General features: G+C 61.7%; 51 protein-coding genes and 1 tRNA gene (2 of these 52 only partly in view). 28 read left to right on the forward strand and 24 right to left on the reverse strand.

Annotated elements, in window-relative coordinates; translation table 11 throughout:
* Together FF124_RS12450 and tesB are read right to left on the reverse strand one after the other, a co-directional pair.
* Window positions 1-98 carry the 5' portion of a P-II family nitrogen regulator gene (locus FF124_RS12450; protein ID WP_018064835.1) on the reverse strand. Its footprint begins 253 nt before the window's first position, so 98 of the gene's 351 nt are visible here — the first part of the coding sequence; its start codon is at window positions 96-98; the stop codon falls past the left edge of the window.
* A 332-nt stretch (window positions 99-430) separates the two neighbouring features.
* Window positions 431-1,321, reverse strand: coding sequence for an acyl-CoA thioesterase II (tesB, locus tag FF124_RS12455; protein WP_138748815.1), 891 nt, complete (start codon window positions 1,319-1,321; stop codon window positions 431-433).
* Between the two features lie 113 nt (window positions 1,322-1,434).
* Between tesB and FF124_RS12460 the strand changes: the two genes are divergently transcribed.
* Both FF124_RS12460 and FF124_RS12465 read left to right on the forward strand, forming a co-directional pair.
* On the forward strand, window positions 1,435-2,649 hold the full coding sequence (locus FF124_RS12460) for a ubiquinone biosynthesis hydroxylase (RefSeq protein ID WP_138748816.1): 1,215 nt from the start codon (window positions 1,435-1,437) through the stop codon (window positions 2,647-2,649).
* Between the two features lie 178 nt (window positions 2,650-2,827).
* Complete coding sequence (locus FF124_RS12465) at window positions 2,828-4,255, forward strand: aldehyde dehydrogenase family protein (protein ID WP_138748817.1); 1,428 nt, start codon at window positions 2,828-2,830, stop codon at window positions 4,253-4,255.
* 12 nt (window positions 4,256-4,267) lie between these two features.
* Here FF124_RS12465 and FF124_RS12470 read toward each other — a convergent pair whose 3' ends face one another.
* From FF124_RS12470 to FF124_RS12485, 4 genes are all read right to left on the reverse strand, one after another.
* Entirely contained in the window at window positions 4,268-5,344 is a 1,077-nt protein-coding gene (locus FF124_RS12470; protein WP_138748818.1) for an ABC transporter ATP-binding protein, read from the reverse strand.
* Between the two features lie 22 nt (window positions 5,345-5,366).
* Window positions 5,367-6,251, reverse strand: a complete 885-nt coding sequence (locus tag FF124_RS12475) for a carbohydrate ABC transporter permease (protein WP_138748819.1) — start codon at window positions 6,249-6,251, stop codon at window positions 5,367-5,369.
* Window positions 6,244-7,182, reverse strand: coding sequence for a carbohydrate ABC transporter permease (locus FF124_RS12480; RefSeq protein ID WP_187326918.1), 939 nt, complete (start codon window positions 7,180-7,182; stop codon window positions 6,244-6,246). Before FF124_RS12480 ends, FF124_RS12475 begins: the two co-directional genes overlap by 8 nt.
* Window positions 7,183-7,330: 148 nt before the next feature.
* A complete protein-coding gene (locus FF124_RS12485; RefSeq protein WP_138748820.1) occupies window positions 7,331-8,626 on the reverse strand; it encodes an extracellular solute-binding protein in 1,296 nt (431 codons plus the stop codon).
* A gap of 227 nt (window positions 8,627-8,853) precedes the next feature.
* On the opposite strand from FF124_RS12485, the gene FF124_RS12490 reads away from it, so the two are divergent.
* The 4 genes from FF124_RS12490 to FF124_RS12505 all read left to right on the forward strand — a co-directional run bounded on the left by FF124_RS12490 (window position 8,854) and on the right by FF124_RS12505 (window position 12,992).
* Window positions 8,854-10,053 (forward strand): ROK family transcriptional regulator, encoded by a 1,200-nt coding sequence (locus FF124_RS12490; RefSeq protein WP_138748821.1) that lies wholly within the window; start codon window positions 8,854-8,856, stop codon window positions 10,051-10,053.
* A gap of 41 nt (window positions 10,054-10,094) precedes the next feature.
* On the forward strand, window positions 10,095-11,195 hold the full coding sequence (locus tag FF124_RS12495; RefSeq protein ID WP_138748822.1) for a Gfo/Idh/MocA family protein: 1,101 nt from the start codon (window positions 10,095-10,097) through the stop codon (window positions 11,193-11,195).
* 67 nt (window positions 11,196-11,262) lie between these two features.
* Window positions 11,263-11,904, forward strand: a complete 642-nt coding sequence (locus FF124_RS12500) for a ThuA domain-containing protein (RefSeq protein WP_138748823.1) — start codon at window positions 11,263-11,265, stop codon at window positions 11,902-11,904.
* Window positions 11,905-11,960: 56 nt separating this feature from the next.
* Window positions 11,961-12,992, forward strand: coding sequence for an aldo/keto reductase (locus FF124_RS12505; protein WP_138748824.1), 1,032 nt, complete (start codon window positions 11,961-11,963; stop codon window positions 12,990-12,992).
* A gap of 303 nt (window positions 12,993-13,295) precedes the next feature.
* On the opposite strand, the gene FF124_RS12510 is transcribed toward FF124_RS12505, so the two are convergent.
* The 7 genes from FF124_RS12510 to FF124_RS12540 all read right to left on the reverse strand — a co-directional run bounded on the left by FF124_RS12510 (window position 13,296) and on the right by FF124_RS12540 (window position 21,850).
* Entirely contained in the window at window positions 13,296-14,354 is a 1,059-nt protein-coding gene (locus FF124_RS12510; RefSeq protein WP_138748825.1) for an aldo/keto reductase, read from the reverse strand.
* 93 nt (window positions 14,355-14,447) lie between these two features.
* Window positions 14,448-15,743 (reverse strand): amidohydrolase family protein, encoded by a 1,296-nt coding sequence (locus FF124_RS12515; RefSeq protein ID WP_138748826.1) that lies wholly within the window; start codon window positions 15,741-15,743, stop codon window positions 14,448-14,450.
* A 219-nt stretch (window positions 15,744-15,962) separates the two neighbouring features.
* On the reverse strand, window positions 15,963-16,907 hold the full coding sequence (locus tag FF124_RS12520; RefSeq protein WP_138748827.1) for an ABC transporter permease: 945 nt from the start codon (window positions 16,905-16,907) through the stop codon (window positions 15,963-15,965).
* A complete protein-coding gene (locus FF124_RS12525) occupies window positions 16,904-17,953 on the reverse strand; it encodes an ABC transporter permease (RefSeq protein ID WP_138748828.1) in 1,050 nt (349 codons plus the stop codon). The genes FF124_RS12520 and FF124_RS12525 overlap by 4 nt, the downstream gene beginning before the upstream one ends.
* The gene (locus tag FF124_RS12530) at window positions 17,943-19,460 is read right to left on the reverse strand and encodes an ABC transporter ATP-binding protein (protein ID WP_138748829.1); all 1,518 of its coding nucleotides are present in this window, start codon (window positions 19,458-19,460) and stop codon (window positions 17,943-17,945) included. The genes FF124_RS12525 and FF124_RS12530 overlap by 11 nt, the downstream gene beginning before the upstream one ends.
* Window positions 19,457-20,854: an amidase gene (locus tag FF124_RS12535; RefSeq protein WP_138748830.1), complete on the reverse strand. Its 1,398-nt coding sequence runs from the start codon at window positions 20,852-20,854 to the stop codon at window positions 19,457-19,459. The genes FF124_RS12530 and FF124_RS12535 overlap by 4 nt, the downstream gene beginning before the upstream one ends.
* A gap of 9 nt (window positions 20,855-20,863) precedes the next feature.
* Window positions 20,864-21,850 (reverse strand): BMP family protein, encoded by a 987-nt coding sequence (locus tag FF124_RS12540; protein WP_138748831.1) that lies wholly within the window; start codon window positions 21,848-21,850, stop codon window positions 20,864-20,866.
* Between the two features lie 336 nt (window positions 21,851-22,186).
* Here FF124_RS12540 and FF124_RS12545 point away from each other — a divergent pair, with 336 nt between their 5' ends.
* The 9 genes from FF124_RS12545 (at window position 22,187) to FF124_RS12585 (ending at window position 31,051) form a co-directional block, all read left to right on the forward strand.
* Window positions 22,187-23,113 (forward strand): ArsR/SmtB family transcription factor, encoded by a 927-nt coding sequence (locus FF124_RS12545; protein WP_138748832.1) that lies wholly within the window; start codon window positions 22,187-22,189, stop codon window positions 23,111-23,113.
* Between the two features lie 126 nt (window positions 23,114-23,239).
* On the forward strand, window positions 23,240-24,754 hold the full coding sequence (gene arfA, locus FF124_RS12550; RefSeq protein WP_138748833.1) for an arabinosylfuranosidase ArfA: 1,515 nt from the start codon (window positions 23,240-23,242) through the stop codon (window positions 24,752-24,754).
* A 231-nt stretch (window positions 24,755-24,985) separates the two neighbouring features.
* A complete protein-coding gene (locus tag FF124_RS12555) occupies window positions 24,986-26,113 on the forward strand; it encodes an ABC transporter ATP-binding protein (RefSeq protein WP_138748834.1) in 1,128 nt (375 codons plus the stop codon).
* Entirely contained in the window at window positions 26,106-27,047 is a 942-nt protein-coding gene (locus FF124_RS12560) for a carbohydrate ABC transporter permease (protein WP_138748835.1), read from the forward strand. The genes FF124_RS12555 and FF124_RS12560 overlap by 8 nt, the downstream gene beginning before the upstream one ends.
* A complete protein-coding gene (locus tag FF124_RS12565; protein ID WP_138748836.1) occupies window positions 27,044-27,889 on the forward strand; it encodes a carbohydrate ABC transporter permease in 846 nt (281 codons plus the stop codon). Before FF124_RS12560 ends, FF124_RS12565 begins: the two co-directional genes overlap by 4 nt.
* A 164-nt stretch (window positions 27,890-28,053) precedes the next feature.
* A complete protein-coding gene (locus FF124_RS12570; RefSeq protein WP_138748837.1) occupies window positions 28,054-29,379 on the forward strand; it encodes an extracellular solute-binding protein in 1,326 nt (441 codons plus the stop codon).
* A gap of 244 nt (window positions 29,380-29,623) precedes the next feature.
* Window positions 29,624-29,884 carry a PepSY domain-containing protein gene (locus FF124_RS12575; RefSeq protein WP_138748838.1) on the forward strand — a complete coding sequence of 87 codons (261 nt, stop codon included), beginning with the start codon at window positions 29,624-29,626 and terminating at the stop codon, window positions 29,882-29,884.
* Window position 29,885: 1 nt separating this feature from the next.
* Window positions 29,886-30,530, forward strand: coding sequence for a cytochrome b/b6 domain-containing protein (locus tag FF124_RS12580; RefSeq protein WP_138748839.1), 645 nt, complete (start codon window positions 29,886-29,888; stop codon window positions 30,528-30,530).
* Window positions 30,527-31,051 (forward strand): helix-turn-helix transcriptional regulator, encoded by a 525-nt coding sequence (locus FF124_RS12585; RefSeq protein ID WP_138748840.1) that lies wholly within the window; start codon window positions 30,527-30,529, stop codon window positions 31,049-31,051. Before FF124_RS12580 ends, FF124_RS12585 begins: the two co-directional genes overlap by 4 nt.
* Window positions 31,052-31,057: 6 nt before the next feature.
* Here the strand turns inward: FF124_RS12585 and FF124_RS12590 are convergent, their stop codons facing one another.
* From FF124_RS12590 to FF124_RS12615, 6 genes are all read right to left on the reverse strand, one after another.
* Window positions 31,058-32,437 (reverse strand): FGGY-family carbohydrate kinase, encoded by a 1,380-nt coding sequence (locus FF124_RS12590; protein WP_138748841.1) that lies wholly within the window; start codon window positions 32,435-32,437, stop codon window positions 31,058-31,060.
* Window positions 32,434-33,444: an ABC transporter permease gene (locus tag FF124_RS12595; RefSeq protein ID WP_138748842.1), complete on the reverse strand. Its 1,011-nt coding sequence runs from the start codon at window positions 33,442-33,444 to the stop codon at window positions 32,434-32,436. The genes FF124_RS12590 and FF124_RS12595 overlap by 4 nt, the downstream gene beginning before the upstream one ends.
* Window positions 33,441-34,424 carry an ABC transporter permease gene (locus FF124_RS12600; RefSeq protein WP_138748843.1) on the reverse strand — a complete coding sequence of 328 codons (984 nt, stop codon included), beginning with the start codon at window positions 34,422-34,424 and terminating at the stop codon, window positions 33,441-33,443. Before FF124_RS12600 ends, FF124_RS12595 begins: the two co-directional genes overlap by 4 nt.
* On the reverse strand, window positions 34,421-35,932 hold the full coding sequence (locus FF124_RS12605; protein WP_138748844.1) for a sugar ABC transporter ATP-binding protein: 1,512 nt from the start codon (window positions 35,930-35,932) through the stop codon (window positions 34,421-34,423). The genes FF124_RS12600 and FF124_RS12605 overlap by 4 nt, the downstream gene beginning before the upstream one ends.
* A 410-nt stretch (window positions 35,933-36,342) precedes the next feature.
* Window positions 36,343-37,332, reverse strand: coding sequence for a rhamnose ABC transporter substrate-binding protein (gene rhaS, locus FF124_RS12610; RefSeq protein ID WP_138748845.1), 990 nt, complete (start codon window positions 37,330-37,332; stop codon window positions 36,343-36,345).
* A 53-nt stretch (window positions 37,333-37,385) separates the two neighbouring features.
* Window positions 37,386-38,186: a DeoR/GlpR family DNA-binding transcription regulator gene (locus FF124_RS12615; protein ID WP_138748846.1), complete on the reverse strand. Its 801-nt coding sequence runs from the start codon at window positions 38,184-38,186 to the stop codon at window positions 37,386-37,388.
* A 179-nt stretch (window positions 38,187-38,365) separates the two neighbouring features.
* Here FF124_RS12615 and FF124_RS12620 point away from each other — a divergent pair, with 179 nt between their 5' ends.
* From FF124_RS12620 to FF124_RS12660, 9 genes are all read left to right on the forward strand, one after another.
* Complete coding sequence (locus FF124_RS12620; protein WP_138748847.1) at window positions 38,366-40,465, forward strand: bifunctional rhamnulose-1-phosphate aldolase/short-chain dehydrogenase; 2,100 nt, start codon at window positions 38,366-38,368, stop codon at window positions 40,463-40,465.
* A 257-nt stretch (window positions 40,466-40,722) separates the two neighbouring features.
* On the forward strand, window positions 40,723-42,009 hold the full coding sequence (gene rhaI, locus FF124_RS12625) for an L-rhamnose catabolism isomerase (protein WP_138748848.1): 1,287 nt from the start codon (window positions 40,723-40,725) through the stop codon (window positions 42,007-42,009).
* Window positions 42,010-42,033: 24 nt separating this feature from the next.
* A complete protein-coding gene (gene rhaM, locus FF124_RS12630; protein ID WP_138748849.1) occupies window positions 42,034-42,348 on the forward strand; it encodes an L-rhamnose mutarotase in 315 nt (104 codons plus the stop codon).
* 235 nt (window positions 42,349-42,583) lie between these two features.
* A complete protein-coding gene (locus FF124_RS12635) occupies window positions 42,584-43,465 on the forward strand; it encodes an aldo/keto reductase (protein WP_138748850.1) in 882 nt (293 codons plus the stop codon).
* Between the two features lie 66 nt (window positions 43,466-43,531).
* Entirely contained in the window at window positions 43,532-44,512 is a 981-nt protein-coding gene (locus FF124_RS12640) for an aldo/keto reductase (protein WP_138748851.1), read from the forward strand.
* A 477-nt stretch (window positions 44,513-44,989) separates the two neighbouring features.
* Window positions 44,990-46,252 (forward strand): ABC transporter substrate-binding protein, encoded by a 1,263-nt coding sequence (locus FF124_RS12645; protein ID WP_138748852.1) that lies wholly within the window; start codon window positions 44,990-44,992, stop codon window positions 46,250-46,252.
* 391 nt (window positions 46,253-46,643) lie between these two features.
* The gene (locus FF124_RS12650; RefSeq protein ID WP_138748853.1) at window positions 46,644-47,714 is read left to right on the forward strand and encodes a carbohydrate ABC transporter permease; all 1,071 of its coding nucleotides are present in this window, start codon (window positions 46,644-46,646) and stop codon (window positions 47,712-47,714) included.
* 3 nt (window positions 47,715-47,717) lie between these two features.
* Window positions 47,718-48,599, forward strand: coding sequence for a carbohydrate ABC transporter permease (locus FF124_RS12655; protein ID WP_138748854.1), 882 nt, complete (start codon window positions 47,718-47,720; stop codon window positions 48,597-48,599).
* 13 nt (window positions 48,600-48,612) lie between these two features.
* Window positions 48,613-49,686, forward strand: coding sequence for an ABC transporter ATP-binding protein (locus FF124_RS12660; protein WP_138748855.1), 1,074 nt, complete (start codon window positions 48,613-48,615; stop codon window positions 49,684-49,686).
* 42 nt (window positions 49,687-49,728) lie between these two features.
* Here FF124_RS12660 and FF124_RS12665 read toward each other — a convergent pair whose 3' ends face one another.
* Genes FF124_RS12665 through FF124_RS12675 form a run of 3 tightly spaced genes read right to left on the reverse strand, consistent with a single transcriptional unit; the run spans window position 49,729 to window position 52,708 of the window.
* Window positions 49,729-50,793 (reverse strand): TRAP transporter substrate-binding protein, encoded by a 1,065-nt coding sequence (locus FF124_RS12665; protein ID WP_138748856.1) that lies wholly within the window; start codon window positions 50,791-50,793, stop codon window positions 49,729-49,731.
* Window positions 50,794-50,828: 35 nt separating this feature from the next.
* On the reverse strand, window positions 50,829-52,118 hold the full coding sequence (locus tag FF124_RS12670; RefSeq protein WP_138748857.1) for a TRAP transporter large permease: 1,290 nt from the start codon (window positions 52,116-52,118) through the stop codon (window positions 50,829-50,831).
* Complete coding sequence (locus FF124_RS12675) at window positions 52,118-52,708, reverse strand: TRAP transporter small permease (protein ID WP_138748858.1); 591 nt, start codon at window positions 52,706-52,708, stop codon at window positions 52,118-52,120. The genes FF124_RS12670 and FF124_RS12675 overlap by 1 nt, the downstream gene beginning before the upstream one ends.
* Before the next feature lie 403 nt (window positions 52,709-53,111).
* On the opposite strand from FF124_RS12675, the gene FF124_RS12680 reads away from it, so the two are divergent.
* Window positions 53,112-54,350 carry a sensor domain-containing phosphodiesterase gene (locus FF124_RS12680; protein ID WP_138748859.1) on the forward strand — a complete coding sequence of 413 codons (1,239 nt, stop codon included), beginning with the start codon at window positions 53,112-53,114 and terminating at the stop codon, window positions 54,348-54,350.
* A gap of 47 nt (window positions 54,351-54,397) precedes the next feature.
* On the opposite strand, the gene FF124_RS12685 is transcribed toward FF124_RS12680, so the two are convergent.
* Window positions 54,398-54,484 (reverse strand) — tRNA-Leu (locus FF124_RS12685).
* Window positions 54,485-54,584: 100 nt separating this feature from the next.
* Window positions 54,585-54,887 (reverse strand): Rdx family protein, encoded by a 303-nt coding sequence (locus tag FF124_RS12690; protein WP_138748860.1) that lies wholly within the window; start codon window positions 54,885-54,887, stop codon window positions 54,585-54,587.
* Window positions 54,888-55,027: 140 nt separating this feature from the next.
* Between FF124_RS12690 and FF124_RS12695 the strand changes: the two genes are divergently transcribed.
* The 3 genes from FF124_RS12695 to FF124_RS12705 form a co-directional block, all read left to right on the forward strand.
* Entirely contained in the window at window positions 55,028-55,528 is a 501-nt protein-coding gene (locus tag FF124_RS12695; protein WP_138748861.1) for a GFA family protein, read from the forward strand.
* Window positions 55,529-55,615: 87 nt separating this feature from the next.
* Window positions 55,616-56,209, forward strand: a complete 594-nt coding sequence (gene omp10, locus FF124_RS21035; RefSeq protein ID WP_246072401.1) for an outer membrane lipoprotein Omp10 — start codon at window positions 55,616-55,618, stop codon at window positions 56,207-56,209.
* A 159-nt stretch (window positions 56,210-56,368) separates the two neighbouring features.
* Window positions 56,369-57,471, forward strand: the 5' portion of a protein-coding gene (locus FF124_RS12705; RefSeq protein ID WP_138748862.1) for a bifunctional metallophosphatase/5'-nucleotidase. The gene runs 511 nt beyond the window's last position; 1,103 of the gene's 1,614 nt are visible here — the first part of the coding sequence; it begins with the start codon at window positions 56,369-56,371; its stop codon lies off the right edge, out of view.

Consider the following 57,471-nt stretch of genomic DNA (forward strand, 5'->3'; position numbering starts at 1 on the left):
GTCAGGCCCTGAATGCCGACAGCGGTGAGGGCCTCACGCACCTCATCCAGCTTGAACGGCTTTATGATGGCCATCACAATTTTCATCTGGTTTCCCATCCTTTGTTTACCCTCGGCTCCCGGAGGAACCGAATCTCCTTACCGCTTGGACAGGCGAATCCGTCAGCGGCCTATCAGAGACATACAAAGTCCGTGCCAGATTGGAAGTTTTCTTATAACAAATTGATTTTCATGATGATTTTATATCACCAAACACATTACGGCAAAACTGCGGCAGCATTGGCACGCAGATGTGCGCAAATCACGGCAAATGCCTAATTTTTATGCATATGGCTGAATGGACTGCAAGACACCGCGCCGTCACGCAAGCAGGAACCGCGTTGCCCCAAGGCGTACATGTTCTCACGAACCGCAGACTGCTTGCGCAAAATTCACTCGTAGAAAGGCCGGACATTCTCGTTGAGCCGGATCAGCCCCTCCTGCGCCACCGATGCCACCAGCGTGCCGTCGCGGGCGAAGATCTTGCCATAGGCAAGCCCGCGCGCTCCGTTGGCCGAGGGGCTTTCATGCACATAGAGAAGCCAGTCGGAAATGTCGAAGGGACGGTGGAACCAAACGGCGTGATCGAGGCTCGCCCCCTGAATGCCGTCGGAAAACACCGAGCTTTCGTGCGGATAGAGCGTCGTGTCGAGAAGCGTCATGTCCGACATATAGGAGAGAAAGGCCGTCTGGTAGGCGCGCCCCTTCGGCGGCACGCCGTTGCCGCGGATCCAGATGCTCTGGCGCGGCGAGCGCTTCTTGCGCCACAGGAACTGATCCAGGTCGACGGGCCTGAGTTCGATCGGCCGCTCGCGTTTCCAGTAGTTGCGGATCGGGGCCGGCGCATGCTCGGCGTCGTTCATGATGTCGCTGGCGACCAGTTCCTCCGGCGGCGGCACGTCCGGCATCACGTCCTGGTGCTCAAACCCCTCCTCCTCAATCTGGAAGGAAGCCGCCATGATGAAGATCGGCTCGCCATGCTGGATGGCGCGCACATTGCGGGTGGAAAAGCTGCGCCCGTCGCGCAGCCGCTCCACCTGGAAGACGATCGGCACCTTGGTATCGCCCGGCCGCATGAAATAGCCGTGCAGCGAATGGACGAAGCGGCCGGGCGGCACCGTGCGCTGGGCGGCGACGAGCGACTGCGCCACCACCTGCCCGCCGAAGACGCGCTGCCATGTCGTGACCGGACTTTGCCCGCGATAAAGATTCTCCTCCAGCCGCTCCAGATCGAGCAGATCTGCAAGCACGCTGTCGCTTTGGGCAGGATTAGCCTGTGACATCCGGAAAGCTTCCCTATATACCGCTTGAAGTAATGCAATGCCGTATAGCAGCTTCGAAGGTGCTGATCGAGAGACCTGAAGCCAATGCCGGCAGGACCGGAAGGGAGCGCGAAATGAAGGACATCATCATCGTCGGCGGTGGCTATGTCGGCCTCAGCGTTGCCGTTGCCGTCAAGAAGGCAGCGCCGCATCTCGAGATCGAACTGATGGAAGCCGCCCCCGAACATGTCTGGCAGAAGGACGAGCGCGCCTCGGCCATCATCGCCGCCGCGATCAACATGCTGAAGACGCTGGAGCTCTGGGACGACATCAAGGACGACGCCCAGCCGATCAACGACATGATCGTGACCGATTCGAAGACCGGCGAGCCGGTGAAGCCGGTTTTTCTGACCTTCGCCGACCGCGCCGCGACGAACGAACCCTTCGCCTACATGATTCCGAACGTCTCCATGGTGCGCGCGCTCCGGCAGAAGGCCGGCGAGCTTGGCATCACCATCCGCCACGGGGCTGCCGTCACGGCGTTTGAGAACAATGGCGGTCATGCGAGGATTACTCTTGCCGGCGGCGAGGAGATCGCCACGCGGCTTGTCGTCGCCTGTGACGGCGTGCGCTCGCGGCTCAGGGACATGGCGGGCATCAAGACGGTGAAATTCGATTACGGCCAGTCAGGCATTGTCACCACCGTTTCTCATGAGCGCCCGCACAATGGCCGCGCGGAAGAGCATTTTCTGCCGGCGGGCCCCTTCGCCATCCTGCCGCTCAAGGGCAACCGCTCCTCGCTCGTCTGGACCGAACGCACCGACGACGCCAAGCGTCTGGTTGAAAGCGACGACATGGTGTTCGAGGTCGAGCTCGAGCGCCGCTTCGGCCATCATCTCGGCAAACTCGAGCTTGCCGGCGGCAGGCGCGCCTTCCCGCTCGGCCTCACGCTGTCGCGCGCCTTCATCGCGCCGCGCCTGGCGCTGGCGGGCGATGCCGCCCACGGCATCCACCCGATTTCCGGCCAGGGCCTCAATCTCGGCTTCAAGGATGTCGCAGCACTCGCCGAAACCATCGTCGAGGCCGACCGGGTGGGGCTCGATATCGGCGCGCTCGACACGCTGGAGCGGTACCAGAGCTGGCGCCGCTTCGACACGGTGCGCATGGGCATGACCACCGACGTCCTCAACCGCCTTTTCTCCAACGATATAGGTCCGTTGCGCGTCGCCCGTGATTTCGGCCTCGGCGTGGTCGACCGCATGCCGGGCCTGAAGCGCTATTTCATCGAGGAAGCGGCAGGCCGCACCATGCATGACAAGCCGAAGCTTCTGGCCGGCGAACCGCTCTGACAAAGCCGGAGCAACACCGCATCAAAGCGCCCGGGCACCTCGTCCGGGCGAACCATTTCTCTAGAGCGCCGTGCGTCCATTCGGACGCACAAAGGACGCTCTAGCCTATTGAATCTGCGCATCGTGCTTTCCGAAAATCAATTCCGATTTTCGGGTCGATGCGCCAGGGAGCGAGGCCATGACCAACAATCTCAAATTCTTCATCGACGGCGCCTGGGTGGACCCGATCGCGCGGAAAACGCTGGACGTGATCAATCCCGCAACCGAGGAGGTCTTCACGTCCATCTCCATCGGCGCTGAAGGCGATGTCGACCGCGCGGTGGCCGCCGCAAAGACGGCCTTCGTAACATTTTCACTGACAACGAAAGCCGAACGGCTCGCGCTGCTGAAGCGTATTCTCGAGGCCTATAACGAGCGCTACGAGGACATCGCCCAGGCCGTCAGCCGCGAAATGGGCGCGCCGATCGCCTTTGCCCGCGGCTCACAGGCCGCCGCCGGCCGCGGCCATCTGGAGGCGACGATCAAGGCCTTCGAGGATTTCGAACTGGAAAAGCCGCGCGGAAAGGCGATGATCGTGCGCGAGCCGATCGGCGTCTGCGCGCTGATCACGCCGTGGAACTGGCCGCTGAACCAGATCGTCTGCAAGGTGGCCCCGGCAATCGCCGCCGGCTGCACCATGGTGCTGAAACCCTCCGAGATCGCGCCGATCTCCGGCGTTATCTTCTCCGAGGTAATGGAGGCCGCCGGCACGCCGAAGGGCGTCTATAACATGGTGCAGGGCACCGGGCCGGATGTCGGCCAGGTCATGGCCGGGCACGCCGACGTGGACATGGTGTCCTTCACCGGTTCCACCCGCGCCGGCATCATTGTTGCCAAGACGGCGGCCGATACGGTCAAGCGCGTGGCGCAGGAGCTTGGCGGCAAGTCCCCCAATATCGTCCTGCCGGATGCCGATCTGGAAGAGGCCGTCCGCGCCGGCGTCACCTCCTGCTTCGAGAATTCAGGACAGTCCTGCGACGCGCCGACCCGCATGCTGGTGCCCGCCGACCGCCACGACGAGGCGCTGGCCTACGCCAGGGCAACAGCCGAGAGCTTCGTCACGGGCGATCCGCAATCCGAGGACACCGTGCTCGGACCGGTGGTCTCCAAACAGCAATATGAAAAAATCCAGCGGCTGATCGAAACGGGCATCGCCGAGGGCGCAACGCTGGTCGCGGGCGGCCCCGGCAAACCGGAGGGGCTTGAGCGCGGCTATTATGTCCGCCCCACGGTCTTCGGCAATGTGAAGAACGACATGACGATCGCGCGCGAGGAAATCTTCGGGCCGGTGCTGTCAATCCTGCCCTACGCCGACGAGGATGAAGCAGTCTCGATCGCCAATGACACGGTCTACGGTCTCGGCGCCTACGTCCAGTCCGGCAGTATCGAACATGCGAGAGCCATTGCCCGGCGCATTCGCGCCGGATCGGTCTACCTCAACTATCCGGACTGGGATCCGATGGGCCCGTTCGGCGGCTACAAGCAATCCGGCAATGGCCGCGAATACGCCGACTGGGCGATCGACGACTTCCTCGAGATCAAGGGTATTGTCGGCTGGCAGCCGTAAGGCGCCCTGGCCTCAAAGCGCAGCGCCGGTTTCCGCATCGAAAATGTGAACCCGTTCGGGATCGATCTTTGCCTCGAACGGGTCGTCGTGATGGATCTCGCGCTCGCCGTCGACGATCGCGGTGACCTGCTGGCCGCCGAGTTCGAAGACGACATGGCTCTGCGCGCCCGTCGGCTCCACCAGAAGCGCGGTCCCCTTGATCACCGCGCCATCGCCGATATCCGGGTTCAGATGTTCGGGCCTGAGCCCGACCGTCACCTTCTGGCCGCGGGCGATGCCGTGGTGGTTCTTCGAGATCGGCAGCAGCGTGCCGTCGGAAAAGCGCACCGAGGGCACGCCGTCTGCCGCCTCGATCACCGCCGGCAGAAGGTTCATCGCCGGCGAGCCGATGAAGGCGGCAACAAACAGGTTCGCCGGTTTCTTGTAGAGTTCGAGCGGCGTGCCCTGCTGCTCGATATGCCCCTTGTTCAGAACCACCACGCGGTCGGCCAGCGTCATAGCCTCGATCTGGTCGTGGGTCACATAGATGGATGTGGTCTCGACACGCTGGTGCAGCGTCTTGATCTCCGAACGCATCTGCACCCTGAGCTTGGCATCAAGGTTCGACAGCGGCTCGTCGAACAGGAAGACGGCCGGATTGCGCACCACGGCGCGACCCATGGCAACGCGCTGGCGCTGGCCGCCGGAAAGCTGCGAAGGCTTGCGATCCAGAAGCGCCGTCAGGTCGAGCATGCGCGCCGCCTCCCCCACCCGTTCCTCGATTTCCGCCTTGGGGCGCTTGGCAAGGCGCAGGTTGAAGCCCATGTTTTCAGCCACCGTCATGTGCGGATAGAGCGCATAGGACTGGAACACCATGGCGATGTTGCGCTCGCGCGGCGTCAGGTCGTTGACGATCTCGCCGCCGATCGAAATGTCGCCGCCGGTGATTTCCTCAAGCCCGGCAATCATCCGCAAAAGCGTGGACTTGCCGCAGCCGGAAGGCCCGACCAGGGCAACGAACTCGCCATCCTGAATGTCGAGCGAAACGCCGTGGATCACCTCGAGCGCGCCGTAGGACTTTCTGACAGTGTTGAGGGTGACGGATGCCATATTGATCAAGCTCCCCGATGGTTCACGACTTGACGGCGCCGGCGGTGAGCCCGGCAATGATGTGTTTCTGCGCAACGAAGAAGGCGATCACCGTCGGCAGGATGGTGAGCGTGATGAAGGCGAGCACGAGTTGCCACTCGGTTGCGAACTCGCCCTTGTAAACCATGATCCCGAGCGGCCAGGGGTAGCGGTTTTCCGTGTTCAGCATGATCAGCGGAATGATGTAGCTGTTCCAGCTCTGCACGAAAGAGATGATGCCGACGGTCGCAATGATCGGCCGCGACAAGGGCATGGTCACGTGCCAGAAAAAGCCGATATAGCCGCAGCCATCAACAAAGGCGGCGTCGAACAATTCCTCCGGCAGGTTGCGGAAATAGTTGCGGAACAGAAGGATGCTCATGCCGAGGCCGAAGGCGACCTGCGGCAGGATCACGCCCCAATAGGTGTCGAGCAGGCCGAGGTCGCGGATGCGGATATAGAGCGGCAGAATGGCCGTCGCCGCCGGAAACATCAGGCCGATGAGAAAATAGTTGAGCAGGTAGTCGGCGCCGAAGAAGCGCACATGGGCGAAGCAGAAGGCGGCGCAGGCGGCGAAGACGATGGTCAGGAACACGGTCACCGCCGCGATCAGCAGCGAATTGCCCATCTGCAGCCAGTAGCGCTGCGACAGGAGAATATCCGTATAGTTGCTCCACTGCCATTCGTTCGGCAGGCCGAAGGGATTTCCGCGCAGGTCCGGCAGGGTCTTGAAGCCGCCGAGCGCCGTGGTCAAAAGCGGCACGACGACGATCCCGGCGACGATCAGCAGCGAGACATAGACATAGGTCTGCGTGCTGACGGAGAGTTTTCGGCCCTCGCCGCCCGATTTCGCGGCATCGATCGGTGCGTTTTCGGAGATCTCAGTCATTTTTCATGAATATCCGTTTGTAGCCGAAGGCCAGCGTGACGCAGATGACGAACAGGATGACGCCGACGGCGCTGCCGAACCCGACCTGCATGCGGGTGACGCCGAAATTGTAAAGGAAGGTCACCATGGTCTGGGTCGAGTTCGCCGGGCCGCCGCCCGTCAGCGGCATGATCAGATCGAAGAGCTGCAGCGAGCCGATGACGGCGAAGAAGACGGAAAGCCTGACGGTCGAGCCGAGCATGGGCAGCGTCACCAGCCGGAACTTCTGCCAGCCGGTGGCGCCATCGATATCGGCGGCCTCCAGAATGCTGCGGTCGATCGCCTGCAGGCCGGCGATGAACAGCATCATGTGGAAGCCGAAATATTTCCACACGACGACGGCGAGGATTGCCGGCATGGCGGTGTCGGGATCGGCCAGCAGGAACGGCGGCTCGGCGCCGAAGAAATGCCAGATGCCCGCGACCAGACCGAAATCGCCGTCGTAGACGAAGCGCCAGATCATGCCGGCGGCGACATCGGCCAACACATAGGGCAGGAAGAAGATCAGCCGGAAGAACAGGGCGCCCTTGATCCGCTTGGTCACCATGGTCGCAAGCCACAGCGCCAGCGGCAACTGAATGACGATCGAGACGAAGATGATGAGGAAGTTGTTGATCAGCGCCGTCTTGAAGGCGGCGTTGCGGAAAATGAGCTGGTAGTTGCGCAGATCCACCCATTTCGAGGGAGCGCCGTAACCGTTCCAATGAAAGAAGGAGTACCAGGCCGCTTCGCCCATCGGCAAGATCACCAGCACGGTGAAGAGCAGCAAGGCCGGCGGCAGGAAGATCACCAGCACCGGCAGCTTGGTGTGGGCGAGCGAACGCCGCCGTCTGGGTCTGCCCGGAGGTGCCGCGCCGACAGGCGGCGGCAGAATGGAGTCGGTCGTCGTCATACGGATGTTCCCGCGAGCTTTTCGGCGGCGTGGAAGCGCCATTTCCCTTGGGCAGGACACCGAAGGCCGCAGCGGAAAGCTGCAGCAACTCAGGTCACCGCAAGGCAGAGGACGCGGGCTCCGCTCAGCCGGAGCCCGCAGACCGGGCTTACATGTTTTCCAGTTCGAACGTGTCCTGGATCTGCTGCGCCGCATCTTCGGGCGAAATCTGCCCGGACATGATCGCCACGCTCATGTCGTTGACGACCGCGCCGACATTGGGACCGAGATCCTGGTCAAGATAGTTCTGGTGCCAGGTCTCCTTGGCAAGCGCCTCCGCGCTGACCTTCAGCAGGGGATCGGTGATGGTTTCGGCCACGCCCTTCGTGACCGGAATGGTCTTGGCGACGGCGCTCCAGCGCTTGGCGACATCGGGGCTGGTGAAGTATTCGAGGAAGCCTTCCGTTTCGGGCGGCGCATCCTTGGTTACGGCCCAGCCGGTCAGGCCGCCGAGATTGTCGGTGACAACGCCCGGCGTACCTTCGATCACCGGGAAGGGAAAGATGCCGATATTGTCTTCGGCCAGTCCCTTGCCGTCGGTCGAATTGCTTGCCTGCGTGCGGCCGGTGCTCTCGAAGGAGAGGATCATCGCCGCGCGGCCATCGCCATAAGCGGCAAGCGCATCATTCCAGGTGGCGCCGAGATAGCCGTTCTGGAACGGCTCGAGCGCGCCGAGTTCCGCGGCAAGCTCGCCAGCCTTGACAAAGGGCTCTCCGGCAAAACCGTCGCCCTCGCCGGCCTTGGCTGCGGCAAAGCCGTCCTGGCCCGCCTCGCGCATGGCGAGGTAGCTCCAGTAGAAATGAAGCGGCCACTTGTCGCCACCGCCGCCGGCGATCGGGGTTATGCCGGCATCCTTGAGCGTCTTCACGGCGCCAATGAAGTCATCCCAGGTCTTGATCTGGGCGCCGTCCACGCCGGCCTTGTCGAAGAGTTCCTTGTTGTAGAAAAAGGAAACGACGCCCGTCTGCGTGGGCGCTGCCCAGACCTTGCCGTCGATCGTCATCCCATCGATGGACGAGGCATTGAGCTGGTTGCGCCATTTGCCGCCGTCGGCATCAAGCGCCGGGGTGATGTCACGCAGCACGCCGGTCTCGCCCTGCGCCTTCAACACGCCGCCGCCCCACGTATAGAACATGCTCGGGATTTCCGACGACTGCAAAAGCGTCGGCAGTTTGGCCTTGAACGCCTGATTTTCGAGGAATTGCATGTCGATCGTCACGCCGGGATTGGCCTGTTCGTATTCGTCGACAATCTGGTTCCAGAGCTCGAGCACCGGCTCCTGGTTTTCCAGATGCAGCCATTTGATGGTCGTATCAGCGGATGCCGTCGCGCTGGTCGCTGCCAGAGCGGCAATGCTCACGGCAACGGCCGCGCTGTGACGCAGCCATTTGCGTAGTCCTGACATTTGCACTCCTCCCAAAGCACTTTTCTCAGTATCCGGATTAAATATCCGGCGGGACCTGAATTTTGTCAACCGGTATTTGATGAATATCGGGCAATATGCCTTATATTTGGGCAATCAATGCAAAAACCGCTTGCATGGAACGTGTCTTCGGGACTAAAAAACGCTTGTTAATTATTTCGCGTTGCGGAAAAAATAACGCCTGTCCCGAACCTGCCCGGCGAGCCCTCATGAAGACTGCTGATCCTGAATTGATGCGAGCAATCAACCGGTTGAGCGTGCTGGACGCGATCCGGCGCCACGGACCGATCTCGCGCATTGAGATCAGCAAACGCACGGAGCTTTCGACCAGCACGGTTTCCGCCATCACCGCCTCGCTGATCGATGACGGCCTCATCCTCTCGCGCCACGAAGGCGATCTGCGCAACGCGGCCGCGCGCGGCCGCCCCCGGGTCATGCTGGAACTCAACCCAGAAGCCTCGCGCATTGTCGGCGCGAAGATCGCCGCCACCCGCATGACCTTCGTCGTCGCCAATTTCTCCGGCGAGGTGCTGTCGGAATTCTCGCTGCCGGTGCGCATCGACCGCATGCCGATCGACGTGATTGCCGATCTGGTCGAGGACGGCGTGCGCGCCTGCGTGATGGATACCGGGCTGACGCTTGCCGAGATCGACATGATCTGTCTCGGCATTCCGGGCGTGGTCGAGCACCGCACCGGCATTGTGCGCTCAAGCCCGATCTTCAGCGACGAGAATGTGGATTTCGCTGCCGTCATGTCGCCGCGCTTTGCCATCCGCACGATCGTGGAAAGCGATGTCCATGCCGTGACGCTTGCCCATCACTGGTTCGGCAAGGCCCGCCATCTGGACGACATGGTGCTGATCTCGCTGGAACGCACGCTCGGGCTTGGCGTTCTGCACAATCGTGAACTTTTCCGCGGTGCGGGCGGGCTCAGCCACAATCTCGGCGACCTCGTGCTCGGCAGCAGCGCAGACGGCATTTCGCGGCTGGCAAGCCTTGCCGGCGAAAACGCCATCCTCGGCGACGGCCCGCGCGAGGGGCTTTACGCCGATGCGATCCGGCTCGGCCGCGGCATTTCCCACGCGCAGACGCTGATTGCGGCGAAGGACGCGCAGATCACCTCTGCTGCAGAACGCGCCGGCGAGGCCGTCGGCGTCACGGTCGCCAATATCGTTACCCTGTTTGCACCGCCGCGCGTCATTCTGGTGGGCTCCAGCCTCGCGCTCGGCAAGCCATTTATCGACCGTCTGACGGACGGTTTCAACAGCGCGATACCCCCGTCCCTCGCCGATGTCAGCGAACTCGTCTTCGACGACGCGGACGATTTCTTCTGGGCGCGCGGGGCGGCGGCCGTCGCGCTCCACGAACTTTATGAATCGCCATGGAACACGACCGGCCCCGCGCTTTGAGGAAGGCGCGGCGGAGTTTCAACTTTCGGGAGGAGTGAAAGATGGAAAGAGTAGGGATCGGCATCATCGGATGCGGCAATATTTCGGGCGCCTACCTGAAGGCGATGGCCGGGTTCGACATTCTCGAAATCCGCGGCATTGCCGACCTCAACCAGGCTGCCGCCGAAGCAAAGGCGGCCGAATTCAACGTACCGGTGAGCACGATCGACCGGCTGATGAGGGAACCCAAGGTCGAGATCATCCTCAACCTCACCATTCCGCGCGCCCATGTAGAGGTCGGCCTGAAGGCGCTTGCGGCCGGAAAGCACACTTATTCGGAAAAGCCGCTCGGCATTAATTTCGCGGAAGGGAAAAAACTTGCCGAGGCGGCGAAAAAGGCAGGACTGAGGATCGGCGCGGCGCCCGACACCTTTCTTGGCGGCGGACACCAGACCTCCCGTGCGGTCGTCGACAGCGGCGCCCTCGGCCTTGCCGTCGGCGGCACCGCGAGCTTTATGCGGCCGGGACACGAGTCCTGGCACCCGAACCCGGACTTCTACTACGATATCGGCGGCGGCCCGATGCTCGACATGGGCCCCTATTACATCACCGACCTCGTCAATCTCTTCGGCCCGGTCAAAAGCGTCGCGGGCTTTGCCACCATGCTGCGCCGGGAGCGCACGATCACCAGCGAGCCGCGCCGGGGCGAGATCATCCAGGTCAAGGTGCCGACCCATATCGCCGGCGTGCTTTCGTTTGAAAACGGTGCGGTGGTGCAGGTGACGATGAGCTTCGATGTCGCCGGCCACAAGCATGTGCCGATCGAGATCTATGGCACGGAAGGCACGCTGCTCGTGCCGGACCCCAATTTCTTCAAGGGGCCGATCTCGCTTCTCAAAAAGGGCGGCGAATTCGAGGACTACCCCGTCGATCAGCCCTATGCGGACGACAATTACCGATCCATCGGCCTTGCCGACATGGCCTATGCGATCCGCAACGACAGGCCGCACAGAGCCAATGGCGATCTGGCGCTGCACGTGCTGGAGGTGATGGAGGCCTTCGGCATTGCCGCCGAGACCGGAAAGACCGTCGCGATCTCAACGACCGTCGAGCGACCGGCGCCGCTGTCGGATTCACTCGTCAACGGCGTGCTCGGCAAATAGGTCGAGCGCCGGGAAGATTTCAAACCGGCCGGGCTTCCTGAACGGCCGAAGATGAAGGAGAACAATCATGCGCGAAGCACTTATCGTCTGGGGCGGCTGGAGCGGTCACGAGCCAGAGGAATGCGCCCATATCATCCGCGACATGCTGCAGGAGGATGGGTTCAAGGTCTATGTGGAGCATTCCACCGAGGCCTTCGCCGACCCGCAGATCAAGGATCTGAGCCTGATCGTGCCGATCGTGACCATGTCGAAGATCGAGAAGGAGGAGGTGAAGAACCTTTCCGCCGCCGTGGAGAGCGGCGTCGGCATTGCCGGCTATCACGGCGGGGCGGGTGACGCCTTCCGCGATTCAGTCGACTACCAGTTCATCATCGGCGGCCAATGGGTCGCCCACCCAGGCAACATCATCGACTACCGGGTGAATGTGACGAAGCCGGACGATCCGATCATGGAAGGCATCTCGGATTTCCCCTACACTTCAGAACAGTATTACATGCATGTGGACCCCTCTAACGAGGTCCTGGCCACGACCACCTTTGCCGGCGACCATGCCGAATGGATCGACGGCGTGGTCATGCCCGTGGTCTGGAAACGGCGTCACGGCAAGGGCCGGGTCTTCTATTCCTCGCTCGGCCATGTGGCGAGCGAGTTTCAGGTTCCGGAGATGGCGACCATCTTCCGTCGCGGCGCCAACTGGGCGGCGCGCTGACATTGCAATAGGCGAAGGTCACCCACCGGTCTTCGCTCAGAAAACAGGAGAATATCATGGAATATCGCAGGCTTGGAAACAGCGGCACGGTCGTCACCAATCTCTGCCTTGGGACCATGACCTTTGGCGACGAGGCCGACGAGGCGACATCCTTTCGCCTGATGGATGCCTATGTGGCAGCCGGCGGCAATTTCATCGACACCGCCAATGTCTATTCGACCGGCCTCTCGGAGGAAATCGTCGGCCGCTGGCTGAAGCAGAAGCCGGATATCACCAAGGAGCTGGTGATTGCCACCAAGGCGCGGTTTCCCATGGGCGACGGTCCGAACCGCATCGGTCTTTCGCGCAAGAACCTGGCCGAGGCGCTCGATGCCTCGCTTGTCCGCCTCGGCGTCGAGCAGATCGACCTCTACCAGCTTCACGCATGGGACGCGTTGACGCCGCTGGAGGAATCGCTACGCTTTCTCGATGACGCCATTTCGAGCGGCAAGATCGCCTATTACGGCTTTTCCAACTTCATCGGCTGGCAGTTGACCAAGGCGGTCTGGATCGCGAAATCGAGCGGCTTCGCCGCCCCGGTAACGCTGCAGCCGCAATATAATCTTCTGGCGCGCGGCATCGAGCACGAGATCGTACCGGCCTGCGAGGATGCGGGCATGGGGCTCCTGCCCTGGTCGCCGCTCGCCGGCGGCTGGCTTTCCGGCAAGTACAAGCGCGACCAGATGCCGAGCGGCGCCACCCGGCTCGGCGAAAATCCGGCGCGCGGCATGGAGGCCTATGACAAGCACAATGCCAAATCCGTGACCTGGGAGGTTCTGGGCGCGCTGGAGGACATCGCGGACGCCCACAACGCCAGCATGGCTCAGGTGGCGCTCGCCTGGCTTGCCGACCAACCTTCGGTCACCTCCGTCATTCTGGGCGCGCGCACGGAGGCCCAACTTGCCGACAATCTCGGCGCGGCAGACCTGAAGCTTTCGGACGCGGAAATCGGTCGGCTCACCGAGGTCAGCACCCAGACCATGCCGGATTATCCTTACGGTCCGGCCGGCGTCGCCCAGCGCTTCCGCAAGATCGAGGGCGGGCGGTAACAGGAACGCGGCCATCTTGGCGGCGCCAGACTGCTGACAAACCCTTTTAGGGACATCCGGAGCCCGCCTCCCCCTTTTCCGTCACCCCGGCCTTGAGCCGGGGTCCAGGGCTGCCGAACGCCTTGCGCCCGAAGGATGCAAGTGGATAGCCAAAATTGCTTGGCCCTGGATGCCGGATCGAGCCCGGCATGACGGAAGTATCTGATGGGCAATTGGTCAAAAAACTGTGGCAGGGTTTGCCAGGCCTTCGATTTGCTGAAAGACTTGCCCTTCCCAAGTGCGAGCCGTTACGCTGACGGCCCGTCAGCCCTCCAGGAACGGCGCGATCAGCGCCAGGTCGGCCTTCGACAGACGGTCGGAGGCCGTCCAGGTCTGGTGCCAATAGGGATAGATGAGCGGCGGCCGGCTGACCGCCTCGAGCCTCGCCATCTCCTCGTCGTTCAGCGTCAGTCCGGCAGCACCGAGATTGTCTTCAAGCTGCGCATCGGTGCGCGCTCCGACGATGAGCGAGGCCACGCCCGGACGCGCCAGAAGCCAGGCGAGCGCCACCTGCGCCGGCGTCGCGCCCTTGGCGGAAGCGATATCGATCAGCACCTCGACGATGTCATAAAGCGCCTCGATATCGCGCACCGGCGGTTCGTTCCATTCGGCGGCGCGGCGCGTACCCTCGGGCTCCGGCTGGTTGCGGCGGTATTTGCCGGAAAGAAGCCCGCCGGCCAGCGGCGACCAGACGACAATGCCGACTTCCTGATCGAGCGCGATCGGCATCAGTTCATATTCAGCCTCACGCGCCTGCAGCGTGTAGTGGATCTGCTGCGCCACGGGCCGCACCAATCCTTCTCGCTCGGCAACACCCAGCGTCTTCATCAGATGCCAGCCGGAGAAATTGGAAACGCCGACATAGCGGATCTTGCCGGCGCGAACGAGATCGTCGAGGGCTGCGAGCGTTTCTTCCACCGGCGTCTGACCGTCCCACTGGTGCAGCCAGTACATGTCGATGTAATCGGTCTTCAACCGCTTGAGGCTCGCCTCGCAGGCGCGCACCAGATGGTGGCGCGAGAGGCCGCGATCGTTCGGCCCCTGCTCGAAGGCGGGAAACCGCGCCTTGGTGGCGAGCAGCAACCGGTCGCGCTTGTCGGCGATCGCCTCGCCAATGATCTCCTCCGAAACGCCGGCTGAATAGACGTCAGCCGTATCGATCATGTTGACGCCGGCATCGACACACATGTCGATCTGGCGCTTCGCCCCTTGAAGATCGGTGTTTCCGGTCTTGGAGAAGGCAGCCTTGCCGCCGAAGGTCATGGTGCCAAGCGTGAGCGCGGAGACTTTCAGACCCGAACGGCCGAGTGTGCGGTACTGCATACGCTTTTCCTTTCCGGTTTTGCGAAATTGATTGTCCCGTCCGAAATGACGTGCCTCCGGCGAAACGGTTTCGCCGGCCATTTGTTCAGATCATCAAAAGGCTGGCCGCCCCGTCGGGTTGATGCCGCTGTCGATCTCGGCGGGTCGCCCGGGCAGCGACAGGCTGGCTAGCTTCGGCGCGGTCTTCGCGATCACCCGGCCCTCGCGCAGCACGGCAAGCCGCGTCGGCTTCAGACGCAACGCCTCCACCACGTCCTCGGCCTGAAGGATGACGAGGTTCGCCGGGTTGCCGGTCTCAAGACCATAGCCCTCAAGCCCCAGCGCCTTTGCCGAATTGACGGTGATGCAGTCGAAAATCGCCTTCTTGTCTTCCACGCCCGACATCTGCGCCACATGCACGGCCATGTGACCGACTTCCAGCATGTCGCCGGAACCCATGGAATACCACGGGTCCATCACGCAATCATGGCCGAAGGCGACATTGATGCCGGCTTCCAGCAGTTCGCGCACCCGCGTCATGCCGCGCCGCTTCGGGAAGGTGTCGTGGCGGCCCTGCAGCATGATGTTGATCAGCGGATTGGGAATGGCGTTGATTTTTGCCTCCGCCATCAGCGGGATCAGTTTGGAGACATAGTAATTGTCCATCGAATGCATCGAGGTCAGATGCGACCCCGCTACCCGCCCTTGCAGGCCGTGGCGCACGGTCTCGGCGGCAAGCGTCTCGATATGGCGCGACATCGGGTCGTCGGTCTCGTCGCAATGCATGTCGACCGGCAGGCCGCGCTCGGCGGCAATGCGGCAAAGCGCCTCCACCGATCTTGCGCCACCGGCCATGGTGCGTTCGAAATGCGGAATGCCGCCGACGACATCGACGCCCATGTCGAGCGCCCGCTCCAGCGATTTGACGCCGTCTTCGGCGCGATAATAGCCGTCCTGCGGGAAGGCGACGAGTTGCAGGTCGATATAGGGGGCGACCTTCTCCTTCAGTTCCAGCATCGCCTCGACGGTCACCAGTTTCGGGTCGGATGTATCCACGTGGGTGCGGATATGTAAAAGGCCCTGGCTGACGGCGAGATCGCAATAGGCAAGCGCACGCTCGATCAGCGCCTCTTTCGTCAGCGTCGGCCGCAACTCGCCCCAAAGCGCGATGCCTTCCAGAAGCGTGCCGGAAACGTTCATGCGCGGCAGGCCGAGCGACAGCGTCGCATCCATATGGAAATGCGGATCGACAAAGGGCGGCGAGACCAGCCGGTTGGTCGCATCGATGATCTCGACGGCCTCGGCTGGAAGGCTCTTCTCGATGGCGACGATCTTGCCGCCGGCAATGCCGAGATCGATGCCCCTGCGACCGTCAGGAAGATTGGCGTTTTTGATGATGATGTCGAACATGGTCCTGGCCTTTGCATGTCACCGGTAATTCCGGCCGTTCTATTGTCTCGGAACCTTGCCGCGATCGATCTCCCCCCTTGAGGGGGAGATGTCGCGAAAGAGACAGAGGGGTATCGGCATCACCCGCATACTCCGAATTTCCCGAGAGGGTTCACCCCTCTCTGCCCCTCTCGGGGCATCTCTCCCTCAATGGGAGAGATTGACTATCGAATTATCCCCTCACCTCTCCCCGCGTCGATAGGGCTGCATCAGCGCCTGCGGCACGCGCGCGCGCCGCGCCATCACGGCAAGCGCGGCGATTGACAGGATATAGGGGATCATCAGGAAAATCTGATAGGGGACGGCGCCATCGAGCGCGGTCTGCAGGCGCAACTGGAAGCCGTCGAAAAAGGCAAACAGCAGCGCCCCGAACAACGCCCGCTCCGGCCGCCAGGAGGCAAAGACGACGAGCGCGATGCAGATCCAGCCGCGCCCCTGAACCATGGTCGGGAAAAAGGAGTTAAAGGCCGAAAGCGTCAGAAACGCGCCGCCCACGCCCATCAGCGCACTGCCGACGATCACCGCGCCATAGCGCATCACCATCGGATTGACGCCTTGGGCTTCCGCCGCATGCGGATTTTCGCCGGCCATACGCACGGCAAGGCCCAGCGGGGTTTTCGCCAGGATATAGGCCAGAAGGATCGCCAGCGCGATGGCGAGATAGGTCGGGGCGGTCTGGGTGAAAAAGGCGGGGCCGATGAAGGGCAGATCGGACAGGCCCGGGATATCGATCGGCTGGAACGGTTCCACCGTGGGCGGCGAACCGGACACCGGCACCATCAGCCGAAAGACATAATAGGCAAAGCTTGAGGCGAACAGCGTGACCCCGAGGCCCGAGACATGCTGCGACAGCCCGAGCGTGACGGTCAAAAGCGCATGCAGCGCGCCAAAGACAGCGCCGCCAAGGGCTGCCACAAAAAGCCCGGTCCAGAGATCCGCGCCGTTGAAGACGGCCAACCAGCCGACCATCGCGCCGAAGGTCATGATGCCCTCGATGCCGAGGTTCAGCACGCCGGAGCGTTCCGACAATAGCGCGCCAAGCGTCCCGAGGATCAGTGGCGTCGCGATGCGCAGAACGGCGCCCCAGAGACCGGCGGAGGCCAGAATATCGACAATCGTGTTCATCGGCGCACCCTGTACTGCGTGAAGAAGACGGCGACCAGCATGGAGATCAGCGACAGCGCCACGGTGACATCGGCGATATAGGTCGGGATGCCGAGCGAGCGGCTCATGCCGTCCGCACCGACGAACATGACGGCGGTGAACAGCGCGGCCAGCACCACGCCGATGGGATGAAGATTGGCGAGCATGGCGACAACGATGCCTGAATAGCCGTAGCCGGGCGAGAGGTCAGTGGTGACATAGCCCTTGACGCCCAGAACCTCGATACTGCCGGCAAGACCTGCGAGCCCGCCGGACAGCATGGCGACCAGAACCAGCGTACGTCCGAGCGGCACGCCGGCAAAGACCGCACCCTTCGGGTTGAGACCGGCCGCGCGCGATCGCATGCCGAACGTCGTCCGCGACTGGATGAAATGAACGATGAAGGCAAAGGCAACGGCCACGAGAAGGCCGATATGCAACCGCGAGCGATCGACCAGCTTGGGCAGGCGAGCGGCGCGTTCGACCGCCTCCGACTGCGGCCAGCCGAAGGCCATCGGATCCTTCAGCACCGTATCGATCAGCATGGAGACAAACAGGATGGCAACGAAGTTCAAAAGCAGCGTGGTGACCACCTCATCGACGGAGAAGCGCAGCCTCAGCCAGAGCGGCACCAGAAGCAGGATCATGCCGGCGACAGCTCCGGACGCCATCAGGATCGGCATCTGCACGAAGCCCGGCAGGCCAGCGGTCAGATGCGCGCCGACGGCAGCGGTGGCGATCGCGCCGAGATAGAATTGCCCCTCCCCGCCGATATTCCAGAGCCGCGCGCGAAAGGCGACGGCTGCGGCAAGGCCTGTCAGGATCAGCGGCGTGGCCCGCGTCAGGGTCTCGGTGATCGAGAGTTTCGAACCGAAGGCGCCGACAAGGATCTTCCAGTAGGCTTCCAGAACCGGCGCGCCGGCAAGGGCAATGAGGATGCCGGCAATGCCAAGCGCTGCCGCCACCGCAATCAGCGGCGTTGCGATGACGAGCGCCGTCGGGCGATTTTCGCGCCGTTCAAACCGCATCGGCATTCTCCGTCCATTCACCGGCCATCATCAGGCCGAGCATCCGCGTATTGGCCTCTTCGGCGGCAACCGGCGGCGACAGCCTGCCGCCGACGATCGCCTGAATGCGATCGGCAAGCGCCATCACCTCATCAAGGTCTTCGGAAATCAGCAGCACAGCCGTGCCGGCCCGCCGCGCCTCCAGAATACGTTCATGCACGGCGGCAACCGCGCCCTCGTCCAGCCCGCGCGCGGGCTGCGCCGCCAGCAGGATTTTCGGATGCTCGATCAGGTTCCGGCCCAGAATGAGCTTTTGCATATTGCCGCCGGACAGAAGCCGCGTGCGGCTTGTCGGCGTGCCGCCGCGCACATCGAAGGCCTCGATGATCTGGCTGGCAAAATCGATGGCCGCACCGCGCTGCACCAGACCGTTTTTCGCATAATCGGCAATGCGCTCCAGAACGGCGTTTTCCCAGATCGCCATTTCGCCGATGGCGCCCTCGCCATTGCGGTCTTCCGGCACGCGGCCAATCCCTTCGGAAATAGCCTCAGCCACCGTCAGATCGCCGACGCCCCTGCCGAAAAGCACGAGATCGCCCGATGCCCGTTTTGCCGTGCCGCTCAAGAGCGCGGCCAGCGTCGCCTGACCATTGCCGGAAACGCCGATAATGCCGAGCACCTCGCCCGCATGCAGCGTGAAATCGACCGATTTCAGCCGGTCTACGCCATCGACCCGGACCGTTATGCCAACGGCTTCGAGGACGACCGGACCGGGGGTCGCGGGTTCGCGCACGGGCCGCTCCACCTTGCGGCCGACCATGAGTTCGGCAAGCTCCGCCTTGCTGGTTTCAGCCGCCTTGCGCTCGGCCACCTGCCGGCCGCCGCGCAGCACGACAACGCGATCGGCCGCCGCCATCACCTCATCCAGCTTGTGGGAGATAAAGATCAGCGAAAGCCCCTGCGCTGCCATCTCCTTCAGCGTGGCAAAGAGCTTTTCTGCTTCGGGCCCGGTCAGCACCGCCGTCGGCTCGTCGAGGACCAGGATCTTCGCATCGTTATAGAGCGCCTTCAGGATTTCGACGCGTTGCTGCTCGCCGACGGAAAGATCGCCGACGCGGGCATCCGGATTGACGGCGAGGCCGAAGCGTTCGGCGATATCGGCGAGCTTGCGGCGCGCGGATTTCGTGTCGGAAGCGAAGGAAAACAGGCTTTCGGTTCCGGTCATCACATTTTCCAGAACCGTGAGATTGGGCGCCAGCGAGAAATGCTGGTGGACCATGCCCACACCGGCGCGGATGGCCGCCCGCGGGCTGCCCGGCGTCAGCACCGCGCCATTGACGGCAACGGAACCTGTATCCGGCACATAATGGCCGAAGAGAATGCTCATCAGCGTCGTCTTGCCCGCGCCGTTTTCGCCGAGCAGCGCCACCACCTCGCCCTTGCCGAGCGTCAACGAGATATCGTCATTGGCGAGCGTGTCGCCGAAGCGCTTGGAAACGCCGGAAATCTCGAGCACGGTTTCTCTCATGCGCAAACTCCTGCAATGGCAAAGCGGTGCTGCCAGCGGTTCTCGTTTTCCAGTTCTGCCGCAAGCTTCAGCAAGACCGCCTCGGCGCCCATCGGCGCGATCATCTGAACCGGCAAAGGCAGGCCATTCTCGTCCGCCCCGTACGGCAATGTCATTGCCGGAAAACCGGAAAGGTTGGCAAGGGCGGCAATCGGCGCAAAGGCGCGCATCCGTTCAAAATGCAGTTCCCAGTCATCGTGATCGGTCGGAAAACTGCCCACAGGCTTCGGCGCATCCGTCAGCATCGGGCAGACAAGGCAGTCGATGTCCTCGAACAGCCGCCAGAGATCGCGGGCAATGAGCGCCATCTCGTTTGTCAGCGACCAGACTTCTTCCGGCCGCATCGCCCGGCCACGTTCGATGACGGCGCGCGTCATCGGTTCGACCATCTCAAGGTCGAGGCCGAAGCGGCCGGATGTTTCGGCAAGATTGGCGGCCGCGATGTCGGCAAAGGCGGAAGCGCTGGCGCGTGCCGGCGTTTCGACATCGGCCCAGCCGACGGCGCGAAGACGGTGCCCTCTTGCTTCAAGCGACTTCGCAGCATCTTCAAGTACACCGAGGCGCACCGGATCAGCGCTGACATCCGTCTCGGTCAGCACGCCGATGCGCAGACTGCCCTCGGGCACGTCGGCAAAAGCCGGCGGCGGAAAGGGACCGCGCGCATTGCCGGAGATCGCGCGAAACACACTGGCCGCATCCCGAACAGAGCGACAGACGGCGAGTTCGGTGGCGATGCCGCCGAGGTAATTGCCGTAGCCAGGCCCGGCGGGCATTGCCCCGCGCGACGGCTTGAGCCCGACGAGACCGCAGCAGGCGGCGGGCACGCGTATGGAGCCGCCCGCATCCGTGGCATGGGCAATGGAGACAATGCCGGCGGCAACCGCAGCCGCAGCGCCACCCGATGAACCGCCGGGCGAGCGGGCCTCATCCAGCGGATTGGGGCAGAGCGGGCCTTTGTCGGGCTCACAGCCAAGCGACAGGCCGAATTCGGGGCTCGTGGTCAGCCCGAACAGGCAGAACCCGGCCTTGCGGAACCGTAAGGCGATATCGCTGTCAGCGCTGGCATCACCGGCGCCCAGCGCGCGCGAGCCGGCGGTGACGGCAAGGCCGGAAAAAGGTCCGCCGAGATCCTTGGCAAGGGTCGGCACCCCGCCAAAGGGCATCTCCGCCTTTTCATCCGCCGAAAGGTTGTCAAAACGATCAGCGGCCGCAAGCCCTGCTTCAGGATTGCGGCCGGCAAGGGCGCCGAGATGCGCCCATGTGTCGGATGCGGAAAGCGATGCCTCCATCGCCTTCCGCGCCGAAATATCCCCCCTGCCGATCGCGGCGGCGAGCGCTGTCGCGTCGGCTTGCATGGGCAATCCTTACTTCGGCTCGTCCATGTTGCGCGGAACCTCGAACGTGCCGTCGATGATTTCCTGACGCTTGGCCAGCATGGCGTCGACCGCTTCCGGCGAGGCAACGCCCTCAACGAACGCGATGTCGCTGCCGCCGTCCTTCAGCATGCCGAAGGCCGTGTAGTTCTGGCCGACCGGGTTGCCGGCCTCGACATCGGCGATCGCCGCATCGACAATCGGGCGGAAGCCCCAAAGCGCGTTGGCGAAGACCGTGTCTGGATAGCGCGGCGTGTAATCGATCAGCGAACCGACGGCGAGAATGCCGCGTTCCTTGGCCGCGTCAGCCGTGCCGATGCGCTCGCCGAAGAGAATGTCGGCGCCCTGATCGATCTGGGCGAGACCGGCTTCGCGCGCCTTGGGCGGATCGAAGAAGGTGCCGATGAATGTGACGTGATGCTCGGCGTCCGGATTGGTTTCCTTCACGCCTTCGGCAAAGGCGTTGATCAGCATGTTGACTTCCGGGATCGGCATGGCGCCGACCGAACCGACGACATTGGTTTCCGTCAGCGTGCCGGCCAGCATGCCGGCGAGATAGGCGCCGTCATGATTCCATGTGCCGAAAACGCCGAAATTGTCGCCGGACGGGCCGCCGGAGGAGCCCATGACGAAGGGCGTGTCCGGATAGTCTGCAGCCACTTCACGGGCTTCGGATTCAACGGCATAGGATTCGCCGATGATCAGATCGACGCCCTGCTCGGCATATTCCCGCATGGCGCGGGGATAGTCCGTGCCGGAAACGCTTTCGGAAAAGACATATTCGATCGCACCCTCTTCGGCGGCTTCCAGAAGCGCCTGATGGATGACCGAGTTCCAGGCATTTTCAACCGGCGAGGCGTGAATGGCGGCGACCTTCAGCGGCTCTGCGGCGCTGAGGGCCGGCGCCATGGCGACGACGCCGAAAACGAGCGTGGATGCCAGGAGAGCGCGACGGCTCAGGACAAAATCATTCTTCATTGTAAAAAAAGACCCCTCTTTGACCATTTGGTTCAAAATCCTAGAAGCCGCTCAATCTTGTGTCAAGATCGACGAATGCACAGGAAATGTGCAAATCGGCCGTTTCCTTGTGTTTTTTCAAGTGGATGCAGCCGATAGCCGAATCGCCCTACCGGTAGCCAAATAAGGCAGACGAACCGAAGTGGGCGCAATCCCCCGACAAAGGTTTGCACCAATTTGTGAATTGTCGGACTTAACGGCCGGTTGGGCGCGGTCGGCAGCCAAGGTGATTTGACCGCGCCAAAAATCCTGATATGAACGTTTTCTGACACAGGCCGCCAGTAGCGAAGTTCACCCATGCCGCGCAATTTCCTCGTCGTTGACCCCGAACGGGACATGAATGTCATCAAGGGCCTGGCCGCGCCGGCGCGCATTGCCGTGCTCAAGCTCCTGCGCAGCAAGGGGGCGCTGAACGTCAAGGAAATCGGCGAGATGCTGGCGCTTCCGCAATCCACCGTCTCGCTCAGCGTCCAGCTTCTGGAAGAGGCCGGCCTGATCCGCACGGAGAGCCAGCGGGCGCGCAAGGGCAACCAGAAGGTTTGTTCCAGCATTTATGATGAGGTTGTCATCGTCTTCGGCGATGCCGCGGAGGAACGCCGCAATGACGGGATCGAGGTTTCGATGCCGGTCGGCCTTTATACCGCCTTCGATGTCAGCGCGCCCTGCGGGCTCTGCACCAATGAGGGCATCATCGGGCTTCTGGACGTGCCCGATTCCTTCCTCGATCCCGCGCGGATGAAGGCCGGTTTGATCTGGTTCACGCGGGGCAAGGTGGAGTACCAGTTTCCCAACAATGCCAGGCTCGACAACCGCGCCGTCGACGAACTCGAATTTTCCATGGAGCTCTCCTCCGAAGTGCCAGGCACCAATCCCGACTGGCCCTCCGACATTACCATCGGCATCAACGGCATCGATATCGGCCAGTGGACATCGCCGGGCGATTTCGGCGACCGGCGCGGTGTCTTCACCCCCGGTTGGTGGAAGCTCAAAGGCTCGCAATACGGCATGCTGAAACGTTTTCGAGTGACCGAAACCGGTGCCTATGTCGACGGCGTCAGGATCTCCGATATCTGTCTCGCCGATCTCGAACTCGATCGGCACCACTCCATCCGCCTGTCGATCAGCGTGCGCGAGGACGCCCGCCACCCCGGCGGCGTCAATATTTTTGGCCGCGGTTTTGGAAATTACGATCAGGACATTGTCCTGAGGATCACCACCAAATAATCCCGTCGAGGGCTTTGAAAAATTCCCGTTTGCCTGAACATAGCCGCTTGACGCAGGGCGCAAACAGGTCTCTATTGATCACGAAAATTGGTTTAAACCAAAATTCTGGGATTTGGAGGAGACACAATGCGCGCCGGTATCACCGTCCACAAAGACTACACGATTTCCAAGATCGATCCGAGGCTTTACGGGTCGTTTGTCGAGCACATGGGTCGCGCCGTCTACAGCGGCATCTACGAGCCGGACCACCCGACGGCCGACGAGAACGGGATGCGCAAGGATGTGATCGATCTGGTACGCGAGCTTGACGTGCCGGTGGTGCGCTATCCCGGCGGCAATTTCGTCTCCGCCTATAACTGGGAAGACGGTATCGGCCCGAAGGAAGAGCGCCCGGTTCGCCTCGATCTCGCCTGGCATACATCCGAAAGCAACCAGGTCGGCATCCACGAGTTCTCAAAATGGTGCGATTCCGTTGGCACGGAGATGATGCTGGCGATCAATCTCGGTACGCGCGGGCTGAACGAGGCCCGCAATTTCCTCGAATATGTCAATCATCCGGGCGGCAGCGAATGGTCGGACCTGCGCCGCAGGAACGGGCGCGAGGAACCCTGGAATGTCAAGCTCTGGTGCCTCGGCAACGAGATGGACGGCCCCTGGCAAACCGGCCACAAGACGGCGGAAGAATATGGTCGCCTGGCTTACGAAACCGCCAAGGCCATGCGCCAGTTCGACAACGACCTCGAACTGGTCGTCTGCGGCTCCTCATCCGCCAATATGCCGACTTACCCGGAATGGGAAGCCACGGTTCTCGACCATACCTATGATGCCGTCGATTACATCTCCCTGCATATGTATTTCGACAATTACGAAAAAGACACGGCCCGCTATCTCGCCAAATCCAAGGTGCTCGCCGACTATATCGACACGGTCGCCGGCGTGATCGCCTATGTGAAATCGAAGAAGCGCTCGAAGAAGGATGTCTTTATCTCCTTCGATGAATGGAACGTCTGGTACCATTCGAAGAAACGCGACGAGGCAACTCTAGCCGGCGACGACGGCTGGCCTTTTGCTCCGCCGCTTCTGGAAGACGACTATAATTTCGAGGATGTGCTGCAGGTTGGCTGCATCCTGAACACTTTCATCAACCGCGCCGACGTGGTCAAGATCGGCTGCCTCGCGCAGCTCGTCAACGTCATCGCCCCGATCATGACGGAGCCGGGCGGCGCGGCCTGGCGGCAGACAATCTTCTATCCATACTATTTCGCTTCCCGCTACGGACGCGGAACAGCGCTGAAGCTTGCGATCGACTGCCCCGGCTACAACACCGAGGACATCGGCGACGTACCCTATGTCGATGCCTCAGCCGTCCACGACGAAGAGGATGGAACGCTCTCCTTCTTCCTCGTCAACCGCCACAAGAGCGAAGCGGTCGAGATCGATCTCGCGCTTGAGGGCTTTGATGCCGACACGATCCTCGACGACAAGGTGATCGCGCATTCAGACATCAACGTGACAAACACCGCAGCCACGCCGGATGCCGTCACACCGGCCGATGCATCCGACGCCGCACCCAGCGGCAGAGGCCTCACGGCAAGCATCGCACCGCTCAGCTATCGTTTCGTGCGTATCAAACTCAAGTAAATCATGATTTCTGGTTTACACCTGAAATCATGTTGACAAATGGTCGATTTGTCTTAGGGTTCCCTTAGCCGCCGGAAATGCATCGGGAGGAAACAATGGGAAGCGCAGCGCCCCGTTTCCGCAAGGATCCGGCAATGTGTTTTCAGGCATGCGACATGCGTGTCTGAAAACGCGGGAGCTTAGGAAAAGTCGTCGGAAGGGCCGGGATTTACGGCCGGGGAGAACGGCAGAATGACTGCTCAGATCGAAATCAAGAATATCACCAAGCGCTACGGCAGCCTCACCGTGCTCGACAACATATCGTTGTCGATCGCGGCGAATGAATTCATGGTTTTTCTCGGTCCCTCGGGTTGCGGAAAATCGACGCTTCTACGCATGATCGCCGGACTGGAGGCGGTTGACGAGGGCGAGATTGCCATCAACGGCAAGCGCATCGACAACCTTCCGCCCGGCAAGCGCGGCCTTGCCATGGTGTTCCAGAACTACGCCATCTATCCGCATATGAGTGTCGCGGAAAACATGGCCTTCGGGCTGAAGAATATCTCTGTCGAGAAGTCGGTCATCGATGCGCGGATCAAAGAAGCCGCGCGCATGCTTGAAATCAGCCACCTGCTGGAGCGCAAGCCCAACCAGCTGTCCGGCGGTCAGCGCCAGCGCGTTGCCATCGGCCGCGCCATCGTCAAGGAACCGGAAGCCTTCCTTTTCGACGAACCGCTGTCGAACCTCGATGCGGCTTTGAGGGTGAGAACCCGCGTCGAGCTGGCCCAACTTCGCAACCGCGTCGCCTCAACCATGATCTTCGTCACCCACGACCAGATCGAGGCGATGACCCTTGCCGACCGGATCGTGGTGCTCAACAACCGCAAGATCGAACAGATCGGCGAACCGATGGAAATATACAGCCGACCAGTGAGCGAATTCGTCGCCCGCTTCGTCGGATCGCCGACGATGAATTTTCTCGATGTCGAGATCACCGATGAAGGCGGTTTCGCCCGGACGAAGTTCCCCGATGGCGCTGAACTGCAGACCAGCATTGCGACGGCAGACTTGCCGGAAAAGACAATGAAGCTCGGCATTCGTGCCGAAGCCGTCAAATGCGTTGCCGATGCCGCACACGCCACCACCGAAGGCAAGGTGGACGTGCTTGAACGTCTCGGCGACCGCACATTGCTCTACACACGGCTGGCCGACGACAGCATCATCGTCGCCGAAGATATCGGCCTAAGCCGCGCCAAGATCGGCGACACCGTGCATCTGGCTTTCGACGGCTCAGCCTGCCACCTATTCGATGCCGAAGGCAAGGCCTACCACCCGGCAGGAGAAGCCGCGACCGCCGGACGGGAGACCGACCATGTCTGACGCCCAGTCCACCCGCGCGGCCCTCGCCCGCAACGAGCGGAAGGGGCTGAAGACGGTAACCGCCAACATCAACGCGCCGCGCTGGCGCAATGCGCTGTTCATTGCGCCCTATATGGTCTTCTTCGTCACCCTGCTCGTGCTTCCGATGCTCTGGAACATCTGGCTCAGCCTGCACCGGGCAGACGCCTTTTCCATCGGACGCTTCATCGGCCTCGGCAATTATGACCGTCTGCTCAACGACGCCATTTTTCTGAAGGCCGTCTGGAATACGTTTTACTTCGTGCTCTTGAGCGTTCCGCCACTGGCGCTGATCGGCCTTGGTCTCGCGCTGGCGCTCAATCGCCAGACCAAAACGGCGGCCGCGCTGCGCACATTTTATTTTTCCTCGTCAGTGCTGTCGGTTACCATCGTCACGCTGATCTGGCGCATCGTCTTCATCGGCCAGTTCGGCCTGCTCGCCACGATCTATGGCTGGTTCGGCGCAACGCCGCCCGCCTTTCTTTCCGATCCTGATCTGGTGATGATCGGCATCGCGATTGCCACGGTCTGGTGGTGCATCGGTCTGCCGATGATGCTCTATCTCTCGGCGCTTCAGCAGATCCCGAAAGAGATCTATGAGGCGGCAGCCCTCGACAATGCCGGGCGATGGCGGACCTTGCGCTATATCACCCTGCCCTCGATCAAACGCACGGTCATTCTTGTGGTCATCATCCAGATCGTGATGCAGTTCCAGCTCTTCGGTCAGGCCAAGCTGATGACCAATGGCGGCCCCAATAACGAATCCCTGCCGATGGTGCTCTACATCTACCAGATGGCCTTTACCCGCTGGGATATCGGCCTCGGCGCTGCCGCTTCCGAAGTCCTCTTTGTGCTGATCCTGATCGCCGCAATGGTGCAGTTCATGGTCTCGCGCAAGAAGGGAGATGCCCAATGAGTTCCTTCGGTCTTTCCAAGAAAAACACGCTCGGCGACCGGCTGATCATCGGTTCCGTGATCGTCCTGGCGCTCGTCATGATCGCCCCGGTGATCTGGGTGATCGGCCTGTCCCTGAAAGACAACAGCGAGCTCATGGCCAACATGAACTCGGTTTTTCACGGCCCCTACACGCTGGTAAACTACCTCCACATCTTCGGCAGTTCCTCGGTGTTTCGGTGGGTGCTGAACTCGGTCATCGTGTCGGGCTCGGTCACGATCGGCATTCTCGTGCTGACCTCGCTTGCCGGCTACGGCTTTGCCCGGCTCAATTTCCCGTTCCGAAACACGATCTTCATCATCGTGCTTCTGGGGCTTGCCATTCCCGAGCAGGCGGTACTGATCGCCCGTCACCAGATCTTCTCGGAGATCGGCCTTCACAATACGTATTACGCGCTGATCCTGCCCGGCCTCTCCGCGCCCTTCGGCGTGTTCCTGATGACACAGTTCTTCCGCGCGATTCCGAAGGAATATGACGAGGCGGCGCTGCTCGACAATGCCAGCCGTTTCAAGATCTTCTGGAAGGTTCTGCTGCCCCTGACGCTGCCGGCACAGGCAACGCTCGGCATCTTCACCTTCCTGATTTCCTGGAACGACTATTTCTGGCCGCTGATCACTGCAACGCGCAAGGAGATGTACACGCTGACGGTGGGCATCGCCTCCTCGCAGACGAATTTCGCACAGTCGGAGGGCCTCGGCTTCCTGATGGCGCAGGCGGTTTTTGCCAGTGCGCCGATCCTGATCGTCTACCTGTTTTTCCAGAAATACATCGTCACCGCCGTTTCCGGCTCGGCGGAGAAATGATGTCGCGCGGGCGCATATCCGTCCGCGCTCACAAAAAACAAAACCGGAAAATGCATACCCGATATGGCGGCTCAAGTCGCCGGGGGACAACGAACCGCATTTTGGATCGCCCTTCGGGGTGAATAAAAAGGGCCGATGATGGCTCGCTTCGTGGAGGAGTAGACATGACCTACCGTATGAAAAGGGCGTTGCTTGGCGCGCTCTCCCTTGCCGCAATGACGGCGGCAAGCCCGGCTCTGGCCGAAACCACAATCGATTTCCAGCGTTTCTTCGGCGCCTGCGATGCCGAGTGGGGCGACAAGACCGATGTGTCCGCAGCCGTCGGCGAATGCGGGATCATCACCTCGATGGTCAACAAGTTCGAGGAGGAGAACCCCGACATCAAGGTCAACGTAACGACCGTGGAATGGCCCGGCTACGACCAGTTGACGGCCCAGTTCGCTGCCGGTGACCCGCCGGACGTGGTCACGATCCATCATTCTGTCCTCGGCGACTACGTTTCGAAAAACCTGCTCGAACCTTTGAACGATATCCTCGCCAAAGAGGGCATTGAGCCATCAAGCTTTACGCAGGCAAGCCTTGCCGGCGTAACCCGCAACGACAAGATTTACGGCCTGCCGATCGACAACTGGACCATGCTGTTCCACATCAACATGGACCTTTTCGAGCAGGCCGGGCTCGTCAATGACGACGGCACGCCGATCCTGCCCACCAGCGTTGACGAGTTGATGGCGCAGGCCGAACAGTTCAAGGAAAAGACAGGAAAGCCATACTTCGTCCAGAATCTGGCAAACGAAGTCGCGCTCTACACGCGCAATCTCTATACCTATCTGCAACAGCAGGACTCCGATTTCTTCGCCAATCCGAATGAAGTCAATCTGGACACGCCTGAAGCCCGCAATGTGCTTCAGATGTACAAGGACATCTACGATAACGACTACACCACGAAAGAAATGGACTACGCTGCCGCGATCAACGCATTTCTCGCCGGTGACGGTGGTGTGCAGTTGAACGGCACCTGGGTAATCGGCGACTACAATGCACAGTCGGAGACCGACGGCACCGCGCTCAACAAGGGCGGCTATGCGGTCTATCCTTATCCTCAGCTTTATGACGGCACGCGCGCGCAGTATGCCGACGGCCACAGCCTTGCCGTTTCGCGCATGGACCGCTCTGACGAAGAAGAGGCGGCCATCGGCAAGTTCCTGAAATTCTTCTACGACAACGACTATGACTGGGCCCGCACCGGCCACCTACCCTCGGTCCAGGCGGTTCTGGATTCGGAAGAATTCCAGACGCTTCCGCATCGCGAGACGGTTCTGGAAGTGGCCAAGATCGGTCAGCCCCTGCCCGGTGACGTTCAGCGCCAGTTCGCCATTCAGGACATTGTCGGCCAGGAGATGAATGCGGCGGTCATCGGCCAGAAGAGCATCGACGATGCGCTAACGGACATGCAGGACCGCATCAACGACCTGTTGAAATATCTCTGAGGCTGACACCCTCCAACTATGAAGGCGCGGATCGAAAGGTTCGCGCCTTCAGTCATTTCGTGCAATGCCGCCTGTCAGGGCCGAAAAAGGATCTGACGTCTCTCCCCGCTTCACCGGCATCTGCGTGTCATAAGCAGCCGCTTATGCGCCCGCGTTTCAGCGCCTGTGCCATGGACGCCGCGCCAGTGACCGTTCAGATCGGTCCTGCCGCACATTGAAGCGGTCCAACAGAACAGGAGCAGACATGAAACGCATTGCCATTCTCACCGCCATCGCTCTCGCTGCACCGCTTTCCGCTTTCGCGATGCCCGCCGTTGGCGACGTTGTCGGCACCAATCCGAAGGACGCCACCGCCGCTCTGGAAAAGGCCGGTTGCTCCGTTCGGGCATTCGAGGCCGAAGGCGGCATGATCGAAGCCAAGTGCACCGATCAGTCCAACAAGATGTGGGAAATCTATATCGATCCGGCTTCCGGCGCGGTAAAGAAGATTTCCGGGAAGGACTGAGATGTCCGCCAAGGCAAAGACAGGACGAGGGGCGGATATCGCCCCTCCCGACCCCTGGGACCCTCTGGTCAGGATCAGCCACTGGACGATCGCCGCCGCGGTGATCATCAACGGGCTGTTGTCCGCGCCGGGCGGCACGGTCCATGTCTGGGTCGGCTGGATCGCGATGTCGGTCCTGGCGATCCGGCTTGGATGGGGACTTCTCGGTCCCCGCGAAGCGCGGTTTTCTGCCTTTCCGCCGGACCCGAAGGCCGCCGTCTCGCACCTGCTCTCGGTCATCCGGGGCAAGCCGCGCGAATATCCGTCGCATAATCCCGCAGGGGCCATGATGGTCTATGCGCTCTGGGCGATGCTTGCCGTCGTCATTGCCACCGGCCTGATCATGACCGACGCAAAGAGCCCAATCGCCATCGCGGAAGAACGGTCGGCCGTTGAACAGGGCGACTGGTCGGCCCTTGTTAACGCCGGCTCCGAGGACGATAATGGCGACAGTCTTGCCCGGAGCGACATCGTCAAGGAGGTTCATGAAACCGCCGCAAACCTGATGCTCATTCTGGCGCTTATTCACGTCGCGGGCGTCGCCGTCGAAAGCCACGCGCTTCGCCGCAACCTCGTCCGTCCGATGATCAAGGGCCCGCCCAAATGATGAACAGGCCGGAAGCACGAAAGCAGGGGCGATCGCAAACGATCGCCCTTGCGGCGTTCATGCTGATGCAGGCCGTCGCCGCCGTATTTTTCGTTGCCGATGCGACGCGTGACCTTTTTGAGAAACCGCCCGGCGCCCACTCCATCATCGAGGCGCTGATCGCCGTCACGCTGGTCGCCGGCATTTTCCTCGCCGGCTGGCAGCTCCGCCTCACACTGGAACGCATGTATGCCCAGGAGAAGGCGCTCGATACCGCACGCGGCGATTTCATCCGCATCATCGACGCGCAGTTCGACGACTGGGGCCTGACACCGGCGGAACGCGAAGTCGGGCTTCTGGCGCTGAAGGGGCTCGATATCTCGGAGATCGCCCGCCTGCGCGGCGCAGCCCAAGGCACTGTCCGCGCGCAGATGACGCGGATCTACGCCAAGGCCGGCATTTCCGGCCGCGCCCAGTTTGCCGCCTGGTTCGTCGAGGATCTGCTCGGCGACGGCATCGGCAGGCCCGATGACGCGGCCTGAGAGGTCTCACTCCACCTCCGGCAGTCTTTCCCGCCAGATTTCCGCGTAAGCGTTGAGTTCAGCGAGACCCGACAGCGGTTCGGGATGGGGCCTGAAGGCGGAGAGCTTGACCCCGCCGACCGCGAGGCCGGCCGCCCCCGTGCTGGTGCCGCTGCCGGGGCTTTTCTCCACCGGCCTGCCCGTGGCAGCCGAAAGCATGGAGAGGTAGTCGTGGTTCTCCGAAAACGGCCCCTCCACGATCACAGGCCCCGAGGCGCCCGTCAGCTCGAGGCATATCGCCGTCATCAGCGCCAGATACCAGGAGACGCCGAGAAGTCGCATGCCGGGGGTGAGATGATGCTCGTCCACGGTCCAGCCGCCGATGATCCCTTGAAACGGCCCGGTGTCCCCCAGCACGGAGGGCATCATCATGATCCGGTTTTTCAACATTGCCTTGCGGTCGTCTTCCGTCACGGCGACATCGCCGGCGGGCGCTGCGACTTCAAAGACCCGCCCGCCCATGAACCGGGCAGAGGGCACCGGATCACCATAGGCGTTAACGTTGATCAGCGTATCCCGGTCTTCATCCAGCGTCGGCGGATGGCCGCCGACCGCCATGGCAATTACCCAGGTGCCGGTCGAAACGACCGAAAAGGGCTGCGCGCGCGACCAGAGATGCGGCAGCAGCGAGGCGTTGGAATCGTGAATACCGGCAAAGACCGGGCAGTTTGGAGCAAGCCCCGTCTTCTTCGCGATCGCCGGCAGAACCTCGCCCAGCTTGTCATCGGCTTTGACAAGCTCTCCCATCTTGCCGAAGAGACCGAGTTCACCCACCAGCGAGGAAAACGTCCTGGAGCGCGGCGACCACAGATCGGTGTGGCAGCCCCAGCTCGTCGCCTCACCGGCGCGCCGGCCGGTCAGCCGAAAACCCCAATATTGCGGATAGGGCAATACGCAGTCGATTTCGGCGAACCAATCGGGAAACCTTGTTTTCTGCCAGAAAAGCTGCGCGCCGATATTCAGCCCCATGGCAAGGCGCGGCGAACCGGTCTCGGCAAAGGGCGGACGGATCTTTTCGTAGTCTTCGCGGGTTTCGTCGGGACCGGTGTGCTCGTAGTCGAGCACCGGCAGGGCGAGCGAACCATCGCGCTTCAGAAGGGCCGCCGTGGCGCCATGCGTCGTTATCGAGATCGCGTCGACGCCATGCTCTTTCTGAAATTGGGCAAGCGCGTCCAGAATGAAGGCGAACAGTTCATCCACCTCGAAATGCGGATAGGGCGAATGACCCGTGACGACATTGCGTTTTGACCGCGTATCGGCCTCGCGGCCGTCCTCCAGATCATAAAGGATGACCTTGGCATTCGTCTTGCCGATGTCGATGACCGCGACCTTGCGGATTGCACTCATTGCGCCTCACCCCGTCTGAACCGCCTTGCGATCCTCGTATAGAGCACAGGCAAGGCGATGACGCCAATCAAGAGCAGGCCGATGAAGATCGACATGACGATGCCCGGCACATTCATCAGCCCGAAGCCGAAAGTGACCAGCCCCATGATGAAGGCGGCGAGCACGACGCCAATGATGGACCCGGCGCCGCCGAGAATATTGATGCCGCCCAGCACCACCATGGTGACGATCTCCAGTTCCCAGCCAAAGGCGATCGACGGTCGCGTCGAGCCGAGGCGCGAGGTCAGGCAGATCGCCGCCATGCCCGACATGACCCCGGTCATCAGGAACAGTAGAAATTTCACCCGCCCGACCCGGATGCCGGAAAAGCGCGCGGCGGTGGCGTTGTTGCCGATCGCATAGACCATGCGGCCGAAGCTTGTCAGGTGCAGCAGGATGCCGAACAGCACCGCCATGACGGCAAACAGCACGAATTCGAATGAGATCACCCAGAACGCATAGCCTTGTCCGAAATAGGCGAAATCCGACGGGTAGCCGGTAAAGGCCTTGTCGCCGAGAACGACATAGGAGAGCCCGCGGAAGAGGCTCATCGTACCGATAGTGACGACGATGGACGGCAGGCCGAGACCGGTGATCAGGAAGCCGTTGAAGGCGCCGCACAACAGGCCGACGCCAAGGCCGATCGCCACCAGTTCCGGCGTTCCGGCGCCGAACTGCGCGGCATAGCCCATGGCGGTGGAGGCAAGCGCGATGATGGCGGCGACCGACAGGTCGATCTCACCCGATATGATGACGAGCGCCATGGCAAAGGCGATCAGCGCCTTTTCGGTGAAGTTGAAGGTGGCGTCCGACAGGTTCCATGCATCGAGAAAATAGGGCGAGGCGAAACTGTTGATGATGAAGATCGCGATGACAACCACGACCAGCAGGCTCTCCCAGCTTCTCGCCATCCGGTACCAACGCCCGTGCAGACGGTCGGGGACAAGGCGCTTCTCGCTGACACTCATAGCGCATGCTCCGCTTTTTTCAGTATGACGCGCCCCTTGACGCGCGAGGAGCGCGCGTTGACGGCAACGGCGATGATGATGACCGTGCCCGAAATCGCCATCTGCCAGAAGGGCGAGACATCGATCACCGGCAGCGCATTCTTGATGATGCCGAGGAAGAGCGCGCCCAGCACCGCGCCGATCGCCGTGCCCGCCCCGCCGGCAATCGAAATGCCGCCGATGACGCAGGCCGCAACCACGTCCAGTTCGAAACCGTTGGCGATATCGACATAGGCAACGGCATAGCGCGCGGTCCACAGATAGCCGGCGAGGCCGGCAAGCGCGCCTGCAATCAGATAGGCGAAGAAATGCGTGCGACCGACGGAAATGCCGGTATAGACGGCGGCATGCGGATTGCCGCCGACGGCGTAAAAGGCGCGCCCCAGCCGCGTCATGATCAGCACCGCCATCATCACCACGATGACGGCGAGCGAGAACCAGGCGAGCACCGGAATGCCGAGAAAGACGGCGCGCGGCACCGCCTTGAAGGCATCGGTCATCTCATGGGCATTGACCCAGGCGCCGCCTGTCAGAAGAAAGATCGTGCCGCGATAGATGGTCATCGTGCCCAGCGTCACCACGATGGGCGGGATCGACAGGCGCCAGACCAGAAGACCGTTGATGGCGCCCAGCACCGCGCCGCTGATGACGGCGGCAACCAGAAGAAAGAGCACCGGCAAATCCGGAAAGGCGACGTTCAGAAGGGCTGCTATCGTGCCGGAGAGTGCCAGGTTGGCGGCGATCGAAAGGTCGATGCCGCGCGACAGGATGACGGCCGCCTGCCCGAGCGCCAGAATGATCAGGATCGCCGTATCATTATAGATCGAAACGAGATTGCGCGGGGCGACAAAACCTGGAAAGCGCAGTTCGATGGCGCCGACCAGCATTAGTATAGCGACGAAGAGCAGCGCTTCGCGGTGTTTGAAGATGCGCGCCATCATGCCGCCACCCCAATACCGGCGGCCGCCCGCACCAGCTTCTCCGCCGACATTTCATCGCGGGCGAGTTCGGCGACGATCCGCCCTTCGCGCATGACGATGACACGGTCGGACATGCCGAGGATTTCAGGAATTTCAGACGAGACCATGATGATGGAAAGCCCCCTGCCCGCAAGCTCGCTCATGAAGGCGTGAACGGCGGATTTCGAACCGATATCGATGCCCTTGGTCGGTTCATCCAGAATGATCACCTTCGGCTCGGTCGCCAGCCATTTGGCGATCACCACCTTCTGCTGATTGCCGCCGGAAAGATTGCCGACGGGCTGGTCGAGCGACGCGGCCCTGAGGTCCAGCCGCTCGGTATATTCCCGCGCCAGCGCAAATTCCTCTGCCATGCGGACAAAGCCCTTGTGCGAGACCTTGGCGAGCGAGGGCAGCGTGACGTTTTCGAAGATCGGCATGGCGGTGATCGTGCCCTGCGTGCCGCGCTCCTCCGGCACATAGACGATGCCCTGCTTCACCGCTTCCGAGGGCGATCGGATGACGGCGATCTCGTCGTCGATGCGCACCGCGCCGGCCGTTGGCTTGGTGATGCCGAACAGCGCCTGCATGAATTCCGACCGCCCGGCCCCGACAAGGCCATAGAAGCCGAGAATCTCGCCGCGACGAAGCGTGAAGCCGATATCCTCGAACTCGGTCGGGTGGCGATAGCCGGCGACCGTCAGCACCGGCTCGCCGATTTCGACCTCCTGCTTGGGAAAGACCTGGTCGACCGGCCTGCCGACCATCAGTTCCACCAGCGCATTCTCGTCCGTGTCGGCGATCCTGCCCTCACCCACCATCTCGCCGTCGCGAAAGACCGTGTAGCGGTCGGCAATGCGGAAGATCTCGTCGAATTTGTGCGAGATGAAGAGGATCGCCTTGCCGTCCGCCTTCAGCTTCTCGACCAGTTCGTATAACTCCTCGATCTCCTTTTGCGATAGCGCAGCGGTCGGCTCATCCATGATCACCACGCGGGCATCGACGGAAAGGGCGCGGGCAACGGCCACCATATGCCGGTTGGCGATGCCGAGGTCGGACAGGCGATGGCGCGGATCGATGCGCGCGCCGATACTGTCGAGAATATCGCGGGCGCGATCATGGATCTGTTTCCAGTCGATCAGGCCGAAGCGGTTGGTGGGCGCGTGGCCGATGAAGATGTTTTCCGCAACCGTCAGCGCGTCGAACAGCACGGTTTCCTGATGGATCGCCGTGACGCCGTGTTCGCTGGCCGCTTCCGCCGTCGGAAAGGCGACCTTCTCGCCATCCATGGTGATTGCGCCGCCGTCGGGCTGATAGATGCCCGTCAGGATTTTCACGAGCGTCGATTTGCCTGCACCGTTTTCACCGACGAGCGCCGTTACCTCGCCCGGATAAAGGGCAAGCGACACCTCGGAGAGCGCGCGAACGCCGGGAAAGGTCTTGGTGATGCCGTCAAGCGCGATGGCGGCGTTCTGCTGTGCGTCTGGCATCTTTGGTCTGCCGTGTTGTTGGTTCGTCGGCCCGCCTGAAGGCGAGGCGGGACTTTTTTTTCGTTTGCGGAGAGAATGGCGCCATCGCAGGCGATACCCGACCTCTCTCGCGACACGTTGGAGGTTAACCGCAGTGCCGACAACGATCCTCGCCTAGACTTCCGTCATGCCGGCCTTGAGCCGGCATTCAGGGCCAAAGAACGAAGAGCATTAACTTGAGGCCCTGGACCCCGGATCAGGTCCGGGGTGACGGTCAAAAGGGAGGCACGTTCCTTCCAGTTGATTTTCCGGGACCCCAGCGATGCTGGATCATCCGATCATTCCCGCTGCGGCGGGCTGCCGCATGGCCCACGCCTGCCTCTGTTTCATGTGAGGCAGGGTGACCACGCGACAGCCCCGTCCCGGGAGGCTCAGAAGATGTCCTTGAACTTGTCGATGTTCGACTTGTCGTAGACGAAGGGATCAGCCATGGCGCCGGCATTGTCGTCATCGAGCGTCAGATTGCCGAGACGGCCCATGGAAAGCTCTGCCCCCGGTTCCGCCTTCGCGCCGTCGATCAGGTCGTTCGATAGCATGACGGCGGCATAGCCAAGGTCGATCGGGTTCCAGATGGCGAAGGATTTCGACGCGCCGTTGTCGACATAGGCCGCCATTTCGGACGGCAGGCCGAGACCGGTGACGTTGATCTCGCCGATCTTGCCTTCATCCGTCACGGCCTGGGCCGCGGCGACGATGCCGACGGAGGTCGGCGCGATGATCGCCTTCAGGTCCGGATAGGACTGAATCAGGCCCTGGGTCTCGCGATAGGACTTGTCGAACAGGTCGTCGCCGTAGACCGTGGTGACGACATCGATCCCCGGATAGTCGCCCTTCACCTTGTTCATTTCGGCGATCCAGGTGTTCTGGTTCGTGGCTGTCGCCGAAGCCGAAAGCACGGCGACCTCGCCGCCATCCGGCAGGTTATCGGCGGCCAGCTTGATGATCATGTTGCCGATCAGCGGGTTGGACGAGGGGTTCAGGTGCACCATGCGGCCCTCGGGTGCCACGCCGGAATCCCAGGAGACGACCTTGATGCCGCGCTGCATGGCGCGTTTCAGCGCCGGGACCAGAGCATCCGGGTCATTGGCCGAAATCGCAATCGCGTCGACCTTCTGGGCAATCAGCGAATTGATGACGTCGATCTGGCCTTCGGCGGTCGTATCGGTCGGGCCCGTGTAAATCAGTTCGACATCGCCGATTTCCTTGGCGGCCTCTTCCGCGCCTTGGGCGGCGGCCTCGAAAAAGCCGATGCCGAGCGCCTTCACCACCAGCGCGATCTTCTTGTCGGCGGCGTGCGCCCCTTGCGCAACGAGCGCGGTGGAGAGCAACGCTCCCACGAGAACTTTCTTCAAAATGCCCATCTTTCTCCTCCAGTTGATGAACAGGGTGCAGGCTGGCTCTTCTCCTCCAAGGCTCAGCCCGAACCGGTTTCCTCCATTGCCTGCGCGTCGGCGATGATCACCGAAACGCCGGCCTCCTCCAGCATGCGGGCGTCGGACGCCTGCAGCCCGGAATCGGTAATCACGGTCGAAATCCTTTTCAGCCCGCAAAGGATCAGGCTCGACCGCTGCTTGAATTTTGAAGAATCCACCAGGACAACGAGGTCTTCCGCCTGGTCGATCAGCTTCTGTTCCGCCTGGATCAGCAGCGGATCGGCCTCCATCAACCCGAGCGGGCCGATCCCCTGCGCGCCCATGAACATGCGCCTTGCCCAGAAATTGCGGGTCACATCGTTTTCGAACGGGCTCAGGATGACGTTCTGTTCGCGGTAGATCACGCCACCCGACAGCATCACCGTATTCTTGGAATGCTTGAGAAGATGCTCGGCGATCGGAAAGGAATTGGTGAAGACCTGCAGCCGGCGATTGGCGAGGTGATGGACCATCTGAAACGTGGTCGTGCCGCCATTGATGATAACGGAATCGCCGTCATCGCACAGCGCCACGGCCGCCTTTGCGATCGCCTGCTTCTGACGCGCGTTCATCGTCTGGTTGACGGAAAAGGGCCGGCCGGCAAGGCCGACGAATTGCGGCGGGCTGAGCGCCTCCGCCCCGCCGCGCACCCGGCGCAGACGCTTGGCCACATGCAGAGCCGCGATATCGCGCCTGATCGTCGCCTCGGAGCTTTCCGTCAGATCGACGAGCTCCGCCACGGTGACAACCGGCTTTTCCTGTACCGCCGACAGGATGATGCGATGACGCTCTTTCTCGTGCATGGGGCCTCCCTTTTTGACAGAGTTCAGCGAATTTCTATCAGTGTCAATCAAAAATAGTCATGTTGCATTGCGAAAAGGCCATTTCTGATCGAAATTGAGCGTTTCTGATTGACAAGTCCGACTTTCGGATGGATTTTGCCGGGGAAGAACTAGGCCGAGAGGCCCCGAAGGAGGAAACGATGGCGAATGAAACCCGGGCCGCCCGGCTCGAGAACCTGTGGGATGACGGCAAGGCCGCCGGCATGAGCGAATCCGAGCTTCTGCTCTACCGATCCAACCTTCTGGGCTCCGACAAGCGCATCACCAATTACGGCGGCGGCAACACCTCGGCCAAGGTGATGGAAAAGGATCCGTTGACCGGCGGCGAGGTCGAGGTGCTGTGGGTCAAGGGCTCGGGCGGCGATGTCGGCACCATCAAGATGGACGGTTTCGCCACGCTCTACATGGAAAAGCTCAACGCGCTGAAGGGGCTCTATCGCGGCATCGAGCATGAGGACGAGATGGTGGGCTACCTCCCCCACTGCACCTTCAACCTGAATGCCCGCGCGGCCTCGATCGACACGCCGCTGCACGCCTATGTGCCGAAAAAGCATGTCGACCATATGCACCCCGACGCGATCATCGCCATTGCCGCTTCCGCCGACTCCAAGGCCCTGACTGAGGAGATTTTCGGCGACGAGATCGGCTGGCTGCCGTGGAAACGTCCGGGTTACGAACTCGGCCTCTGGCTCGGCAAGTTCTGCGAGGAAAACCCGAATGCGCGCGGCGTGATCCTGGAAAGCCATGGACTTTTCACCTGGGGCGATACGGCCAAGGAGAGTTACGAGACCACGCTCGAGATCATCAACAAGGCCATGGCCTGGCTCGACGCCAAGATCGAAGGCCCGGTTTTCGGCGGCCCGAAGGTGAAGACGCTTGGCGCAGAAGAGCGCCGCGCCATTGCCGAAAAGCTGATGCCGAAGATCCGCGGCATGATCTCCGAAGCCGAGGGCAAGCTCGGCCATTTCGACGATCAACCGGCTGTGCTGGAATTCGTCGCCTCCAATCGGCTTGAAGAACTGGCAGCCCTTGGCACCTCCTGCCCCGACCATTTTCTGCGCACCAAGATCCGTCCGCTGGTCGTCGATTTCGACCCGGAAAATCCGGATATCGACAAGACGGTCGAAGGCCTGCCGGACGCAATTGCCGCCTACCGCGAAGACTACGCCGCCTATTACGCGCGCTGCAAGCACGACAATTCGCCGGCGATGCGCGATCCGAACGCGGTGATCTACCTGGTGCCCGGCGTCGGCATGATCTCCTTTGCCAAGGACAAGGCGACGGCTCGCATCTCCGCCGAGTTCTACGTCAACGCCATCAACGTCATGCGCGGCGCATCGTCTGTCTCCACCTATCAGGGCCTCTCCGAACAGGAGGCCTTCGATATCGAATACTGGCTCCTGGAAGAGGCGAAGCTGCAGCGCATGCCGAAGCCCAAGCCGCTTGCCGGCAAGATCGCGCTGGTGACCGGCGGCGCGGGCGGCATCGGCAAGGCCACCGCCTTCCGGCTTGCCAGCGAGGGCGCCTGCGTGGTGCTGGCCGATATCGATGACGCCGCGCTCGAAACCGCCAAGGCCGAACTTTCCTCCGCCTTCAGCAAGGATATCGTGCGCGGCGTTCACCTGAATGTCACCGACGAGGCCGAAGTCGCCAAGGGCTTTTCCGATGCCGTGGTGGAATTCGGCGGGCTTGATATCCTCGTCTCCAATGCCGGTCTTGCCTCTTCCGCGCCGATCGAGGAAACGACGCTCGATCTGTGGGACAAGAACATCGCCATCCTGGCGACCGGCTATTTCCTGGTGTCGCGCCAGGCCTTCCGCCTGTTTCGCTACCAGAATGCCGGCGGAAATGTCGTCTTCGTCTCCTCCAAGAACGGCCTTGCCGCCTCGCCCGGCGCATCCGCATACTGCACGGCCAAGGCCGCCGAAATTCATCTGGCCCGCTGCCTCGCGCTGGAAGGCGCCGCCGCCCAGATCCGCGTCAACACCGTCAATCCGGATGCCGTATTGCGCGGTTCGAAGATCTGGACCGGCGAGTGGAAGGAACAGCGCGCCGCCGCCTACAAGATGTCGACGGACGACCTCGAAGCGCATTACCGCGAACGCTCCATGCTGAAGCGCTCGGTGTTCCCGGAGGATATCGCGGAAGCCATCTACTTCCTTGCCTCCGATATGTCGGCAAAATCGACGGGGAATATCATCAACGTGGATGCGGGCAACGCGGTGTCGTTTCCGCGTTAAAGTGTGCGGATCAGGGTGGCACGGCCACTCTCTCTGCAAGGCGTCATCCTCGGGCTTGACCCGGGGATCCATGCGCCTTCCCTTGCGACAGGCGAGGGTTGCGGTCGTGGGAAGGCAGACGAAACCCGCCGGCTCCGTTCGCGATAGAAGGGATTGGATGCTCGGGTCAGGCCCGAGCATGACGCGGGAGAGAGGGATGAGCATGGGCCCCGGTAACGAACCAATTCAGCAGGCCCCGCCTGCAACGGGAGGAAACGATGGAACAAATGATCGACAGCGGCGTGCTGGCCGCGGAGAACGAAAAGCGGGCGCCGGCGCTCGAGCAGGACTACAACACGCTTGGCGAAAAGCTTGCCCGTCGCGGCATCAGCATTGACGATGTCACGTCCAAGGTCGCGGCCTATGGCGTGGCCGTGCCCTCCTGGGGCGCCGGCACCGGCGGCACGCGCTTTGCCCGCTTCCCCGGCGCCGGCGAACCGCGCCATATCTTCGACAAACTGGAAGACTGCGCGGTGATCCACCAACTAACGCGCGCCACCCCCACCGTCTCACTGCATATCCCCTGGGACAAGGTCGATGATCTTTCCGAACTGCGCCAGCGCGGCGAAGCGCTCGGTCTCGGCTTCGACGCGATGAATTCCAACACCTTCCAGGATCAGGAAGGCCAGGAACAGTCCTACAAATACGGCTCACTCTCCCACACCGATGCAGCGACGCGGCAGCAGGCGATCGACCACAACATCGAATGTATCGAGATCGGCAAGGCGCTCGGCTCGAAGGCGCTGACCGTGTGGATCGGCGACGGCTCGAACTTTCCCGGCCAGAGCCATTTCACCCGGCAGTTCGAGCGCTATCTGGAGGCCATGAAGAGCATCTATGCCGCCCTTCCCGACGACTGGCGCATCTTCTCCGAGCACAAGATTTTCGAGCCGGCCTTTTATTCCACCGTCGTGCAGGACTGGGGCACGAACTATTTGATTGCCAAGGAACTCGGGCCGAAGGCCTTCTGCCTCGTCGACCTCGGCCACCATGCGCCGAACGTCAATATCGAGATGATCGTCGCCCGCCTGATCCAGTTCGGCAAGCTGGGCGGCTTCCATTTCAACGACAGCAAATATGGCGATGACGACCTCGATACCGGCTCGATCGATCCGTTCCGCCTATTTCTCGTCTTCAACGAACTGGTGGATGCTGAAGGCGCGACCGACTTCAACCCGGCTCACATGCTTGACCAGTCGCATAATGTCACCGACCCGATCGAGAGCCTGATGCGTTCGGCGATCGAGGTTCGTCGCGCCTATGCGCAGGCGCTTCTCGTCGACCGTGCTGCGCTCACCGGCTATCAGGACGACAATGATGCGATGATGGCATCGGAGACGCTGAAGGATGCCTTCCGCACCGATGTCGGCCCGATCCTCGCCATGGCCCGCAGACAAGCCGGCGGCGCCATCGATCCGATCGCCGCCTATCGCGCTTCCGGCTACCGACAGAAGGTCGCCGACGAACGTCCGGCCGTCACGGGAGCCGGCGGCGGTATCGTTTAAGCGGCAAAAGGCGGGGGATATCCCATGGAAACCATCGCATTCCGCATGAACCTCAATGCCGGTCAGGCGGCGGAATACAAGCGCCGGCATGACGCAATCTGGCCGGAGCTTGCCACTTTGCTGAGAGAGGCCGGCGTCTCGGACTATTCAATTTGGCTCGATGAGGAAACCCATCATCTGTTCGCGGTGCTGAAACGCACCGACGACCATACGATGGACAATATTCCGAAAACCGAGGTCGTGCGCCGCTGGTGGGACTTTATGGCCGACATCATGGAGACCAGACCGGATAATTCACCGGTCGAAGTCCCGCTCAGGAAGATGTTTCATCTGCCCTAGATCGCTTGCTTCTTTCTTTGTGTCATTGGCAGCCGCAAAGGCGCAGAAACCCGATGCTGTCTGGTCAACCCGGACAGCATCAAAGCCTTTTCTGATCGCAAGCCTATTGAAATCGGGCCATTTCCCGCCCATCTCACAGGCGTATTCAAAACGCTCCCGCGCACGAAAAGTCCGGTCTTCCGCCGCGCCTTCCGTGTTGCATTTCTTGTTTCATCACCAAATATGGGAGGCCTTCATGGCTGATAAACTGGCTGACAAGGCAGGCACCTTTTCTATTGGCGGCGCGCTCACCGTCAACCGGCTCGGCTTCGGCGCAATGCGCGTTACCGGCAAGGGCATCTGGGGCGAACCTGATGATCGTGCCGGCGCGATCGAAACGCTGAAGCGACTGCCGGAACTCGGCATCGACTTCATCGACACCGCCGACAGTTATGGACCGGACATTTCGGAATGGCTGATCAAGGAAGCACTGCATCCCTATTCCACCGTGAAGATTGCCACCAAGGGCGGCCTCACCCGCACCGGTCCGAATGTCTGGCTTCCGGTCGGCCGCCCGGAATATCTGCGTCAGCAGGTCCACAAAAGCCTGCGCAACCTTGGCGTCGAGAAGATCGATCTCTGGCAGCTTCACCGTATCGACAGCAAGGTGCCGGCCGACGAGCAGTTCGGTGCGATCAAGGAATTCCTCGATGAGGGCCTGATCGCCCATGCCGGACTTTCGGAAGTTTCGGTCGACGAAATCAAGGCTGCCGAGAAGGTGTTCAAGGTTTCGACCGTGCAGAACCGGTACAACCTTGTGGACCGCACCAGCGAGGATGTTCTCGACTATTGCGCGGAAAACAATATCGGCTTCATTCCATGGCATCCGCTGGCAGCCGGCAATCTCGCCAATCCGGGGTCGCTTCTCGACGAGATCGCCAAGAAGCATGATGCCGCGCCGAGCCAGATCGCGCTCGCCTGGGTTTTGAAGCGCAGCCCCGTCATGCTGCCGATCCCCGGCACATCGAAGGTCAAGCACCTGGAAGAAAACGTGGCGGCGGCGAATATCACGCTCACGGACGACGAATTTGCCGCTCTCGACGCCGAGGGCAAGAAGGCCTTCGCCGAAGCCGCCTGATGCCTCAAGCCGCCGGTCACCCCCGGCGGCTTTTCTCTTGGACACGCACATTCAGGACGAAACCCGATGGAATATGTGAAGCTCGGCCGCACCGGCCTTGATGTCTCCCGCCTTTGCCTCGGCTGCATGACCTACGGCGTGCCGGAGGCTGGCGCCCATCCCTGGTCGCTGCCGGAGGAGCAGAGCCGTCCCTTTATCCGCAAGGCGGTCGAGGACGGCATCAATTTCTTCGACACGGCCAATGTCTATTCCGCCGGCACGTCCGAAGAGATCGTCGGCCGCGCGCTGAAGGATTTCGCCCGGCGCGAGGAGATCGTGCTCGCCACCAAGGTGATGAACCGCATGCATGAAGGCCCCAACGGCATGGGCCTGTCGCGCAAGGCGATCATGCAGGAAATCGACAATTCGCTGCGTCGCCTGGGCACGGATTATGTCGATCTCTACCAGATCCACCGCTTTGATTATGGCACACCGATCGAGGAGACGCTTGAGGCGCTTCATGATGTGGTGAAGGCCGGCAAGGCGCGCTATATCGGCGCTTCCTCGATGCATGCCTGGCAGTTCGCCACCATGCTCGCCACCCAGAAGGCCAATGGCTGGGCGAAATTCGTGACCATGCAGAATTACGTCAACCTGCTCTACCGTGAGGAAGAGCGCGAGATGCTGCCGCTTTGTGCGGCCGAAGGCATCGGCGTCATTCCCTGGAGCCCGATGGCACGCGGTCGTCTGACGCGCCCATGGGACACGGCCACGGGTCGTTCCGAGACGGACGAATTCGGCAAGACGCTTTATGCCGAAACGGCCGAATCCGACCGCAAGGTTGTCGACGCCGTCGCCGCAATCGCCAATGAGCGCGGCGTGCCGATGGCCCGCGTGGCGCTCGCCTGGGTTCTGTCGAAACCCGAGATTTCCGCTCCCATCGTCGGCGCGTCCAAGCCGCACCACCTCGATGACGCCGAGGCGGCGCTGGCGCTGAAATTGACGGCGGAAGAGATCGAAAGGCTTGAAGCGCCTTACGTCCCGCACCGCGTGGTTGGGTTCAAATAACGCCCGGAAAAAACGGCAACCGGACGGAACAGTCCGGTATTGCCCAAACAAAACATAGGCCTGCGACATATTGTCCACACCACCTCCGACTCACGGTTGAGGCGGGGGGAACTTTCGTGTTAATGAAGCGTTGCTTATAAGTTGTGTCCCTGAAACGGGACACGGCGGGGAGGCCACTATTGCTTCTGTACGGGGAGGGTACAGGGCAATTCCGTATACGCCGGACGGCACATATTGCCGCCCTGAGCGACGGGTGGCCCCCGCCAGCCAATCAGCCGGACCGCTGGCGCGGTCCGGCGGCCGGCCGCTCCCCCGAGGCGCATATCCTTCGTCTCCCCAAGGCCTGCCAAGCGCGACGGCGTAGACCAGGTCGTTGTCTGAATATCCCTCCCCACAACCGTTTCCCGCGGGTGGTTGTCCCCACTCGCCTTCCGCCTCCTCACGGAGGCCCGCACTGTTCAAATCGGAGGATTGACGATGAAGAGAACTGCCCTGGCCCTTGCCACACTGATGACGACCACCGCCCTGCCCGCCGGCGCCTTTGCCGCGACCGAGCTTTCCATGTGGTATCACGGGGCCGGCAACCCGACGGAATCGAGCATTCTCGAAGGGATCGTCTCCGATTTCAACGCAAGCCAGGATGACTGGGAGGTCGTTCTCGAAAGCTTTCCCGAAAACAGCTACAATGATTCCGTGACGGCCGCGGCACTGGCCGGAAACCTGCCGGACATCATCGACGTCGACGGGCCGATCATGCCGAACTGGGCATGGTCTGGCTACATGCAGCCGCTGCCGATCGACGAAAGCGCGATTGAGGGCTTCCTTCCGGGCGCCATCGGCAAATGGGACGGCCAGATCTACTCGATCGGCTTGTGGGATGCCGCACTCGCGATGATGACGCGCCAGTCCTACCTCGACGAATACGACATCCGCAAACCGACGCTGGACGATCCCTGGACGGCCGAGGAATTCGACGACATCCTCGTCAAGCTGAAAGACAGCGGCGATTTCGAATATCCGCTGAACCTCGGCATGGCCGACAATGGCGAATGGTACACCTATGCCTTCCTGCCCTTCCTGCAGTCTTTCGGCGGCGATCTGGTCGATCGTTCCGACTACCAGACGGCAGAGGGCGTGCTGAACGGCGACGAGGCCATCGCCTTCGGCGAATGGTGGCAGTCGCTGTTCGAGCGAGACCTTGCACCCGGCACCAGCCAGGACCCGGCCGACCACCAGAACGGTTTCATCGACGGTTCCTATGCCATTGACTGGAACGGCAACTGGACAGCGCGCGCCAAGCTTGATGCCTTTGACGATGTCGTCTTCCTTCCCGCCCCCGATTTCGGCAACGGCCCCAAGATCGGCGCGGCGAGCTGGCAGCTCGGCGTCTCGGCAGCATCCGAACACCCCGAAGGCGCAGCAGCCTTCATCGAATTTGCCCTCCAGGACAAGTATCTCGCCGAGTTCTCCAACGCCATTGGCCTGGTTCCGGCAACCGAGGGCGCTGCCGCAATGTCCGAATACTACAAGGAAGGCGCGCCGCTCGCCGTCTTCTACGGCCTTTCCGACGCGCAAGGGTCACTCCGGCCGGTTACGCCGGGCTATGTGGTCGAAACCAGCGTGTTCCAGAAGGCGATTTCCGACATGGCCAACGGCGCCGATGTCGCCGATACGCTCGACGGCGCGGTTGATGAGATCGACACCGATATCGACCGCAACCAGGGCTACGGCCACAACTGATCAGGCGGGGTGAGAGGGGCCGGCTTCGGCAAGTACCTTTGAAGCGCGCCCCATCCCCCCCCTTGAGGGGGAGATGTCGCGAAAGCGACAGAGGGGGGGGGTAATGGGCAAAAGCTGCCAACGCCGTGCTCCCGGAAAGCCCCCCTCTGCCCTGCCGGGACGGGAAGATTTTGGTGAATTTACAAAACAGCGGCTGTGCGATGCCCCTCCTTCTCTCCGCGTCATCCTCGGGCTTGACCCGAGGATCCATTCCCACGACGCAGATTGCCGCCTGGACCCTCGGGTCAAGCCCGAGGGTGACGGGGAGTAAATGGCGGGCGTTTGTCGTCCGACATAGAGCGAATGACGTTGGGAAATCAAGCACGCCCGGGACGAAAGACAGGACAGACACATGAGCCGGAAACTGACGGAGAACAATGGGGCGGGCTGGGCCTTTGCCGCACCGTCGGTCCTGCTCATCGGGCTCTTCATCATCCTGCCCTTCTTTCTCGCCATAGGCTTTTCGCTCACCGACCAGCGGCTGATCTCGCCCAATCCGACGCGTTATGTCGGTATGGAAAACTACCGGGACCTTCTCGGCCTCAATGTCATCAGCATCGAACCCGAACGCGACGACAGCGGCGCGCTCGTTCGTGATGATGACGGCGCGCTGGAATATCCGCGCGTGCGCTCCTTCACCCGCTCCGACGACTATCCGCAATATCGCGGCATGCGCGAATGGTTCCGGGTCCATGCGGGTGATACCGCCTATGTGGTGGTGGCGCGCGATGTCGTGTTCATGAAGGCGCTGACCAACACGCTGATCTTCGTCGCCGTCACGGCGCCGGTGCAGGCGGGGCTGGCGCTCTGTCTTGCGCTGTTGATCAACCAGCGGCTTCGCGGCGTCAACGTCTTCCGCGCGCTGTTCTTCATGCCGGTCGTGGTCTCGATCGTCGTCGTGTCGCTGCTCTGGCGCTTCATCTACGACGGCAATGACGGGCTGCTGAACGCGCTGCTTTCCGGCATGACCTTCGGCCTGTTCCAGCCGGTCGACTGGCTCGGCAATACGCAGACAGCACTCGGTTCGATCATCGCCATGTCGATCTGGCAGGCGGTCGGCTTTCACATGGTCATCTGGCTTGCCGGCCTGCAGACCATCTCGCCGACGCTTTACGAGGCTGCGGCGATCGAGGGCTCCTCGAAATGGCAGACCTTCCGCTATGTCACCTGGCCGGGGCTCAGAAACACCGCCGTCCTCGTGCTCGTCGTCATCACCATGCAGTGCTTCGCCGTCTTCGCCCAGATCGACGTGATGACCAAGGGCGGGCCGCTCGATTCGACGCAGACGCTCGTCTACCAGGCGGTCGAGCGCGGCTACGGGCGACAGGATATCTCCGGCGGCTCGGCGATCTCGGTCGTGCTGTTCGTGCTGGTGCTCGCGATCTCGCTGGCGCAGCGCTATTTCACCCGGGAAAGGAGCTAAAGAATGGCCGCTCTTTCCGGTGACAATCATGGGCTCAGACTTTTCACCCGCTATCTCGTTCTTGTGCTGGTGGCGATGGTCTTCGTTCTGCCGCTGCTGTTCATGGTGATGTCGTCGCTGAAGCCCGATGCCCAGCTTCTGCGCGACACCTCGTCGCTGAGGGCCTTCCTGCCCGTCGGCGACATCAGCCTGCAGAACTATGCCGATGCCTTCGATCGCGCGCCCATCGGCCTGTTCGTCTTAAATTCGGTGATGATCACCACGCTGACCGTGCTGGCTTCGCTGTTTTTATGCTCGCTCGGTGCGTTTTCCTTCACCTTCGTGCGCTGGCGCGGCAACGCGATCGTCCTCTCGATCGTGCTCGCTACGTTGATCATCCCGTTCGAGACCATCGCCATCCCGCTTTTGCTGTTCGTCTCGCGCCTGCCCTGGCTCGGCCTCGACGGGCTCACCTGGGGCTGGCTCAACACCTATCGCGTCCAGATCATTCCGTGGATCGCCGATGCGCTGACGGTCTTCCTGTTCGTCCAGTATTTCAAGGACCTGCCGCGCGAACTGATCGAGGCGGCGCGGGCGGAGGGCGCAAGCTGGTGGCAGATCTACCGCCGCGTGGTGATGCCGCTTTCGGGCCCGGTGATCGCCACGGCAGCAATCCTCAAGGCTCTGAAAATGTACAATGAACAATATCTCTGGCCGCTGATCGTGGTTCAGGACGAGGCGCACCGGCCGATCATGGTCGGGCTTGGCTATTTCTTCCAGCTCAACGTGCCTTGGGGCGAAGTGATGGCGTATCTCTCGATGATCACCATCCCGGTTCTCGTCTTCTATCTGGTGCTGCAGCGCGCCTTCATCGCATCCATCGCATCGACCGGCGTCAAGGGCTGAGGGGAGAAACAAAATGGCAGAACTGGCGCTCAGGGACGTCCGCAAATCCTTCGGCAAGGTCGAGGTCATCAAGGGCGTCGACCTTCAGATCAATGACGGCGAATTCGTCGTCTTCGTCGGCCCGTCGGGGTGTGGAAAATCGACGCTTCTGAGGATGATCGCAGGCCTGGAGGACATTACCGACGGCACGCTCGAAATCGGTGGTGCGCGCGTCAACGACCTGCAGCCGAAGGAACGCGGCATCGCCATGGTGTTCCAGACCTATGCCATTTTCCCGCATATGTCGGTGCGCGAGAACGTCGCCTTCGGGCTGACGATTGCCGGCGTCGGCAAGAAGGAAAAGGAAGAAGCCGTCCAGCGGGCGGCGCGCATCCTGCAGATGGAACATCTGCTTGACCGCCGCCCCTCGCAACTTTCCGGCGGCCAGCGGCAGCGCGTGGCGATCGGCCGGGCAATCGTGCGCAATCCAAGCGTTTTCCTGTTCGACGAGCCATTGTCGAACCTTGATGCCGCGCTGCGCATGGACATGCGCATGGAGATCGGCAAGCTGCACAATCAGCTCGGCGCGACGATGATCTATGTGACCCATGACCAGGTCGAGGCGATGACGCTTGCCGACCGGATCGTGGTCTTGAAGGATGGCGAGGTGCAACAGGTCGGCAGCCCGATGGAGCTCTACCACGAGCCCGCCAACCTTTTCGTTGCCGGCTTCATCGGCTCGCCCTCGATGAACTTCATGGATGTCGACATTATCGAGAAGGAGGGTGACGCCATCACCGTGCAATCGGAAGCCCTCGACCCGGTCACGATTCCAGTAACCAGGTTCGATTTTTCGGAGACGTCAAAGGCCCGGCTGGGGCTCAGGCCGCAATATCTCGATGTGGTCGAGGACGGCACGGCGGGCGGGCTGCACGGAACGGTGTCGCTCGTCGAGCGGCTCGGCACGGAAACCGTCATCAATGTCGAGCTTTCGCGCGGCGGCCGCATCGTCGCGGCGCTTTCCGAAGACCGCCCGCTTGAAACCGGGAGCGAGATCACCCTCGTCTTCGAGCCCGCCAGGGCACATCTTTTCCCGTTGGAAGAGTAAACGCCCCGACCGGCGAGCCGGGGCGCAATTGACGGGCGCGGGTCAGTTGGCGATTTCCACCGCGCGCTGCTCGTTGACCGTGGCTTCCGCCTCTTCCACGGCGGCCGTGAAGCGTGCGAAGATGTCCTCGCCGCCGGGAACGGAAGACTTGAACCACTCGAAGACCGGCTCGACAGCGGCCTTGAACTCGGCCTTTTCAGCCTCGCTCGGCACGTAAATCTCGCCGCCCGCCTTAAGGAACCCTTCATAAGCGGCGATTTCCTTGCGCTTCGGGCTGGCGAAGGTTGCCTGCTGCAACGCGTAGAAGGCATCGGCGACAATCGCCTTCTGCTCCTCCGAAAGGCTCTGGAACCGCTCGTTTGACATCCACCAGAAGGCGGCCATGTAGGAATGGCGGTCGAGCGTGATGAATTTCAACCCCGCATCGGTGAACTTCATGTTCATGATGTCAGTAATGCCGTTGGCCGTGCCCTGCACCACGCCGGTCTGCAGCGAGGTGAAGAGTTCCGGCCAGGCAATCGGCGTCGGCGAGGCGCCGAGCGCGCGCACCAGTTCCTGCGGCAGTTCCGCCGGCACGGTGCGCAGCTTCATGCCCTTCATGTCGGCCGGCGTCTTGATCGTGTGTTCGGTATTGGCGAAGTTGCGCCAGCCGCCCGTATTGCCGATCGTCATCAGGCGGATCGTTTCGCCGCTGTCGGCAAGCGCAAGATCGCGCAGCTCCGTGGTGAAGGGACCCGAGAGCACTTCCTCCGCCACGCGGTCGTCATTCATCAGATAGGGCAGATCGAGGATCTGCAGATAGGGAAACAGACCCGCAGCCCCGCCGGAGGTGGACATGTAAACGTCGATCGTGCCGTCGGCGATGCCCTGCAGGCATTCCTCACCGGTTGCGCAGATCTGCGTGCCCATGAAAATCTCGACAGCGATCGCGCCATTGGAGGCGTTTTCGATATAGTTTTTGAAGACGACGAGACCGTCATAATCCTCGTCATTCTCGTTGGAATTGGCCGTGGCGCGCAGCGTGATGTCGGCAGCCGCCGCAACCTGCCCCGCCGAGATGGCAAGCGCACCGGCGACGAGCGCCGTCTTGATCATGTCCTTGAGCATGTCAGTCCTCCCTGTGTTTTGCTTATATTGCATGTTTACTCCAGAAACCCGAACAGCCGCGGCAAGGTCAGGCTGATCGCGGGAATATAGGTGATCAGAAAGATGATCGCCGCCTCGACAGCGAGGAACGGCAGCACGGCGCGCGCCACGGTCTCAACGCTCAGCCTTGACACGGAGGAGGTGACGAACAGAACCAGCCCCATGGGCGGCGTCAAGAGGCCCACCGTCAGGTTGACCGCCATGATGATGGCGAAATGAACCGGATCAACGCCCATGTTCAGGAAGACCGGCCCGAGGATCGGCCCCAGAATGATGATCGCCGGTCCGGCATCGAGAAACATGCCGACGACAAAGAGCAGGATGTTGATCAGGAACAGCAGGATCAGCGGGTTTTCCGTGAGCCCCAGCAAGACCGAGGCGAGAAGCTCCGGCGTATGCGACAGCGAGGCCACTGTCTTGAAGGCCATGGCGGCGCCCACCAGCAGCAGCACGACCGAAGAGGTCAGCCCCGACCGCATCAATATGCCCGGCACATCGCGCACGTGAAGCGAGCGCAGCACGAAGAAGCCGATGAAGAAGGCATAGGCCACCGCGATCGCCGAGGCTTCCGTCGGCGTGAACACGCCGCCCAGAATGCCGCCCATGATGATGATCGGCGTCAGGAGCGGCCAGAAGGCCTTCAGGCTGGCATTGCCGCGCGTTTTCCAGTCGGCTTTTTCCGTCGCGGCCGGAAGCCCCTCGCGGTCGGCCATCAGTCGCACCAGCACCATCAGCGATACGCCGATCAGAATACCCGGAACAATGCCCGCCAGAAACAGCGCGGCAACGCTTTCGCCCATTACATAGGCATAGATGATCATGATGCCCGAAGGCGGAATGATCGGCCCGATGATCGAAGAGGCGGCCGTGACGGCAGCGGCGAATTTTCGGGAATAGCCCTGTTTCTCCATCGCCGGGATCATCATCGCGCCGAGCGCGGAGACGTCGGCGACCGCAGAACCAGAGAGGCCTGCAAACAGCATGGAGGAGAGGATGTTCACATGGGCGAGGCCGGCGCGAAAATGGCCGATCACGGCCTGGGAGAACTCCACAAGCCGCTCGGTGATGCCGGCCCGGTTCATCAATTCGCCCGCCAGCATGAAGAACGGCACCGCCATCAGCGGAAAGGAATCCATGCCATTATAGACATTGCGATAGAGCAGCACGATGTCGCGCTCCTGGCCATTGAACCAGAGCAGCAAGGCAGGCGCCGCAATGAGGGCAAACAGCACCGGCAGGCCGCAAAACAGGAACACCAGAAAGAGCGGCAGAAACAGGCTCAGCATCACTCCGCCTCCAGCACGACGCCGCCTTCAAGCGGTTTCAGCCTGTCGCCCGCGCCGAAGAGTTCGGCCAGAAGCCGCAACATCAGCTCGATGTTGATGAAGAACATCATGGTGACGCCGGTTGCAAGCGACGCCATCATCCAGGCGCGCGGCACCTTCATCCATGTGGAGAAGTCGAGTGCCGTCGGCAGCATCAGCGACGGCATGGTAAAGCGTCCGCCAATCCCCGTCACCTCGTTCCAGCCGATATCGACCCCCCACCACAGGACGACGGCCGAGACAAGAAGAAGGACCAGGTTCAGGATCACCGCCGGCCTTTCCGGCAGAAAGCGCTTGACCGTGTCGATGCTGATGAAGCCGCCATGACGAAAGGCGGTCGGCGCCATGAGGCTCACCATCCACAGCATCAGGAAACGGGCGAGTTCCTCCGTCCAGGCGAGCGCGTCGTTGAGCACATAGCGGAAGAAGACCTGCACCAGGATCACCACGACCATCAGCCCCATAAGGAAGGCGCCCGTCCAGCGGCCGAGCGCAAGCACAGGGCGGTTGACCCGCGAAAAGACTGAAGCTGCGGCCAGCAGTAGAAACATCCGTTCACCCGTCTTGCGTCTTCCGGACCATGCTTATCGGCCGAAAGGCGTATAAAACGCTCAGCCGGTGCAGAAGCCCAGGCGCCCTGTCTAGCCCAGCAGGCGCGCCTCCGCACGGTTTTTTCTGAAGAAATCAACGATTGCGGCCATCTGCCGCCAACACGAGAAACGGCCGCAGGCGCGAATCTCCGCAGCACGGCGGCCCGGTCACGCCTGTTTTACCAGGAATGGTGCTGGACGGGGCCGCTCCGGCGCATATACTTGATCGATAAACAGAACCGCTGCGCATTGCGGAACGAGGGGATCGCGGCCTTTCGCCCGGAAACGGTTCAATAACAACGAAGCCCGGCGTGCGCTCTTTTTGAGGACGTGCGGGCGTCCCGTATTTGGAGAGGCCAACCCGATGAGCCGCCTGCCCCTCAAACTCGAGATCGACGGCCCGCCAGCCAACGGGGATACGCTCGATCTCATTCTCGAGACCGTGCGCACCCATTTCGAAATGCAGGTGGCCTATGTGTCGGAAATCGTGGACGGCAATTCGATATTCCGTGCCGTCAGCGCCCCGGGTTTCGAGGCGCTTGCCTTCCCCGGCGCGGTTCTCAGCCTGCAGGAAGTCTATTGCCAGCACATTCTCGATGGCCGGTTACCGAACGTTATGGCCGATACAGCGGACCATCCGCTGGCCGTCTCGATGCCGATCACCACAAACATTCCGATCGGCAGCCATCTGAGCGTTCCCGTCTACCGCGATGACGGATCGGTCTTCGGCATGTTCTGCTGTCTGCGTTCGACCCCGCACCCGACGCTCGGCGAGCGCGACCTGAAGATCATGGAAACCTTCGCCAACCTCGCCAGCAGGCAGATCAATACTGGCCTGCGCCGGCGCAGCGAAGCCGCCGCCGCCGAAAGCCGCATCGACAGCGCGCTCAAGGGGGATGCCCTGCGCATCGTGTTCCAGCCGATCGTCTCGCTCGAGACCGGCGCACCGATCAAGTTCGAGGCGCTGTCGCGCTTTGCCGGAGAGCCCTACCGCCCGCCGAACCTCTGGTATGAGGAGGCAAGCGCGATCGGGCGGCAGGTTGATCTGGAATCGCTTTCGATCACCAGGGCGCTCGCGCTGTTCACGGAACTTCCACCCGACGTGACGATCGGCGTCAACGCCTCGCCGGAGACCATCGCCACCGGCGTGCTTGCCGATATCATCCGCACCGTCGACCCGCGCCGCGTGGTGGTGGAGGTGACGGAACATGACGTCGTCGAAGATCACGACCGGCTGGGCTTCGAACTGGACCGGCTGAGATCGCTCGGCGTCAGGACGGCGGTCGACGATGTCGGCGCCGGCTTTTCCGGCCTCGTGGCGCTCTTGCGGATGAAGCCCGATATCCTGAAGCTCGACATCGAACTGATCCGCGATATCGACGCCAATCCGGCCAAGCAGGCGCTTGTCGCCGGCATGGTCCATTTCGCCGAGCAGACCGGCGCGACCACGATCGCGGAAGGCGTCGAAACGGAAGCCGAGCACGCCACCCTGCGCCGCCTCAGGGTGCAACACGGCCAAGGCTATCTCTTCGCCAAGCCGATGGACGTCGAAGACGTCAGTGCCTGGCTCGCGGCATGGCGCGGACAGGCCCGGCGAGGCTGAGCAGCGACGTAAAAGGCGGAAAATTCACGGGAAATGAAAAAGTGAATTGGTGCCCAGAAGAGGACTCGAACCTCCACACCCTTGCGAGTACCAGCACCTGAAGCTGGCGCGTCTACCAATTCCGCCATCTGGGCAACGACCGCTCGTTTAAGAGACCCGGCGGGTTTCGTCAACGGGTATTTGACGTTTTGACGACAAAAAATTCGACCGCCCCGCCTGCCGGGCGCGCAGGCCTCAGTCTCCGGCCCTCTGCGCGTCCGTGCGGTCGGCATGGCCAAGATCGCGTTCGGGGTCGACGATATCGCGGACCAGTTGCTTCAATTCCTTCGGACCGGGAAAGCCGCCGTCGCGCTTGCGCTCCCAGACGAGCGCGTCGTCAACCCGAATTTCGAATATACCGCCGGTTCCGGGCTTCAGCGTCACGGCGCCGAGTTCGAGCGAAAAGGTCGAGAGCAGCTCCTGCGCCATCCAGGCCGAGCGCATCAGCCAGTTGCACATGCTGCAATATTCTATGGTCACCACCGGTTTTTCGCTCATCGGCGTTCCTCTCTTCCGCAATATCGCTTCCGCGTTGCATAGGCGCATGACCGAACGCAAGGCAAGAGCGGCATGCGGCAATTATTCTGGCAGCGATGGTTCCGTGATAATCTGGGCGAAAGGGAAGGGGGGAGCCTGTCATGACGGAAGAGGTCTTTGAGGGCGGTTGTTTCTGCGGCGCGGTGCGCTTTGCCATGCGCGGACGGCCGATTTTCATCCACGCCTGCCATTGCAGGGACTGCCAGCGGCAATCGGGCGGTCCCTTCGTCATCAACGGGTTGACCGAGGCGGACCGGATCAGGCTGACAAAGGGCGAGCCCGCACGCCGGACGCAGCCGACCGATAGCGGTTATCCGCATGACGTCTATTTCTGCGCGGACTGCGGCTCGGCCTTGTGGAGCGATTACGGCAGGCGCGGCTGGATGCTGTTCGTGCGCATCGCCACGCTCGATGCGCCGGAAAGCTTCGTGCCCGATGTTCATATCTACACGGTTTCGAAACTGCCCTGGCTGCCGCTGCCGGACGGCGCGCCGACATTCGAACGTTATTACGACCTGAAGAGCGTATGGCCGGCCGCAAGCATTGCGCGGCGTGAAAAAGCACGGGCGCTTGCCGAGAGAAAGCGAGACAATCCGGTCTGATTTGCGCGGCAGCGGGAACCAAAAGCCTGCTCGAAGGTTGCTTTTTCAGGCAAAATAGGCCTTTCTAGCGCAAAGACAGGACCGCAGATGAGTATCAATGTGAAACCGTTCCTCGCCACGACCTTTACCGCCTGCGCCCTGCTTCTGGCGGGCTGCACCACCTATGAACAGCCGCGCAGCCTGCCCGCGCCCTCCCAGCCGCAGGCCCCGCGCACGGCCGTCGACGGCCAGTGGCTGGACAAGGACGGGATTATCTCCAGCTTCTCCGCCGGCCGGTTCGAGACGCGCACGACGGATTCCAACCAGGTGCTTGCCGTCGGCAGCTATATCGTCAACGGCAATGTGGTCGAGATCGACGTGACTTCGGTGCTGCGCCAGACCCGTTCGCGCGTCAACTGCGCCATCGCTGCGCCCTATCTGTTGAACTGCACGCCGAGCCAGGGCGCTCGTTTCTCGCTCTACAAGCCGGCGGCCGCGCCGGTCGGGTTCACGCTCGATGATGCCGCCGCCATGACGGCGAATGCGAGCGGACAGCCCATTTCGCCCGGGTCAACCATGCCGTCCCAGCAGATGGGCGCCACCCAGCCGCAGATGCGCAGCCAGACCTATTCCCCGGCCTATCCCGCGGCGACGAGCCCCGGCGTCAATTTCTCGGGCCTACAGAGCAGTTCCGACTACTGACGGAGAGAACGGCGCCTTCAACCCATAAGGCGCCGCCAAAACCCTCGCATCCGTCAAATCCGGACTTGACGGCATGCCTAAAATCATCGTCACATTCCATGGCTATACTCGGCACCGGGGCCCAAGCGCCGCGCCCTTTCTTCGAACCAGGAGTCTGCCATGCATTCCCTTTCCAAAGCCGCCCTGCTCGCGGCTTCCGTGCTGTCGCTTTCGGCCGGCAGCGCGTTTGCCGATTTTCAGTTGAACATCCTCCATATCAACGACCTGCATTCGCGCATCGAGGCGATCAACAAATATGATTCGACTTGCTCGACCGAAGAAGCCGATGCTGGCGAATGCTTCGGCGGTATTGCGCGGGTCAAGGCAGCGATCGACGGAAAACGGGCAGAGCTCGAGGGCGAAAACCTTCTGGTGCTTGATGCCGGCGACCAGTTCCAGGGCTCGCTGTTCTACACCGAATACAAGGGCGCCCCGATCGCCGAATTCATGAACGGCATCGGCTTTGATGCCATGGCCATCGGCAATCACGAATTCGATGACGGTCCGGAGGAACTGCTGAACTTCATCAACGCCATCGAGTTTCCGATTCTTTCGGGGAATACGATCGCTGCGGACGACAGCATCGTCGCCGGCAAGTTCGATGACTATACGGTTTTTGATTTCAACGGCGAGAAAGTTGCGGTGGTCTCGGTTCTCGCCACGGATACCGGCGAAACATCCTCGCCCGGCGCAAAGATCTCGTTCGAGGACGAAATCGAATATCTGAAGAAGGCCGTCCCGGAAATCGAGGCTGAGGGCGTCAACAAGATCATCCTGCTCTCCCATGTCGGCTACAAGCGCGACCAGGAGATTGCAGCAGCGGTTGACGGCATTGACGTGATCGTCGGCGGCCACAGCCACACGCTCCTTTCCAGCACGGATGAAGATGCCGCAGGCCCCTACCCGACGATGGTCGCCAACCCGTCCGGCGAAGAGGTTCCGGTCGTCACCGCCTATGCCTATTCCAAATATCTCGGCGACCTCGCCGTCACCTTCGACGATGACGGCAAGGTAACGGATGTCTCCGGCGCCCCCATCCTGCTCGACGCATCGGTTACGCCCGACGAGGCCTTTGCCGCGCGCGTTCAGGAACTCGATGCCCCGCTTGAGGAACTCAAGCAGCAGGAAGTCGGCGAATCGACAGCTGTCATCATCGGCGACCGCAACGTCTGCCGCGCCGAGGAATGCCCGATGGGCAATCTCGTCGCCGATGCCATGCTGGA

The sequence above is a fragment of the Martelella lutilitoris genome (assembly GCF_005924265.1).
GTDB lineage: Bacteria > Pseudomonadota > Alphaproteobacteria > Rhizobiales > Rhizobiaceae > Martelella > Martelella lutilitoris.

Bases quoted from the DNA above. Each gene is read 5' to 3' on its own strand.
- FF124_RS12505 (WP_138748824.1), top strand. From the start codon at position 11,961: ATGGAATATCGCAGGCTTGGAAACAGCGGCACGGTCGTCACCAATCTC.
- FF124_RS12565 (WP_138748836.1), top strand. From the start codon at position 27,044: ATGAGTTCCTTCGGTCTTTCCAAGAAAAACACGCTCGGCGACCGGCTG.
- FF124_RS12665 (WP_138748856.1), bottom strand. From the start codon at position 50,793: ATGCTCAAGGACATGATCAAGACGGCGCTCGTCGCCGGTGCGCTTGCC.
- FF124_RS12580 (WP_138748839.1), top strand. From the start codon at position 29,886: ATGTCCGCCAAGGCAAAGACAGGACGAGGGGCGGATATCGCCCCTCCC.
- FF124_RS12590 (WP_138748841.1), bottom strand. From the start codon at position 32,437: ATGAGTGCAATCCGCAAGGTCGCGGTCATCGACATCGGCAAGACGAAT.
- FF124_RS12475 (WP_138748819.1), bottom strand. From the start codon at position 6,251: ATGACTGAGATCTCCGAAAACGCACCGATCGATGCCGCGAAATCGGGC.
- FF124_RS12545 (WP_138748832.1), top strand. From the start codon at position 22,187: ATGCCGCGCAATTTCCTCGTCGTTGACCCCGAACGGGACATGAATGTC.
- FF124_RS12655 (WP_138748854.1), top strand. From the start codon at position 47,718: ATGGCCGCTCTTTCCGGTGACAATCATGGGCTCAGACTTTTCACCCGC.
- rhaI (WP_138748848.1), top strand. From the start codon at position 40,723: ATGGAACAAATGATCGACAGCGGCGTGCTGGCCGCGGAGAACGAAAAG.
- FF124_RS12460 (WP_138748816.1), top strand. From the start codon at position 1,435: ATGAAGGACATCATCATCGTCGGCGGTGGCTATGTCGGCCTCAGCGTT.
- FF124_RS12470 (WP_138748818.1), bottom strand. From the start codon at position 5,344: ATGGCATCCGTCACCCTCAACACTGTCAGAAAGTCCTACGGCGCGCTC.
- FF124_RS12680 (WP_138748859.1), top strand. From the start codon at position 53,112: ATGAGCCGCCTGCCCCTCAAACTCGAGATCGACGGCCCGCCAGCCAAC.
- FF124_RS12540 (WP_138748831.1), bottom strand. From the start codon at position 21,850: ATGAAGAATGATTTTGTCCTGAGCCGTCGCGCTCTCCTGGCATCCACG.
- FF124_RS12515 (WP_138748826.1), bottom strand. From the start codon at position 15,743: ATGTTCGACATCATCATCAAAAACGCCAATCTTCCTGACGGTCGCAGG.
- FF124_RS12535 (WP_138748830.1), bottom strand. From the start codon at position 20,854: ATGCAAGCCGACGCGACAGCGCTCGCCGCCGCGATCGGCAGGGGGGAT.
- FF124_RS12485 (WP_138748820.1), bottom strand. From the start codon at position 8,626: ATGTCAGGACTACGCAAATGGCTGCGTCACAGCGCGGCCGTTGCCGTG.
- tesB (WP_138748815.1), bottom strand. From the start codon at position 1,321: ATGTCACAGGCTAATCCTGCCCAAAGCGACAGCGTGCTTGCAGATCTG.
- FF124_RS12530 (WP_138748829.1), bottom strand. From the start codon at position 19,460: ATGAGAGAAACCGTGCTCGAGATTTCCGGCGTTTCCAAGCGCTTCGGC.
- FF124_RS12595 (WP_138748842.1), bottom strand. From the start codon at position 33,444: ATGAGTGTCAGCGAGAAGCGCCTTGTCCCCGACCGTCTGCACGGGCGT.
- FF124_RS12465 (WP_138748817.1), top strand. From the start codon at position 2,828: ATGACCAACAATCTCAAATTCTTCATCGACGGCGCCTGGGTGGACCCG.
- omp10 (WP_246072401.1), top strand. From the start codon at position 55,616: ATGAGTATCAATGTGAAACCGTTCCTCGCCACGACCTTTACCGCCTGC.
- FF124_RS12555 (WP_138748834.1), top strand. From the start codon at position 24,986: ATGACTGCTCAGATCGAAATCAAGAATATCACCAAGCGCTACGGCAGC.
- FF124_RS12605 (WP_138748844.1), bottom strand. From the start codon at position 35,932: ATGCCAGACGCACAGCAGAACGCCGCCATCGCGCTTGACGGCATCACC.
- FF124_RS12660 (WP_138748855.1), top strand. From the start codon at position 48,613: ATGGCAGAACTGGCGCTCAGGGACGTCCGCAAATCCTTCGGCAAGGTC.
- FF124_RS12695 (WP_138748861.1), top strand. From the start codon at position 55,028: ATGACGGAAGAGGTCTTTGAGGGCGGTTGTTTCTGCGGCGCGGTGCGC.
- FF124_RS12570 (WP_138748837.1), top strand. From the start codon at position 28,054: ATGACCTACCGTATGAAAAGGGCGTTGCTTGGCGCGCTCTCCCTTGCC.
- FF124_RS12645 (WP_138748852.1), top strand. From the start codon at position 44,990: ATGAAGAGAACTGCCCTGGCCCTTGCCACACTGATGACGACCACCGCC.
- FF124_RS12650 (WP_138748853.1), top strand. From the start codon at position 46,644: ATGAGCCGGAAACTGACGGAGAACAATGGGGCGGGCTGGGCCTTTGCC.
- FF124_RS12560 (WP_138748835.1), top strand. From the start codon at position 26,106: ATGTCTGACGCCCAGTCCACCCGCGCGGCCCTCGCCCGCAACGAGCGG.
- FF124_RS12495 (WP_138748822.1), top strand. From the start codon at position 10,095: ATGGAAAGAGTAGGGATCGGCATCATCGGATGCGGCAATATTTCGGGC.
- FF124_RS12525 (WP_138748828.1), bottom strand. From the start codon at position 17,953: ATGCGGTTTGAACGGCGCGAAAATCGCCCGACGGCGCTCGTCATCGCA.
- FF124_RS12520 (WP_138748827.1), bottom strand. From the start codon at position 16,907: ATGAACACGATTGTCGATATTCTGGCCTCCGCCGGTCTCTGGGGCGCC.
- FF124_RS12690 (WP_138748860.1), bottom strand. From the start codon at position 54,887: ATGAGCGAAAAACCGGTGGTGACCATAGAATATTGCAGCATGTGCAAC.
- FF124_RS12675 (WP_138748858.1), bottom strand. From the start codon at position 52,708: ATGTTTCTACTGCTGGCCGCAGCTTCAGTCTTTTCGCGGGTCAACCGC.
- rhaS (WP_138748845.1), bottom strand. From the start codon at position 37,332: ATGGGCATTTTGAAGAAAGTTCTCGTGGGAGCGTTGCTCTCCACCGCG.
- FF124_RS12670 (WP_138748857.1), bottom strand. From the start codon at position 52,118: ATGCTGAGCCTGTTTCTGCCGCTCTTTCTGGTGTTCCTGTTTTGCGGC.
- FF124_RS12620 (WP_138748847.1), top strand. From the start codon at position 38,366: ATGGCGAATGAAACCCGGGCCGCCCGGCTCGAGAACCTGTGGGATGAC.
- FF124_RS12585 (WP_138748840.1), top strand. From the start codon at position 30,527: ATGATGAACAGGCCGGAAGCACGAAAGCAGGGGCGATCGCAAACGATC.
- rhaM (WP_138748849.1), top strand. From the start codon at position 42,034: ATGGAAACCATCGCATTCCGCATGAACCTCAATGCCGGTCAGGCGGCG.
- FF124_RS12480 (WP_187326918.1), bottom strand. From the start codon at position 7,182: ATGACGACGACCGACTCCATTCTGCCGCCGCCTGTCGGCGCGGCACCT.
- arfA (WP_138748833.1), top strand. From the start codon at position 23,240: ATGCGCGCCGGTATCACCGTCCACAAAGACTACACGATTTCCAAGATC.
- FF124_RS12510 (WP_138748825.1), bottom strand. From the start codon at position 14,354: ATGCAGTACCGCACACTCGGCCGTTCGGGTCTGAAAGTCTCCGCGCTC.
- FF124_RS12500 (WP_138748823.1), top strand. From the start codon at position 11,263: ATGCGCGAAGCACTTATCGTCTGGGGCGGCTGGAGCGGTCACGAGCCA.
- FF124_RS12640 (WP_138748851.1), top strand. From the start codon at position 43,532: ATGGAATATGTGAAGCTCGGCCGCACCGGCCTTGATGTCTCCCGCCTT.
- FF124_RS12615 (WP_138748846.1), bottom strand. From the start codon at position 38,186: ATGCACGAGAAAGAGCGTCATCGCATCATCCTGTCGGCGGTACAGGAA.
- FF124_RS12575 (WP_138748838.1), top strand. From the start codon at position 29,624: ATGAAACGCATTGCCATTCTCACCGCCATCGCTCTCGCTGCACCGCTT.
- FF124_RS12600 (WP_138748843.1), bottom strand. From the start codon at position 34,424: ATGATGGCGCGCATCTTCAAACACCGCGAAGCGCTGCTCTTCGTCGCT.
- FF124_RS12490 (WP_138748821.1), top strand. From the start codon at position 8,854: ATGAAGACTGCTGATCCTGAATTGATGCGAGCAATCAACCGGTTGAGC.
- FF124_RS12635 (WP_138748850.1), top strand. From the start codon at position 42,584: ATGGCTGATAAACTGGCTGACAAGGCAGGCACCTTTTCTATTGGCGGC.